The 57,671-nt window shown below is 70.6% G+C and carries 47 protein-coding genes, 1 tRNA gene and 1 pseudogene (2 of these 49 only partly in view); 17 read left to right on the top strand and 32 right to left on the bottom strand.

Annotated elements, in window-relative coordinates; translation table 11 throughout:
- The 10 genes from ACH4KB_RS08250 to ACH4KB_RS08205 all read right to left on the bottom strand — a co-directional run.
- Positions 1 to 405, bottom strand: the 5' portion of a protein-coding gene (locus ACH4KB_RS08250; protein ID WP_398064862.1) for a DNA polymerase III subunit delta'. 801 nt of this gene lie to the left of the window's left edge; 405 of the gene's 1,206 nt are visible here — the first part of the coding sequence; the start codon lies at positions 403 to 405; its stop codon lies beyond the left edge, outside the window.
- Positions 406 to 641: 236 nt separating this feature from the next.
- On the bottom strand, positions 642 to 4,007 hold the full coding sequence (tmk, locus tag ACH4KB_RS08245; protein ID WP_398064860.1) for a dTMP kinase: 3,366 nt from the start codon (positions 4,005 to 4,007) through the stop codon (positions 642 to 644).
- 270 nt (positions 4,008 to 4,277) lie between these two features.
- Positions 4,278 to 7,187, bottom strand: a complete 2,910-nt coding sequence (gene topA / locus ACH4KB_RS08240; protein WP_398064858.1) for a type I DNA topoisomerase — start codon at positions 7,185 to 7,187, stop codon at positions 4,278 to 4,280.
- Positions 7,188 to 7,468: 281 nt separating this feature from the next.
- Positions 7,469 to 7,666 carry a hypothetical protein gene (locus tag ACH4KB_RS08235; RefSeq protein ID WP_398064856.1) on the bottom strand — a complete coding sequence of 66 codons (198 nt, stop codon included), beginning with the start codon at positions 7,664 to 7,666 and terminating at the stop codon, positions 7,469 to 7,471.
- Positions 7,667 to 8,127: 461 nt separating this feature from the next.
- Positions 8,128 to 8,271: a hypothetical protein gene (locus ACH4KB_RS08230; RefSeq protein ID WP_398064854.1), complete on the bottom strand. Its 144-nt coding sequence runs from the start codon at positions 8,269 to 8,271 to the stop codon at positions 8,128 to 8,130.
- 12 nt (positions 8,272 to 8,283) lie between these two features.
- Positions 8,284 to 9,810, bottom strand: coding sequence for a methyltransferase (locus ACH4KB_RS08225; RefSeq protein ID WP_398064852.1), 1,527 nt, complete (start codon positions 9,808 to 9,810; stop codon positions 8,284 to 8,286).
- Positions 9,811 to 9,888: 78 nt separating this feature from the next.
- Positions 9,889 to 10,575: a small secreted protein gene (locus tag ACH4KB_RS08220; protein WP_398064849.1), complete on the bottom strand. Its 687-nt coding sequence runs from the start codon at positions 10,573 to 10,575 to the stop codon at positions 9,889 to 9,891.
- Between the two features lie 422 nt (positions 10,576 to 10,997).
- Positions 10,998 to 13,427, bottom strand: coding sequence for a sodium-translocating pyrophosphatase (locus ACH4KB_RS08215; protein WP_398064846.1), 2,430 nt, complete (start codon positions 13,425 to 13,427; stop codon positions 10,998 to 11,000).
- Positions 13,428 to 13,980: 553 nt separating this feature from the next.
- Positions 13,981 to 14,451 carry an ATP-binding protein gene (locus tag ACH4KB_RS08210; protein ID WP_398064844.1) on the bottom strand — a complete coding sequence of 157 codons (471 nt, stop codon included), beginning with the start codon at positions 14,449 to 14,451 and terminating at the stop codon, positions 13,981 to 13,983.
- Between the two features lie 199 nt (positions 14,452 to 14,650).
- A complete protein-coding gene (locus ACH4KB_RS08205) occupies positions 14,651 to 15,004 on the bottom strand; it encodes an STAS domain-containing protein (protein ID WP_003967428.1) in 354 nt (117 codons plus the stop codon).
- 79 nt (positions 15,005 to 15,083) lie between these two features.
- Between ACH4KB_RS08205 and ACH4KB_RS08200 the strand changes: the two genes are divergently transcribed.
- Positions 15,084 to 17,552, top strand: a complete 2,469-nt coding sequence (locus ACH4KB_RS08200; protein WP_398064842.1) for a DEAD/DEAH box helicase — start codon at positions 15,084 to 15,086, stop codon at positions 17,550 to 17,552.
- Here the strand turns inward: ACH4KB_RS08200 and ACH4KB_RS08195 are convergent.
- The 8 genes from ACH4KB_RS08195 to ssd all read right to left on the bottom strand — a co-directional run bounded on the left by ACH4KB_RS08195 (position 17,515) and on the right by ssd (position 23,366).
- Complete coding sequence (locus tag ACH4KB_RS08195; RefSeq protein WP_398064840.1) at positions 17,515 to 18,195, bottom strand: Rv3654c family TadE-like protein; 681 nt, start codon at positions 18,193 to 18,195, stop codon at positions 17,515 to 17,517. The genes ACH4KB_RS08200 and ACH4KB_RS08195 overlap by 38 nt on opposite strands.
- Positions 18,196 to 18,362: 167 nt before the next feature.
- Entirely contained in the window at positions 18,363 to 18,728 is a 366-nt protein-coding gene (locus tag ACH4KB_RS08190) for a TadE family type IV pilus minor pilin (protein WP_398064838.1), read from the bottom strand.
- A 94-nt stretch (positions 18,729 to 18,822) separates the two neighbouring features.
- On the bottom strand, positions 18,823 to 19,089 hold the full coding sequence (locus ACH4KB_RS08185) for a DUF4244 domain-containing protein (protein ID WP_398064836.1): 267 nt from the start codon (positions 19,087 to 19,089) through the stop codon (positions 18,823 to 18,825).
- Positions 19,090 to 19,200: 111 nt separating this feature from the next.
- Positions 19,201 to 19,329 carry a hypothetical protein gene (locus ACH4KB_RS08180; RefSeq protein ID WP_398064834.1) on the bottom strand — a complete coding sequence of 43 codons (129 nt, stop codon included), beginning with the start codon at positions 19,327 to 19,329 and terminating at the stop codon, positions 19,201 to 19,203.
- On the bottom strand, positions 19,326 to 20,168 hold the full coding sequence (locus ACH4KB_RS08175) for a type II secretion system F family protein (protein WP_398064832.1): 843 nt from the start codon (positions 20,166 to 20,168) through the stop codon (positions 19,326 to 19,328). Before ACH4KB_RS08175 ends, ACH4KB_RS08180 begins: the two co-directional genes overlap by 4 nt.
- Entirely contained in the window at positions 20,165 to 21,088 is a 924-nt protein-coding gene (locus ACH4KB_RS08170) for a type II secretion system F family protein (RefSeq protein WP_398064830.1), read from the bottom strand. The genes ACH4KB_RS08175 and ACH4KB_RS08170 overlap by 4 nt, the downstream gene beginning before the upstream one ends.
- Positions 21,085 to 22,233: a TadA family conjugal transfer-associated ATPase gene (locus ACH4KB_RS08165; RefSeq protein WP_398064828.1), complete on the bottom strand. Its 1,149-nt coding sequence runs from the start codon at positions 22,231 to 22,233 to the stop codon at positions 21,085 to 21,087. Before ACH4KB_RS08165 ends, ACH4KB_RS08170 begins: the two co-directional genes overlap by 4 nt.
- Entirely contained in the window at positions 22,230 to 23,366 is a 1,137-nt protein-coding gene (gene ssd, locus ACH4KB_RS08160) for a septum site-determining protein Ssd (RefSeq protein ID WP_398064826.1), read from the bottom strand. The genes ACH4KB_RS08165 and ssd overlap by 4 nt, the downstream gene beginning before the upstream one ends.
- 500 nt (positions 23,367 to 23,866) lie before the next feature.
- On the opposite strand from ssd, the gene ACH4KB_RS08155 reads away from it, so the two are divergent.
- A complete protein-coding gene (locus ACH4KB_RS08155) occupies positions 23,867 to 24,712 on the top strand; it encodes an HAD family hydrolase (RefSeq protein ID WP_398064825.1) in 846 nt (281 codons plus the stop codon).
- A gap of 697 nt (positions 24,713 to 25,409) precedes the next feature.
- Here the strand turns inward: ACH4KB_RS08155 and ACH4KB_RS08150 are convergent.
- Positions 25,410 to 26,237: an oxidoreductase gene (locus ACH4KB_RS08150; RefSeq protein ID WP_398064823.1), complete on the bottom strand. Its 828-nt coding sequence runs from the start codon at positions 26,235 to 26,237 to the stop codon at positions 25,410 to 25,412.
- Positions 26,238 to 26,345: 108 nt separating this feature from the next.
- Here ACH4KB_RS08150 and ACH4KB_RS08145 point away from each other — a divergent pair, with 108 nt between their 5' ends.
- Positions 26,346 to 27,341, top strand: a complete 996-nt coding sequence (locus ACH4KB_RS08145; RefSeq protein WP_398064821.1) for an ATP-binding protein — start codon at positions 26,346 to 26,348, stop codon at positions 27,339 to 27,341.
- Between the two features lie 387 nt (positions 27,342 to 27,728).
- On the opposite strand, the gene ACH4KB_RS08140 is transcribed toward ACH4KB_RS08145, so the two are convergent.
- A complete protein-coding gene (locus tag ACH4KB_RS08140) occupies positions 27,729 to 29,099 on the bottom strand; it encodes a hypothetical protein (protein ID WP_398064819.1) in 1,371 nt (456 codons plus the stop codon).
- A 440-nt stretch (positions 29,100 to 29,539) separates the two neighbouring features.
- On the opposite strand from ACH4KB_RS08140, the gene acs reads away from it, so the two are divergent.
- The 5 genes from acs (at position 29,540) to ACH4KB_RS08115 (ending at position 35,103) form a co-directional block, all read left to right on the top strand.
- The gene (gene acs, locus ACH4KB_RS08135; RefSeq protein ID WP_398064817.1) at positions 29,540 to 31,537 is read left to right on the top strand and encodes an acetate--CoA ligase; all 1,998 of its coding nucleotides are present in this window, start codon (positions 29,540 to 29,542) and stop codon (positions 31,535 to 31,537) included.
- A 250-nt stretch (positions 31,538 to 31,787) separates the two neighbouring features.
- Positions 31,788 to 33,200, top strand: a complete 1,413-nt coding sequence (nhaA, locus tag ACH4KB_RS08130; protein WP_398064815.1) for a Na+/H+ antiporter NhaA — start codon at positions 31,788 to 31,790, stop codon at positions 33,198 to 33,200.
- A 40-nt stretch (positions 33,201 to 33,240) separates the two neighbouring features.
- The gene (locus ACH4KB_RS08125; protein ID WP_398064813.1) at positions 33,241 to 33,783 is read left to right on the top strand and encodes a phage holin family protein; all 543 of its coding nucleotides are present in this window, start codon (positions 33,241 to 33,243) and stop codon (positions 33,781 to 33,783) included.
- The gene (locus tag ACH4KB_RS08120; protein ID WP_398064811.1) at positions 33,780 to 34,784 is read left to right on the top strand and encodes an alpha/beta fold hydrolase; all 1,005 of its coding nucleotides are present in this window, start codon (positions 33,780 to 33,782) and stop codon (positions 34,782 to 34,784) included. Before ACH4KB_RS08125 ends, ACH4KB_RS08120 begins: the two co-directional genes overlap by 4 nt.
- A 115-nt stretch (positions 34,785 to 34,899) precedes the next feature.
- Positions 34,900 to 35,103: a hypothetical protein gene (locus ACH4KB_RS08115; RefSeq protein WP_073740733.1), complete on the top strand. Its 204-nt coding sequence runs from the start codon at positions 34,900 to 34,902 to the stop codon at positions 35,101 to 35,103.
- A gap of 41 nt (positions 35,104 to 35,144) precedes the next feature.
- Here ACH4KB_RS08115 and ACH4KB_RS08110 read toward each other — a convergent pair whose 3' ends face one another.
- The 3 genes from ACH4KB_RS08110 to nth form a co-directional block, all read right to left on the bottom strand.
- Positions 35,145 to 36,350: a MarP family serine protease gene (locus tag ACH4KB_RS08110; RefSeq protein WP_398064809.1), complete on the bottom strand. Its 1,206-nt coding sequence runs from the start codon at positions 36,348 to 36,350 to the stop codon at positions 35,145 to 35,147.
- A gap of 91 nt (positions 36,351 to 36,441) precedes the next feature.
- Positions 36,442 to 37,248, bottom strand: coding sequence for an NUDIX hydrolase (locus ACH4KB_RS08105; protein WP_398064807.1), 807 nt, complete (start codon positions 37,246 to 37,248; stop codon positions 36,442 to 36,444).
- 142 nt (positions 37,249 to 37,390) lie between these two features.
- On the bottom strand, positions 37,391 to 38,335 hold the full coding sequence (gene nth / locus ACH4KB_RS08100) for an endonuclease III (RefSeq protein ID WP_398064805.1): 945 nt from the start codon (positions 38,333 to 38,335) through the stop codon (positions 37,391 to 37,393).
- Positions 38,336 to 38,705: 370 nt separating this feature from the next.
- Here nth and ACH4KB_RS08095 point away from each other — a divergent pair, with 370 nt between their 5' ends.
- Entirely contained in the window at positions 38,706 to 39,380 is a 675-nt protein-coding gene (locus tag ACH4KB_RS08095) for a Crp/Fnr family transcriptional regulator (protein WP_003967450.1), read from the top strand.
- A 117-nt stretch (positions 39,381 to 39,497) separates the two neighbouring features.
- Here the strand turns inward: ACH4KB_RS08095 and ACH4KB_RS08090 are convergent, their stop codons facing one another.
- From ACH4KB_RS08090 to ACH4KB_RS08075, 4 genes are all read right to left on the bottom strand, one after another.
- Complete coding sequence (locus ACH4KB_RS08090) at positions 39,498 to 40,334, bottom strand: MBL fold metallo-hydrolase (protein ID WP_398064803.1); 837 nt, start codon at positions 40,332 to 40,334, stop codon at positions 39,498 to 39,500.
- Entirely contained in the window at positions 40,331 to 41,329 is a 999-nt protein-coding gene (locus ACH4KB_RS08085) for an NUDIX hydrolase (RefSeq protein ID WP_398064801.1), read from the bottom strand. The genes ACH4KB_RS08090 and ACH4KB_RS08085 overlap by 4 nt, the downstream gene beginning before the upstream one ends.
- Positions 41,330 to 41,575: 246 nt before the next feature.
- Complete coding sequence (locus ACH4KB_RS08080; protein ID WP_398064799.1) at positions 41,576 to 42,046, bottom strand: RidA family protein; 471 nt, start codon at positions 42,044 to 42,046, stop codon at positions 41,576 to 41,578.
- The gene (locus ACH4KB_RS08075) at positions 42,046 to 42,204 is read right to left on the bottom strand and encodes a DUF4177 domain-containing protein (RefSeq protein ID WP_019992579.1); all 159 of its coding nucleotides are present in this window, start codon (positions 42,202 to 42,204) and stop codon (positions 42,046 to 42,048) included. The genes ACH4KB_RS08080 and ACH4KB_RS08075 overlap by 1 nt, the downstream gene beginning before the upstream one ends.
- Before the next feature lie 72 nt (positions 42,205 to 42,276).
- Between ACH4KB_RS08075 and ACH4KB_RS08070 the strand changes: the two genes are divergently transcribed.
- Both ACH4KB_RS08070 and ACH4KB_RS08065 read left to right on the top strand, forming a co-directional pair.
- Complete coding sequence (locus ACH4KB_RS08070; RefSeq protein ID WP_398064797.1) at positions 42,277 to 43,251, top strand: ArsA family ATPase; 975 nt, start codon at positions 42,277 to 42,279, stop codon at positions 43,249 to 43,251.
- On the top strand, positions 43,248 to 44,711 hold the full coding sequence (locus tag ACH4KB_RS08065) for an ArsA-related P-loop ATPase (RefSeq protein ID WP_398064795.1): 1,464 nt from the start codon (positions 43,248 to 43,250) through the stop codon (positions 44,709 to 44,711). The genes ACH4KB_RS08070 and ACH4KB_RS08065 overlap by 4 nt, the downstream gene beginning before the upstream one ends.
- A gap of 75 nt (positions 44,712 to 44,786) precedes the next feature.
- On the opposite strand, the gene ACH4KB_RS08060 is transcribed toward ACH4KB_RS08065, so the two are convergent.
- Complete coding sequence (locus tag ACH4KB_RS08060; protein ID WP_003967458.1) at positions 44,787 to 45,137, bottom strand: WhiB family transcriptional regulator; 351 nt, start codon at positions 45,135 to 45,137, stop codon at positions 44,787 to 44,789.
- A 740-nt stretch (positions 45,138 to 45,877) separates the two neighbouring features.
- Between ACH4KB_RS08060 and ACH4KB_RS08055 the strand changes: the two genes are divergently transcribed.
- On the top strand, positions 45,878 to 48,145 hold the full coding sequence (locus ACH4KB_RS08055) for a transglycosylase domain-containing protein (protein ID WP_398064793.1): 2,268 nt from the start codon (positions 45,878 to 45,880) through the stop codon (positions 48,143 to 48,145).
- A gap of 99 nt (positions 48,146 to 48,244) precedes the next feature.
- Here the strand turns inward: ACH4KB_RS08055 and ACH4KB_RS08050 are convergent, their stop codons facing one another.
- A complete protein-coding gene (locus tag ACH4KB_RS08050; RefSeq protein ID WP_265600285.1) occupies positions 48,245 to 48,709 on the bottom strand; it encodes a GatB/YqeY domain-containing protein in 465 nt (154 codons plus the stop codon).
- A gap of 163 nt (positions 48,710 to 48,872) precedes the next feature.
- Between ACH4KB_RS08050 and ACH4KB_RS08045 the strand changes: the two genes are divergently transcribed.
- The 3 genes from ACH4KB_RS08045 to ACH4KB_RS08035 all read left to right on the top strand — a co-directional run bounded on the left by ACH4KB_RS08045 (position 48,873) and on the right by ACH4KB_RS08035 (position 50,983).
- Positions 48,873 to 49,811, top strand: a complete 939-nt coding sequence (locus tag ACH4KB_RS08045) for a metallophosphoesterase (RefSeq protein ID WP_398064791.1) — start codon at positions 48,873 to 48,875, stop codon at positions 49,809 to 49,811.
- A gap of 293 nt (positions 49,812 to 50,104) precedes the next feature.
- Positions 50,105 to 50,881 carry a Pr6Pr family membrane protein gene (locus tag ACH4KB_RS08040; protein ID WP_398064789.1) on the top strand — a complete coding sequence of 259 codons (777 nt, stop codon included), beginning with the start codon at positions 50,105 to 50,107 and terminating at the stop codon, positions 50,879 to 50,881.
- Between the two features lie 28 nt (positions 50,882 to 50,909).
- A tRNA-Pro gene (locus ACH4KB_RS08035) sits at positions 50,910 to 50,983 on the top strand.
- Positions 50,984 to 51,348: 365 nt separating this feature from the next.
- On the opposite strand, the gene ACH4KB_RS08030 is transcribed toward ACH4KB_RS08035, so the two are convergent.
- Positions 51,349 to 52,404, bottom strand: coding sequence for an EcsC family protein (locus ACH4KB_RS08030; protein WP_398064787.1), 1,056 nt, complete (start codon positions 52,402 to 52,404; stop codon positions 51,349 to 51,351).
- Between the two features lie 649 nt (positions 52,405 to 53,053).
- Between ACH4KB_RS08030 and ACH4KB_RS08025 the strand changes: the two genes are divergently transcribed.
- Together ACH4KB_RS08025 and ACH4KB_RS08020 are read left to right on the top strand one after the other, a co-directional pair.
- On the top strand, positions 53,054 to 53,713 hold the full coding sequence (locus tag ACH4KB_RS08025; protein WP_398064786.1) for a hypothetical protein: 660 nt from the start codon (positions 53,054 to 53,056) through the stop codon (positions 53,711 to 53,713).
- A gap of 171 nt (positions 53,714 to 53,884) precedes the next feature.
- Positions 53,885 to 54,307, top strand: coding sequence for a hypothetical protein (locus ACH4KB_RS08020; RefSeq protein ID WP_398064784.1), 423 nt, complete (start codon positions 53,885 to 53,887; stop codon positions 54,305 to 54,307).
- 147 nt (positions 54,308 to 54,454) lie between these two features.
- On the opposite strand, the gene metG is transcribed toward ACH4KB_RS08020, so the two are convergent.
- On the bottom strand, positions 54,455 to 56,176 hold the full coding sequence (gene metG, locus ACH4KB_RS08015; protein WP_398064782.1) for a methionine--tRNA ligase: 1,722 nt from the start codon (positions 56,174 to 56,176) through the stop codon (positions 54,455 to 54,457).
- A gap of 357 nt (positions 56,177 to 56,533) precedes the next feature.
- Positions 56,534 to 57,671: pseudogene (locus ACH4KB_RS08010) on the bottom strand (LacI family DNA-binding transcriptional regulator) (its annotated part continues 404 nt past the right edge of the window); the annotation flags it as partial.

Genomic DNA, 57,671 nt, shown 5'->3' with positions numbered 1-57,671 from the left:
CACGATGACCTGCCAGCGGCCGACCGCCGGGGAGAGCTGGGCACGCCGGACCAGGTCGCGGGTCTCCTTCACGCCGATGGAGAGGAGGTCCGTACGGATGATCTGGACGTCGGCGTGCGTGCCGATCAGGCTGGTGTGGCAGCCGTCGCAGAAACCGCAGCCGGGAGCGCCGCCCAGCGCCCGGTCCGGGCTCGTGCACTGGAGCGCGGCGGCGAAGGCCCGGGCCGCCGTGGACCGGCCGGAGCCGGGCGGTCCGGTGAACAGCCAGGCGTGCGTCATCTTCGAGCCCTGGTCCAGCGGCTTGCCGTCGGACACGGCGGTGACCAGGGCGTCGGCGTCCTTGGCGGCGGCGGCGAGCTGTTCCTGCACGCGGATCTGTCCGACCAGGTCGTCCCATACGGTCATGGGTCACCGCCCTTCCGGTGGTGTCGTGCCGTGCTGTGGTGTGGTGTGGCGCAGCGGTGGCGTTGGCGTTGAGCGTTCAGCGTCGTTCTGCGGGACGTCTGCGGGCGGTACGCGGGAGGGGCGCGGTGCGCTGTCCGTCTCGCCGCTCTCCATTGTGGGGGACGCCACTGACAGTCCGGCCCGCCCGCCCCCGGAGGGACGGACGGGCCGGGACTTCAGCGTCGGCGCCGGGGGTGTCAGCCGCGCGGGCGACGTCCCCGGCCCGCGGGGCCGTCGTCCTCGTGGCCCCCGAGCAGCTCGTCCGCCAGGGTCGGCAGATCGTCCAGCGGAGTCTCCTCCGCCCAGTCCGGGCGGGGGCGCTTGCGGCGGCCCTGCTGCCGGTCGGGCGTCTCTCCGGCGTTCGGGTCCTCGACCTGCGGCAGTTCCCGGGTGCGCTCGTTCTCGCTCTCCGCGGGCGAGGTCGCCTGGTTCTCGTCCCGGAAGAACCCCTGGGGCACCCGGTCGGAGGGCCGATCAGCGGAGACCGGCGGCAGCACGGCCGTCTCGTCCGCGTCCCGGGCCTGTCGCCGGTCCGCCGGCCGCTGGTCCACCGGCTGGTCCTCCGGCCGCCGGTCCGAGAAGCGCGGCAGCATCGCCGTCTCGTCGTCCCCGGAAGCGGGTCCTGAACGTGCACCCGTACCCATACCCGTACCGGATCCGGAAGGACGGTCGTCGTCCTCCGGCCGAACCGCCGGGACCGGCTGCGTGATCTCGTTCGGGTTCACGATGGGTGTGGGCACCGTGAGCTCGTTCTCCGGAACGGACGGGCCTTCCGACCACGAGGGCGACGACGACCGCGAGGACGTCTCCGTACGGGAGTCACGGGAGTCACGGGAGTCACGGGAGTTACGGGAGTCTCGGAAGTCACCGGAGTCACCGGAGTCACCGGAGTCTCGGAAGTCACGGGAGTCACGGGACGCCCGCGCCTCCTCCGCCCGCTGGGCCTCCGCCCGCTCGGCCTCGGCGCGCGCCGCCTCCGTACGGGCTGCGGCTTCGGCCTCCGCCCGGCGGCGGGCCTCCTCCGCGCGCATCAGGGCCTCTTCGGCCCTGCGCTGCTTCTCCAGCCGCTGCGCCTCGGCCTCCTTGCGGAGTCGGGCCTCCTCCTCGGCCTGCTTGCGCAGGCGTTCCTGCTCGGCCTCGCGGACCCGCTCCTCGGCCTCCAGCCGGAGCCGGTCCTCCTCGGCGCGGCGGCGGGCCTCCTCGGCGCGCTGCCTGGCCTCCTCCGCCTGGCGCTCGGCCTCGCGGCGGCGGGCCTCCTCCAGCTCGCGCTGCTTGCGCTCCTCCTCCTCGGCGCGCAGCCGGGCGAGCTGCTCCTGGCGCTCCTTCTCCAGGCGCTCCTCCTCGGCCTTGCGGGCGGCCTCTTCCTCCGCCTTGCGCCGGGCCTCCTCGATGGCCTGGCGGCGCGCCTCCTCGATGGCCTCGATCTCGGCCTCGGAGAGCGGGAGGAGTTGGTCGAGCCGGTGACGTACGACGGTGGTGATCGACTCCGGCTCCTGGCCGGCGTCCACCACCAGATAGCGGGTCGGATCGGCGGCGGCCAGGGTCAGGAACCCGGACCGCACCCGCTCGTGGAATTCGGCCGGCTCCGACTCCAGCCGGTCCGGCGCCTCGGTGAACCGCTCCCGCGCGGTCGCCGGGTCGACGTCGAGCAGCACCGTCAGGTGCGGTACGAGGCCACTCGTCGCCCACCGCGAGATCCGGGCGATCTCGGTCGGGGCCAGGTCCCGGCCGGCGCCCTGGTAGGCGACGGAGGAGTCGATGTAACGGTCGGAGATGACGATCGCGCCGCGCTCCAGCGCCGGGCGGACGACGGAGTCGACGTGCTCGGCGCGGTCGGCGGCGTACAGCAGGGCCTCGGCCCGGTTGGACAGGCCGGCGGAGGACACGTCGAGCAGGATCGACCGCAGCCGCTTGCCGACCGGGGTCGCCCCGGGCTCGCGGGTCACGACGACCTCGTGGCCCTTGGACCGGATCCAGTCGGCGAGCGCCTCGACCTGAGTGGACTTGCCCGCTCCGTCGCCGCCCTCCAGGACGAGGAAGAAGCCGGTGGCCGCGGGTGCGACCGCCGGGTCGCCGCCGCGCAGCGCCTCGCGCAGGTCCCGGCGCAGCGGCACGCCCGCCCGGTCGTCCGTCTTGGCGAGGACGAGGGCGGCGACGGGCAACAGCAGCGCGCCGAGCAGCATCAGGGTGAACGCGGCCCCGCCGTGGGCGAAGACGAAGTCGCCGGCGACCAGGCGGTGCCGCCCGATCGCGGCGGCCAGCAGGGGGCCCGCGACCACGCCGAGCGCGACGAGCACCCGGACGACGGCCTGGAGGTGCTCGGTGGTCCGGGCCTGCCGGAACGCCTCGGTCTCCTGGTCGATCAGGGTGTGCCCGGTGTTCGCGGCGACCCCGGCGGCGTAACCGGCGAGCAGGGCGATGGCGATCCCGGTCGCGGTGTCCGGCACCAGGCCGAGCGCGAGGAGCGCGAGGCCGGTGACCATGACGGCCAGCGCCAGCAGACGGCGGCGCGACAGGGTGGGCAGCACATGGCGCGCGGTGCGGATGCCGAGAGCGGTGCCACCGGTCAGTCCGAGGACCAGCAGCGCGAACGTCGCGGGCCCGCCCCCGAGGTCGTGGGCGTGCAGTACGGAGACGGCGGCGGCCGCGGCCGCGGCTCCGGCGAGGGCCGCGCAGACCGCGACCAGCAGGGGGACCGCGCCGGTGCGGCCCTTGTCGGGTCCGTTGCCGGTGGCGGGGCGGCGCAGCCCCTCCAGCGGGGAGCGCGGCCGGGGCGTCTGCGTGGCCGGGAACCGAAGGAAGTACAGGGTGGAGATGGAGGCCGAGAAGAACCCGGCCGCTACGTAGGACCCCAGGGCCGCCTGGTGGAAGGAGAACCACTCCAGGCCCGACCCGAGGAGGTTGCCGACCAGCGTGGCGGCCAGCAGGACCAGCGCGGCGGCGGGCACGGCGAGGAAGTTCGTACGCAGCGAAAGGCGGCGCAGGGCGTCGAGGTGGTCGGGCAGGGGGCGTACGGCCGCGCCTTCGAGGGGCGGGGCGGGCAGCAGCGCCGGGGCGGCGCTGTCCTTGGCCACGGCCCACAGGCGCTCACCGGCGCCGGTCACGAAGACGGTGATGAGGATCATCATGAGCGCCTTGTCGGGCGTCCAGTCGATCCACAGCGGGGCGACGACCAGGAGCGCCAGGCGCAACCCGTCCACCCCGATCATCAGCCATCGCCGGTCCAGCTTTCCGCCGGGCCCCGTGAGGGACGTCAAGGGCCCCAGGAGTACGGCTCCGAAGAACAGGGTGGAAAGGATCCGGGCACCGAAGACGGCGGCGACGGCGAAGGCCGCCCCGCGGTATCCGGTACCGAATGAGCCCTCAAGGACCGCCGCTTGCAGCGACAGCAGCACCAGCACGAGAAGGGCGAGTGCATCGCCGATACCGCCGACGAGCTGGGCGCTCCACAACCGCTTCAGCGGGGGAATACGCAACAGGGCCCGTACGGCGCGCTCGCGTGAGTCTGCGGCAAGTGTGTCGGAGGTGGGGCTCACGACCGTTGGCTGCTCGGCTCGCGTCATCCGCCCAGCCTATCGGCAGCGGTGCGGTGAACGTCGGCCCGTCCGAACATATGGACGCAGACAACTTCAGGCCATGGTGCGCGAGACCCTCTTGCGCACCGCCGCCGCCGCCGGCCCCCTTGCGCACCACCACCCCGCACGCCGACGCACCACCGCCCGGCACCTGGATCACAGGGATCGAGGTACCGGGCGGCTGGATACGATCCGCGCGACGGCGAGGTCAGCCGTCCGACGGGGCGGCGCGGTCAGTCGTCCGACGCGACTGCGCGGTCAGTCGTCCGACGGGGCGGAGGCGGAGGAGGAGGCCGAAGCCGTCTTCTTCGCCGTCGCCGTCGTCTTCTTGGCAGCCGTCTTGGCAGTCGTCGCCTTCTTGGCCGTCGTCGTCTTCTTCGCCGCGGTCTTCTTGGCGGCCGTGGTCTTGGTGGTGGCCGTCGTCTTCTTCGCGGCCGTCTTCTTGGCCGTCGCCTTCTTCGCCGGGGCCTTCTTGGCCGTCTTCTTCTTCGCGGGCCCCTTGGCGCGCTTCTCGGCGAGCAGCTCGTAGCCGCGTTCCGGCGTGATGTCCTCGACGCTGTCGTCGGTCCGCAGCGTCGCGTTGGTCTCGCCGTCCGTGACGTACGCGCCGAAGCGGCCGTCCTTCACCACGACCGGCGCACCGCTGACCGGGTCGGTGCCCAGCTCCTTGAGCGGCGGCTTGGCAGCGGCCCGACCGCGCTGCTTGGGCTGGGCGTAGATCGCGAGGGCCTCTTCGAGGGTGATGTCGAAGAGCTGGTCCTCGGAGGTCAACGACCGTGAGTCGGTGCCCTTCTTCAGATACGGGCCGTAGCGGCCGTTCTGCGCGGTGATCTCGACGCCCTCGGCGTCCTCGCCGACGACGCGCGGCAGCGACATCAGCTTGAGGGCGTCGGCGAGGGTGACCGTGTCCAGGGACATGGACTTGAAGAGGGAGGCGGTCCGCGGCTTCACCGCGTTCTTGCCGGTCTTCGGCGTCCCCTCGGGCAGCACCTCGGTGACGTACGGGCCGTAGCGGCCGTCCTTGGCGATGATCTGGTTGCCGCTGACCGGGTCGGCGCCCAGCTCGAAGTCGCCGCTGGGCTTCGCCAGCAGCTCCTCGGCGAGCTCGACGGTCAGCTCGTCGGGTGCCAGGTCCTCGGGGACGTCGGCCCGCTGGTGGCCCTCGGCGTCCTTCTCGCCCCGCTCGATGTACGGACCGTAGCGGCCGACGCGGAGCTTGATGTCGTTGCCGACCGGGAAGGAGGAAATCTCCCGGGCGTCGATCGCGCCGAGGTCGGTGACCAGTGCCTTCAGGCCGCCGAGGTGGTCGCCGTCGCCGTTGCCCGCGTCGGAGGCCGCGCCGACTCCCGCGATGTCGTCACCGGGCTGGGCGCCGAAGTAGAAGCGCTTGAGCCACGGCACGGACTGGGCCTCGCCCCGCGAGATGCGGTCGAGGTCGTCCTCCATACGGGCGGTGAAGTCGTAGTCGACGAGCCGGCCGAAGTGCTTCTCCAGCAGGTTGACCACGGCGAAGGACAGGAAGGACGGGACGAGCGCCGTGCCCTTCTTGAAGACGTAGCCGCGGTCGAGAATGGTCCCGATGATCGAGGCGTACGTCGACGGGCGGCCGATCTCGCGCTCTTCCAGCTCCTTGACCAGCGAGGCCTCGGTGTAACGGGCCGGGGGCTTGGTGGCGTGCCCGTCGACCGTGACCTCCTCGGCGGACAGCGCGTCGCCCTCGGCCACCTGCGGCAGCCGGCGCTCGCGGTCGTCCAGCTCGGCGTTCGGGTCGTCGGCACCCTCGACGTACGCCTTCATGAAGCCGTGGAAGGTGATCGTCTTGCCCGAGGCGGAGAACTCGGCGTCCCGGCCGTCGCTCGCCCGGCCGCCGATCTTTACGGTGACGGAGTTGCCGGTCGCGTCCTTCATCTGGGAGGCGACGGTCCGCTTCCAGATCAGCTCGTAGAGCCGGAACTGGTCGCCGGTGAGGCCGGTCTCGGCGGGGGTGCGGAAGCGGTCGCCTGAGGGGCGGATCGCCTCGTGCGCCTCCTGCGCGTTCTTGACCTTCCCGGCGTACGTACGCGGCTTCTCGGGGAGGTAGTTCGCCCCGTACAACTGCGTGACCTGGGCCCGGGCCGCGGAGATCGCGGTGTCCGAGAGGGTCGTGGAGTCCGTACGCATATAGGTGATGAAGCCGTTCTCGTACAGCTTCTGCGCCACCTGCATGGTCGCCTTCGCTCCGAAGCCCAGCTTGCGGCTCGCCTCCTGCTGGAGGGTCGTGGTCCGGAAGGGCGCGTACGGAGAGCGGCGGTACGGCTTCGACTCGACGGACCGGACCGCGAAGGAGGAGTCGGCGAGCGCGGCGGCCAGGGCGCGGGCGTTCGTCTCGTCCAGGTGCAGGGTCTGGGCGGAGCCGGCCTTCAGCTGCCCGTCCGGGCCGAAATCGCGGCCCTGGGCGATCCGGCGGCCGTCGACCGCGCTGAGGCGGGCGGTGAGAGTCGAGGGGTCGGAGGCGTCACCGGTGCGGCCGGTGGCGAACTTTCCGGTCAGGTCCCAGTACTCGGCGGAGCGGAAGGCGATGCGCTCGCGCTCCCGCTCGACGACGAGCCGGGTGGCGACCGACTGGACGCGGCCCGCCGAGAGCTTCGGCATGACCTTCTTCCACAGGACCGGCGAGACCTCGTAGCCGTAGAGGCGGTCGAGGATGCGGCGGGTCTCCTGGGCGTCGACCATGCGCTGGTTGAGCTCGCGCGGGTTGGCGACGGCGGCCCGGATCGCGTCCTTGGTGATCTCGTGGAAGACCATCCGGTGGACCGGGACCTTGGGCCTGAGCACTTCCTGGAGGTGCCACGCGATGGCTTCGCCCTCGCGGTCCTCATCGGTGGCGAGAAAGAGCTCGTCGGATTCGGCCAGCAGCTGCTTGAGCTTCCTGACCTGGGCCTTCTTGTCGGCGTTGACGACATAGATGGGCTGGAAGTCGTGTTCGACGTCCACCCCGAGGCGGCGTACCTCGCCGGTGTACTCGTCCGGGACCTCGGCCGCGCCGTTCGGGAGGTCGCGGATGTGCCCGACGCTCGCCTCGACGACGTATCCGGGGCCGAGATAGCCCTTGATCGTCTTCGCCTTGGCAGGCGACTCGACGATGACGAGTCGGCGGCCGCCCTGTGCGGTCTCGCTGGTCGGGGACAACTTCGCTCTTCTCTCCGGTCGACACTCGATGGGCATCCGGGCAGCATCATGACGCTGCCCGCGGTGCTGTCGCTGCGGAGTGTGACGGTACAACCCGCCCCCGTGTCAAACGGCAAAAGCCCGCAACGGCCACTCGAACGGTAACCCGACTTCCGCCATTCCTGCCGCCCGGACCGCCGGGTCCGCGCCGCACGGCGGCTTGGCCAGTGCCTTTTCGGAGGTGGTCGCGGTGTCCGCCGGGCAACCTGTCGGCCCGGGCGCCGCACTGCCGGGGGCGGGGATCAGACGAGCGTGAAGCACCACACGCCGAGGCCGAGGAAGACTACGCCGAAGAGCGTCGTGAGTGCGGTGGAGGCGACGGGGCTCACACCGTGCGCGACCGGCGCGCGATGCAGGGCTCGCGCCCCTGTCCAGACCAGGAGGGCGGCGCCGAACAGCGCCAGGGCCGTACCGGCGAAGACTGCTGAGACGCTCTCCATGTCGTACTCCTGGACCGTCGTGGCGAACCACCCGGGGCGGGCCGGCCGGTCCCGGAGCCGGACCTCCGCGGCCCGGCACGGGGAGGTTGTCACCCCGGGGCATCGACCACACGAACCCCGGGTGAACAGCACTCCCCCGCCGACCAGCGGAACCCCATCGGCCGCGTACGAATCGCATACGGACCGGACTCGAACCGGACTCGGGCCGGACTCGGGCCGGACTCGGGCCGGGTTCGAACCGGACTCGGGCGGGATGCGGGTGGGATTCGTACCGGACTCGGGCCGGACTCGGGCGGGATGCGTACCGGACTCGGACCGGCCCTTTACGGCACAGCGATCGTTCGACCGGAACGCACGGCCCGGTCGCGCCGGAGAGCGCGCGCAGCAGGAACACACTGGTGACAAGGGCGGCACCGCCCCACCGGCGAGCCCTCCCGCCCCGTACCGGAAGGCGGCCGCGGTCACTGTCCTACGGACACGGCCTCCAGCTCACACCGTCGTACGGAGACGACCTCCGGTTCGCCGGCCGCCGCACCCTCGGCGCCCTCGACACACTCCGCGCTCGCCGCGCCCTCCAGGCACTCCGCGCTCGCCGAGGCCCTCACGCACCCCGCGTCCTACTGGCCTCGCGGAACGACGCCGGGCGCCGGTTCCAGGAAGCCCTCCTCGACCAGCAACCGGATCGCCTGCGGGGTGCGGTCGCGCAGGAGCACCGGGTCCTCCGCCATCAACTGCGCGATGGCGTCCAGGATCCGCCCGGCGGGCAGCGAGCCGTCGCACACGCCCGCGAACCCGGCGGCCACCGCGTCGACCTTGGTCGCCCGCATCATGCCGTGGTGCTGACGCAGCACCACATGCTCGGGATCCTCCGCACCCGGCAGGCCGACCTGCTCCTGCACGACCTCGGCGGCGAGGACGAAGTGCCCCGCGAGCAGCGCCGCGTCGTCCTGGTCGCGGAGGTAGTCCTGGCGGGCGAAGTGCTCCTGGACGGCCTGCCCGAGCGGCTGCCGCACCGCGTGCGGCCACTCCTCGATCACGATCGAGGGGTTCCCGGCCTCCGCCGCGGCGGATCTACGCAGGGTGATCCAGCCGAACCCCACGGCCGTGGCGCCCCGCGCCTCGAACTCGTCGAGCCACGCCTCGTACCGCTCGGTGTACTCGGCGGGGTCGCTGCGGTGGTCGCCGCTGTCCCGCAGCCACAGCTCGGCGTACTGCGTGACGTCCTGGACCTCGCGCTGGACGATCCAGGCATCACAGCCGTACGGCACCCAGGAGCGCAGCCTGTCCTGCCATTCCTCGCCCTCCACGTGCTGCCAGTTGGCGAGGAACTGGGCGTAGCCCCCCTCGTTCAGATGGGCCCCGGACTGCTGCACCAGCGCCCGGCACAGGTCGTCGCCGCCCATGCCGCCGTCCCGATAGGTGAGGCGGGCGCCGGGCGAGATGACGAAGGGCGGGTTGGAGACGATCAGGTCGAACGTGTCGGAGCCCACCGGTTCGAAGAGGGAGCCCTCGCGCAGGTCGGCGGGGGCGGCGCCGGACAGGGCGAGGGTGAGCCGGGTGAACTCCAGGGCACGGGGGTTGACGTCGGTGGCGGTGACCCGGCTCGCGTGCTGGGCGGCGTGCAGCGCCTGGATGCCGGAGCCCGTACCGAGGTCGAGGGCCGAGGCGACCGGCGTCCGGACGGTGATCCCGGCGAGGGTGGTGGAGGCCCCCCCGACCCCGAGGACGACGCCCTCCTCGCGCGAGCCGATCCCTCCCGCACCACCGACCGCGCATCCGAGGTCGGACACGATGAACCAGTCCTCGCCGTCCGGCCCCCCGTACGGCCTTACGTCGACGCCCGCACGGACCGTCCCGTCGGCGTGGCTCACCCAGCCGTCCTCGACGCACTCGGCGAGAGGCAGGGCGGCACGTACCTGCTCCTCGGCGACGGGACGCTGCAGCAGGAACAGCCGCACCAGCGTGTCGAGCGGGGTGTCACCCCGGGTGGCCCGCAGGGCGGGGACCGTCTCGCTGCGGGCGAGGGCGGCATAGGCGGGCGCGCCGAGGCGTTCGAGGAGCCCGTCCGCGGTGAAGTCCGCGGCGAGCAGGGCCTCACGGAGGGCGGCGGCGTGGTCGGGTGCGGGAAGGCTGCTCTTACTCACCCACCCATTGTGTCCGCTCCCACCGACAACGGCAGCGGCCCGGGCACCCACCGGGTGTCCGGGCCGCAAGAACGGCGCTCAGCCCTTCTTCTCCGCGGAGTCCTTGTCAGCGGAGTCCTTCTCCGTCGAGTCCTTCTCCGTCGAGTCGTTCTTGTCTGTGTCCGTGCCCGCCGGGGACACGTCGGAGCCGGCCGCCGCAGAGCCGGAGGGGCCGGTCGAGGCAGTCGGCTTCTGGCAGCCCTTCTGCTTCGACATCGCGACGCCGACCTCACCGGACTGAAGCTTCTTCAGAGCCTGGTCACCGCTGGTGCTGATCTTGTTCAGCTCGTCGGCGATGCCCTTCAGCCCGTCGGCGAACTTCGCCTGGTCCTTGGTGTCGAGCGCGTCGACCTCGGTCTTGAGGTCGGCGTACGCCTTGGAGGAGGCGTTGAGCTCCTTGACCGCTTCCTTCTGCGTGGTCTCGCCGTCCTCGACCGGCGGCGGACCGGCCGAGTCCACGGCGGTGCCCAGCGCCTTGTACGCCTGGGAGATCTGCTGGAAGGCGGCCGAGTCCGTCTTCTGGACGTCCGCGGGCTTGCTGTTGTCCGCGGTCTGCTGCTGGATGGAGGCGTTGGCGTTGGCGATCTTCTGCAGTTGCGGCTGAACCTGGTCGCAGACCTTCTTGGCCCAGTCGTTGACCTTGTTGTCGCTGTCGTCGCTGCAGCCCGACAGCGTCAGTACGAGTACCGCACCGCCGGACAGTGCGGCTGCAAGCTTCTTGTTCACCGGATTGGTCCCTTCCAAGGCTCTCGGCCCCGGAACTTACACGCCGAGGGGACGACAGCCGGGTGCCGGTCATCCGGTGTGCATGCTTTTGAAGCCATTTGCACCAAGGGAAATGAGGGAGATGCCACTCACCTCAAGAATCGGACGCACGATCGGCCGCTCATCCGAAAGGCTGCTCCCGATCATCGGCTCCATCGCCCCCTCGACACGGACACGAACACAGACACAGACACAGACACAGACGACACCGGACGGAAACGGAAGGGACGTGAGAAGGGACGTGGGAGGGGCAGCGGGCGGCAGAGAAGAAGCGGGACGTAACAGAGGCGGGGCGGACGACGCGTCAGCACCCGCTGTCCGCCCCCCTCTTGACCACACGTCACACAGAGGCGCGCGCCCGGCACGCTCTCGCTACGCAAGGCTCATGGGGCCGCCGCTGGGTCCGACGCGGGGACCGACGGACCACCGTCTCCCGAGGCGTCGTCGTCGCCCACGGCGATGCCGCGCCGCTTGGAGACGTAGACCGCGACGACGATGATCCCAATGGCGACGACCGCCACCAGCGCCCGCACCCAGGGGTTGGTGTCCGCTCCGTAGCTGAATTGCACGATCGCCGGAGCGATGAGCAGCGCGACCAGGTTCATCACCTTGAGCAGCGGGTTGATCGCCGGACCCGCCGTGTCCTTGAACGGGTCGCCGACCGTGTCGCCGATGACGGTCGCGGCATGGGCCTCGCTGCCCTTCCCGCCATGGTGGCCGTCCTCGACGAGTTTCTTGGCGTTGTCCCAGGCGCCTCCGGAGTTGGCGAGGAACACGGCCATCAGCGTGCCCGTGGCGATCGCGCCGGCGAGGTACGAGCCGAGGGCGCCGACGCCGAGGGTGAAGCCGACCGCGATCGGCGCCAGGACCGCGAGCAGCCCCGGTGTGGCCAGTTCACGCAGGGCGTCGCGCGTGCAGATGTCGACGACGCGCCCGTACTCGGGCTTCTCCGAGTAGTCCATGATCCCGGGGTGCTCGCGGAACTGCCGCCTGACCTCGTAGACCACGGCCCCGGCGGACCGGGAGACGGCGTTGATGGCCAGCCCGGAGAACAGGAAGACGACCGCGGCGCCCAGGATCAGGCCGACGAGGTTGTTGGGCTGCGAGATGTCCAGGCTCAGCCCCAACTCACCCGCCCCGGCCCCGACCTCGTCCACCGCGGTGGCGATGGCGTCGCGGTAGGACCCGAAGAGCGCCGCCGCAGCGAGTACGGCGGTGGCGATGGCGATGCCTTTGGTGATGGCTTTGGTCGTGTTGCCGACCGCGTCCAGGTCGGTGAGGACCTGGGCGCCGGCCCCCGTGACGTCCCCGGACATCTCGGCGATGCCCTGAGCGTTGTCCGAGACCGGTCCGAAGGTGTCCATGGCCACGATGACGCCCACCGTGGTGAGGAGCCCCGTCCCGGCGAGCGCGACCGCGAAGAGAGCCAGCATGATCGACGTACCGCCCAGCAGGAACGCCCCGTAGACGCCCAGGCTGATCAGCAGCGCGGTGTACACGGCCGATTCCAGGCCGATGGAGATGCCGGCCAGCACCACGGTGGCCGGGCCGGTGAGCGAGGATTTCCCGATGTCCCGGACCGGGCGGCGATTGGTCTCGGTGAAGTAGCCGGTGAGCTGCTGGATGAGCGCGGCCAGGACGATGCCGATGGCCACCGCGACCAGGGCGAAGATCCGCGGATCGCCACCGTGCCCGGCGATCGCCTCGTCGGAGACCCCGTCCAGCTCGGCGTACGAGGAGGGCAGATAGGTGAAGGCGGCGACGGCCACCAGGGCGAGCGAGACCACCGCGGAGATGAAGAAGCCGCGGTTGATCGCGGTCATGCCGCTGCGGTCGGCGCGACGCGGGGCCACCGCGAAGATCCCGATCATCGCGGTGACGACGCCGATCGCCGGCACCATCAGGGGGAAGGCGAGACCGGAGTCGCCGAACGCGGCCGTACCGAGGATGAGCGCCGCGACGAGCGTCACGGCGTACGACTCGAAGAGGTCGGCGGCCATGCCCGCGCAGTCACCGACGTTGTCGCCCACGTTGTCGGCGATGGTGGCGGCGTTGCGCGGATCGTCCTCCGGAATGCCCTGCTCCACCTTGCCCACCAGGTCGGCCCCGACATCCGCGGCCTTGGTGAAGATCCCGCCGCCAACCCTCATGAACATGGCGATCAGCGCCGCGCCGAGACCGAACCCCTCCAGCACCTTGGGCGCGTCGGCGGCATAGACGAGCACCACGCAGGAGGCCCCGAGCAGGCCGAGTCCCACCGTGATCATTCCGACCACGCCACCGGTACGGAAAGCGATCTTCATCGCTTTGTGCGAGACGGCGGTGAGATCCTTTTCCGGCTCGCCTTCCGCCGGCGTCGCCTCACGGGCGGCTGCGGCCACCCGCACATTGCTCCGCACGGCGAGCCGCATGCCGATGTATCCGGTCGCCGCGGAGAAAAGCGCACCCACCAGGAAGAAGAGGGAACGCCCCGCGCGCTGCGACCAGTTGTCGGCCGGCAACAGGAACAAGAGGAAGAACACGACGATGGAGAAGACACCGACCGTGCGCAGTTGTCGGGACAGATAGGCGTTCGCGCCCTCCTGGACCGCCGCGGCGATCTCCTTCATGCGTTCGGTGCCCTCGCCGGCCGCCAGGACCTGGCGTACGAGCAGCTGGGCGACGATCAGCGCGGCGACGGCGACGACCGCCACCACGACGACGATCAGCCGGTTGCCGTCGGTGAGTACCGCCGCCGCGAGGGAGACGGGTCGGTCGGAAAGTGCGGATTCTTGCGTCAGTGCTGCCATTGGGGTGGTGAAGAACTCCGCCATACGTCCTCCTTGACGCTCAGCGCTCAAGTCGTGGACGGATTGTAGGGAGCGGGACCTGATCAAAACAGTGGGCGGGAGGAGAATTGATCGCTCTCCCCCCAACGCCCAAAGATCAGCCGAGAGATTCTCCTCGAATGCAGTAATGAGGCAGGCGCATTACGCGAGGGACATCAAGAAAAAAAGGCCCTGATCAGCAGGGCCTGGAAAAACGAAACATCACCCGCGCGGCTCAACGCCCACGATCCTCGACGCGCGGGACCGGAAGCCGGATCTCAGCACCTCAGCACATCAGCGCCTCAGCACATCAGCGCCTCGACACCTCAGCACCTCAGCACCTCGGCACCTGGAATCACGCAGAGGCGCAGGAACGGCGCCACGGGCACGAACAGTGCCGGGGCACGGAGCACGGGCCACGGAGCACGGGCCACAGACCGCGCAATCACGGGCACACGCGAGCAACGTGTGCGAGCACAGAGGCAGGCGCAGGTTCGGGCGCGGGTAAGGAACCCCTCAGACGCGGGTACAAGGGCCCCTCAGGCGCGGGCACAGGCCCTCAGGGGCGCACCGCGGCGTCGGCCGTCGGCCAGCTCATGCGGATCACTCCGCCGGCCGCACCGGAGCGAACCTCGACGTCGTCGACGAGACCACTGATGACCGCAAGGCCCATCTCGTCCTCGCCCTCGCCGTCCATCTCGGGAACGGGCCGGTCCGGTCCCGCTCCGGAGGCACCGGAACCGGTGCGCGCCCCGGACGAGGCGGGATCCCCGCCGGGGCCGGGAACACTGTCCCCGACCTCGATGGAGAACGTCTTCTCCTCCTCGGTCAACGCGACGCTGACCGGCTCGGTGATGCCGTGACTGCGATGCAGCCCGACCGCGCGGCTGCACGCCTCCCCGACGGCGAGCCTGACCTCGTCGAGCACCGCCTCGTCGACACCGGCCCTGCGCGCCACGGCGGCCGCCACCAGGCGGGCCGTCCTGACATGTTCAGGCTGGGCGCTGAAGCGGAGTTCAACGGTGGCCATGACATCCCCCTCGAACGTTCGGGCGTACGCCTCAGAGGCCCCGGGCACATCGCCCGGCACCCCTGCTCTCCTCCTCCGGAAGCCGACAAAGCCGACAGCCGACCCAAGGGTCGGCCGCCTGCCCGTCACGGCCCACGCGCTGCCGCTGCCGGCCTGTTCACTACCTGCCGACCGACCCGGGGGCCGGTCCGCTCCGACCTCAGTCGGTGGCGGCGACAGCCTCGTCGACCGTGGTGTGAATCGGGAACACCTTGGTCAGACCCGTGATCCGGAAGATCTTGAGAATGCGCTCCTGGTTGCAGACCAGGCGCAACGAGCCCTCATGGGCCCGGACACGCTTCAAGCCGCCCACGAGCACGCCGAGGCCGGTGGAGTCGAGGAAATCGACGCCTTCCATGTCGACAACCAAGTGGTAGCTGCCGTCATTCACCAACTCGACCAACTGCTCGCGCAGCTTGGGCGCGGTATACACATCAATCTCGCCACCGACCTCGACGACCGTACGGTCGCCACCAGGCCCGGACACATTGCGAGTCGACAGGGACAGGTCCACGGATCCTCCAGCACCTTGCTATCGAGCGGTCGCCCCTCGGTCTCCCCGACGGAGGCCAGGGGACGGATCGCCAGCCGCGATGGCATTCAATCACTTACCAGCAGCCATGCACGACGCCTTGGGACCATTGTCCGTCACGCCAGTGACACACTCGGTGCCGATGGCCAAGAATCACCGTCCCGGACGACCACCCGAGAGTGAGGGCTCGCGCCCCTCTCCCGCCATGATCCTCGACCGGCTCGCCGCAGGGGCGGGCCGGGCCGCGCGCATCACTCATACGGAGCACTTGCCCCCGCGATCGGGAACCCATGCCATCTGGCCGGATCGCATCCGGCCAGAAGTGATCTCGGCGATCGAAAAGGCCGGGATCGCCCATCCGTGGGCCCATCAGGCGACCGCGGCGGAACACGCGCTGGACGGCGAGTCGGTCGTGATCGCCACCGGCACGGCCTCCGGGAAGTCCCTCGCGTACCTCGCACCGGCCCTCAGCACCCTCCTGGACGGCTCGGAGGCCCCCAACGGCCGCGGGGCCACCGCCCTGTACCTCGCCCCCACCAAGGCCCTGGCAGCCGACCAGCGGCGCTCGGTGAAGGCGCTCGCGGCCCCGCTCGGCAACGCCTTCAGGCCCGCGGTCTACGACGGCGACACCCCCGTCGAGGAACGCGAATGGGTGCGGCAGTACGCGAACTACGTCCTGACCAACCCCGACATGCTGCACCGCGGAATACTGCCCTCCCACCCCCGCTGGGCGTCCTTCCTGCGCGCCCTGCGGTACGTCGTGATCGACGAGTGCCACACCTACCGGGGCGTCTTCGGCTCCCACGTCGCCCAGGTCCTGCGCCGTCTACGCCGTCTGTGCGCCCGCTACGGGGCCGATCCGGTCTTCCTGCTCGCCTCGGCCACGGCGGCCGACCCCGCGGTCGCAGCCGGGCGTCTGACGGGTCTGCCGGTCCGGGAGGTGTCCGACGACGCCTCCCCGCGCGGTGAGCTGGTCTTCGCCCTGTGGGAGCCCCCGCTGACCGACCTGCACGGCGAGAAGGGCGCACCCGTTCGCCGTACCGCGACGGCCGAGACCGCCGACCTCCTCACCGACCTGACCCTCCAGGGCGTCCGCTCGGTCGCCTTCGTACGCTCCCGGCGCGGCGCGGAACTGATCTCGGTGATCGCGAAGGAGCGCCTCGCGGAGGTCGACCGCTCGCTGCCGAAACGGGTCGCCGCCTACCGCGGGGGTTACCTCCCCGAGGAGCGCCGGGCCCTGGAGCGGGCGCTGCACTCCGGCGAGCTGCTCGGTCTGGCGGCCACCACCGCCCTGGAGCTGGGCATCGACGTCTCCGGCCTCGGCGCGGTCGTCATCTCCGGCTACCCGGGCACACGGGCGTCCCTCTGGCAGCAGGCGGGCCGGGCCGGCCGCTCGGGACAGGGCGCCCTGGCCGTTCTCGTGGCCCGGGACGACCCGCTGGACACGTACCTGGTGCATCACCCCGAGGCCCTGTTCCAGCAGCCCGTCGAGTCGACGGTGCTGGACCCGGACAACCCTTACGTCCTCGCCCCCCACCTCTGCGCCGCGGCCGCCGAGCTACCCCTGACCGAGCCCGACATCGCCCTCTTCGGCCCGGCCGTGCCCGAGCTGCTGCCGCAGCTGGAGGCGGCGAAACTGCTGCGCAGACGGGCGTCGGGCTGGCACTGGACCCGCCGGGAGCGGGCCGCCGACCTGGCCGACATCCGGGGCGGGGGCGGCCGACCCGTCCAGATCGTCGAGGAGGGCACCGGCCGCCTGCTGGGCACCGTCGACGAGGCCGCCGCCCACACGGCCGTCCACGAGGGGGCCGTCCATCTCCATCAGGGCCGCACCCACCTGGTCCGGAGACTGGACCTGGAGGACTCCGTGGCCCTGGTCGAACAAGCCGACCCGCCGTACTCGACGGTCGCCCGCGACACCACGGCCATCACCGTCCTGGAGACCGACACCGAGGTCCCCTGGGGCCAGGGGCGGCTCTGTTACGGCTCCGTCGAGGTCACCAACCAGGTCGTCTCCTTCCTCCGCCGGAAGCTGATCACCGGGGAAGTACTGGGCGAGACGAAGCTCGACCTGCCGCCCCGTACCCTGCGCACCCGGGCCGTGTGGTGGACGGTCACCGAGGACCAGCTCGACGCGGCCCGCGTCAACCCGGAGATCCTCGGCGGCGCACTGCATGCCGCCGAACACGCGTCGATCGGCCTGCTGCCGCTCTTCGCCACCTGCGACCGCTGGGACATCGGCGGCGTGTCCGTACCGCTGCACCCCGACACCCTGCTGCCGACGGTCTTCGTCTACGACGGCCACCCAGGAGGAGCCGGATTCGCCGAGCGGGCCTTCCACACCGCCCGTACGTGGCTGACGGCGACCCGGGAGGCCATCGCGTCCTGCGAGTGCGAGGCAGGCTGCCCCTCCTGCATCCAGTCCCCCAAGTGCGGCAACGGCAACGAGCCCCTGCACAAACGCGGAGCCGTACGCCTGCTCACCGAACTCCTCAAGGCTGCACCCCCGGAACCTGACGAACCGGTATAGCCCGGCCATCGGCCGGAGGTCCGGCCCCAGGACGGACGGAGCGGCCGGCCTCAGGACCGGTGGGAGGGCCGGCCCCAGGACCGACGGAACGGCCGGCCCCAGGACCGACGGGAGAGCTGGCCCCAGGACCGACGGAACGGCCGGCCCCAGGACCGACGGGAGAGCTGGCCCCAGGACCTACGGGAGGGCCGGCCCGAGCCCGGACAGCGGGCAGGTAGGGCCCGAACCCCGAGCGGGCGGTCACATCAGCGATCTCCCCGTGCACCACGCAGCGAATGAGCACGGCCCCCTGTGCCTGGGCCACTCGCCGGGCCGTCCCGCAAGCGGCCACCGTCCCTTCCAGCGCCCGGTCCGCGGCCGCGAGGGCGGCCAGATCCGCGGCCCCACCGGCCCGGTGACGAGCAGCCACGGCCTGCCCCAGCGCCAGCACCACGGCGAACACGGTGCAGAGACTCGCCGCGGTGACAGCCACCCACACCGTCGCCACACCTCGGTCCGCACCAAGACCCGCACGCGGGTTCGCGATCCGGCGTTCGATCCGGCCCCCGCGCTGGCCCCCGCGCCGGGCTGCTAGCCGGGCTGCGAGCCAGGCCGCGATCCGATCCCTTCGCCGGCCCGCTCCCCGGTCCGCGCCACGCTTCATCCACCGGCCCATACCTCTGTCCCCGCTCTCGCCCTCGTCCTTCTCCCCGCCCCGACCCGATCCGCCCCGCCCCGCACCACTCCGACTCGACCGCGGGGAACCCGCCCCACCGACGACACCCGCCCAGCGCCCCAGTCCCCGGCCCCAGGTCTCCGTTTCTCTCGCCCTCACGGCCCGGAGCCCCCGACCGTGTCCTCCGCCAGGGCGGCCGCCTCGGCGCTCAACGTCAGGGCCAGCCCGCCCGGCCCCGGGGCCGGGGCCTCCACCCGGACGCGCCACAGGTCTCCTGCCCGCCCCACCTCGACCCGGGCACCGCGGGGTGCCGCGTCACGGACGGCTTCCCGTACCGCCGCCTCCGGCTCCGAGCGGGCCGCCGCCCGTGCCCCCGCCCGCGCCGCGTCCACACAGCGGATCTGGTCCGAGACCAGCATCAACGCCCAGAGCAGCGCTGTGGTGAAGGCCACCAGCACCGGGATCACCACGGCCGCCTCCGCCGTCACAGCGCCCCGGTCGCCGCGCCCACCGCCACGCATGGCCGGGCGCCCTTGCGGCCCCCGCCGGCGCCCCCGGGGGAGGCCGTGGCCCCATGCCATGGGCTCCTCCCCCGGGCGGGGGCCCGGCGGGGTCTCAGAATTTCGCATCGAGCGCGTCCTCGACCAGCGACTGCAGCGCCGACAGCACGGGCCCGCTGTTCACCACCTTGTAGAGCACCGCCGCGAAGGCGCACGCTGCGATGGTTCCCACCGCGTACTCGGACGTGGTCATCCCTCGGTCGGACCGGCCGAGCCGCCCCGCCCACCGTGCGGCCCACTTCGCCCTCCGGTCCGGCACGCCCTCGGACAGCCGGCCTCCGCGCAGAACGTCGACGGCCCGGCCCCAGAACTTCGTTTCCATTTCATCCCCCGATGAGCATCGATGACGAGCGGGCGCCCGAAGGGAACACCCGTGAGTGACAGTGAAAATGAATGGCCACCAGGTCGCGTCGACCGCGAAAGCCCGGCAGGCTCACCAGCCCGGCAGCCCCACCGGCCCGCGCAGCCCCACCGGCCCGCGCAGCCCCACCGGCCCGCGCAGCCCCACCGGCCCGCGCAGCCCCACCGGCCCGCGCAGCCCCACCGGCCCGGGCAGCCTCACCGGCCCGGGCGGCCGGTCGAGAGCAGGTCGCCGGCCAGGCCGATGATCACCGGCGCCACCCCGACCGCCAGGAAGGCGGGGAGGAAGCAGAGGCCGACCGGCGCCGTGATCAGCACCCCGGCCCGTTGCGCCCGTGCCACCGCCGCAGCGGCTCGCTCGGCGCGCATCGACTCGGCCAGCCTGGCAACCGGCTCCGCGGCCGGGGCCCCCGTCGAACCCGCCCGGTGCAGACAGCGGGCCAGCGGTCCGGCGCCCGGTATCTCCCCGAACCGACCCCACGCCTCGGCCGGTTCGCCGCCGAGGCGGATCTCAGCGGCCGTGCGGGTGAGCCGATCACCGACCGGGCCGCCGATGGATTCGCCCACCTCCGCGGCTGCCTCCCGGGGACCTGCCCCGACCGCGATACAGGCCGCCAGCAGATCCGCGGCCAGCGGAAGCTGCCCGGCGATCACGGCCCGCTCCCGATGGGTACCGCCCGGACGAGCAACGGGCCGGTTTCTCCGCCACCGCCACAGCCCGTACGCCGCGGCCGAACCGACCGCGCAGCCCATCGCACCACCGACCAGAATCCATCCGGCCAACCATGCCCCGGCCGGGGCCGCCCACCGCCGGGCGGACTCGGAGAGGCCCGAACCACCGCTCGCCCGGAGCGGTGCGACCAGCCGGCTCCCCCTGCCGGGCCGTGCCGCAGTGGCCGTCCCCAGCAGCAGCGCACCCCGCCCGCGCACCGCTCGCTTCCGCAATCCGGCGGCGATCACGGCTACCAGCTGTGCCGCCATGCCCGCCACCGCCGCCGACATCCCCAGGCTGTGGAGAACTCCTCCGTCCGCCACGTTCACGCCGTCTCCCCTCCGCGCACGATCCGGCAGGCCCAGTACAGCCCGGCCGCCTCCAGGAACCCCCCGACAGCGAGGCAGGCCAGGCCGCCAGGGGTGTGCAGCAGTACACGCAAGGGTTCGGCGCCGAGTGCGGCTCCCAGCCCCAGGCCCGCAAGCGGGAGCAGTGCCAGGACCACGACCGTCGACCACGCTCCCGCCAGTTGAGCACGTAGCTCCTCCCGTCTGCGCCGGTCCTCCCGCAGCGCCGCCTCCAGGCGCTCCAGCCCGGTCGCCAGCCCGGCCCCGCCGTCCACGGCCACGCGCCAGCACGCGGCCATCCCGGACAGGCCCCCCAGCCCCGGGCCCTCCGCCGCCTGTCGCAGCGCCGCCGGCACATCGCCGCCGAACCGCGCCGCCGCCAGCACTGCGGCCTCCGCCTCCCCCAGTCGGCCGCCTGAAGTGGGCGACGCCGATGAGCCGGCCTCCGCCGGGCCTTCGCGCAGCGCGACCAGCAACGCCTGTCCCGGCTCGCGGCCGGCCCGCAGCTCCCCGACCACGGCTCCGCACAGCGCCGCCACCGCGGTCGCGGCCCGCTCCGCCTCCCGCGCTCCTGCCCGCCTCCGCAGCCACCGACGCGCCAACGGGACCGCCACGGCCCCCGCGACCAGCGGCAGCACCGAATCCCCCGACACCGCAAGCAGCACCGCGACCGGAACGCACCACCACTCCCGACGGCCCCGGGCCGACTCCTTCACACGCCCCAGGGTCTTGAGCAGGTGTGGCCGCCATCGGCTCCATGGCCGACCCGACTCGGCGGGAGCGTCCACGAACAACACCCGCGCCCGCCGAACGCCCGCATCCCGCACCATCGCGAGCCACACCGCTGAACCCGCGCAGAGAGCCACCGCATGCGCCGCGTACGCGGACGTCGTTCCCGTCACAGCGCACCCCCGATCAGCGACCGCAGACGTTCCCACCCGCGCTGCGGAACGAATCCGCCGACACCCCAGCTCAGGGCCGGAACCGTGAGGACCAGTCCCGCCGCGTCCCGCTCCAGGACGTGCACCTCGGCGACTCGCCGTTGCCCGGCGCGGTCCCGCACGAGATGCACGACCACAGAGAGCGCGGCCGCCAACTGGCTGTGCAGCGCAACCCGGTCGAGCCCGGCAGCGGTGCCCAGAGCCTCCAGTCGGGCAGGAACATGCTCGGCGGCATTGGCATGGACGGTGCCGCACCCACCTTCGTGTCCGGTGTTCAGGGCGGCCAGCAACTGCGTGACCTCAGCTCCTCGCACCTCACCGACCACCAGCCGGTCGGGCCGCATGCGCAGTGCCTGCCGCACCAGATCCCGCAACGTCACCCGGCCCGCCCCCTCCTGATTGGCCGGACGGCACTCCAGACGGACCACATGCGGATGGTCCGGCCGCAGCTCGGCGGAGTCCTCGGCGAGCACGATCCGCTCGTTCGGGCCGACCGCGCCCAGCAGACTGGCAAGGAAGGTCGTCTTGCCCGCTCCGGTGCCGCCGCTGATCACATAGGAGATCCGAGCTTCCACGAGCGCCCGCAGGATCCGGTCTCCGCCCGGCGGCACTGTGCCCGCGTCCACCAACTCCGCCAGCGAGAAGGCCCGTGGTCGCACCACGCGCAGGGAGAGGCAGGTCGAGCCCACGGACACCGGGGGCAGCACGGCGTGCATCCGTGTGCCGTCGGGCAGACGTGCGTCCACCCATGGACGGGCGTCGTCCAGCCTCCTGCCCGCCGCCGCGGCGAGACGCTGGGCCAGCCTCCGCACCGCCGCCGCGTCAGAGAAGGTGACGCCCGTCAGCTGGAGCCCACCGCCCCGGTCCACCCACACCCGGTCCGGCGCGGAGACCAGCACATCGGTCACCTCCGGATCGGCGAGCAACGGCTCCAGTGCTCCCGTGCCGACGAGTTCGCCGCGCAACTCCGCCGCCGCCCCGAGCACCTCGGCATCCCCCAGCAACCGCCCCTGGGCCCTGAGAGCAGCGGCCACGCCGGCCGGGGTGGGAGCGGCACCGCTGCGTGCCAGCCGCTGGCGTACGGCGTCGAGCAGTTCGTCCGTCATGCTGTCCCTCCCCCGGGCAGGCCGGTCACGGAGCTTGCGTCACCGGCTGCCGCTGCCTGTTCCCAGAAGGCCGAACAGAACCGGGCCAGCGGCCCCCGGGCACTGGCTCCGGGCGGGGTGCCGTCGTCCTGGGAGGCCAGAAGGCCCGATTCCAAGGGGAGTTCACCGACGAGCGGGAGGCCGATGGCCCGGGCGACCCATCGCCCGTCCAACCCTGACGCGTACGGCCCCCGGGGCACCACCCGCAGGTCGTCCAGCACCATTCCGGCCGTGGCCGCGACGCGCCTGGCCGCTGCTACCGCGCGCAGTTCGCCTGGCACCACCAGCAGGCCGAGATCGAGTTGGGCCAGTGCTTCGGCGACTGACTCGTCGACCCTGCGCGGAAGGTCCACGACCACCACCCCGCCGAGGCGTCGCGCGGCGGCCAGCACCGCACGCATCGCCTGCGGCGGGATCACCACCTCGTCGTCCCGACCCCAGCTCAGCACCCGCAACCCGTGGAGGGCGGGCAGCGAATCCTCAAGGGCCCCACCCCCGAGACGGCCCTTCGACTGCGCGAAATCCGGCCACCGCATGCCTTCGGCCCGTTTGCCGCCGAGCAGGACGTCGATCCCGCCGCCCAACGGGTCGGCGTCGATCAGCATCGTCCGCCTCCCGGACCTCGCCGCACTCACGGCAAGGGCGCAGGCCAGCGTAGATGCGCCGGAGCCGCCCCGGCCGCCCATCACACCGACGGTGAAAGCGGGCCTCCCCACGCCTTCGGCGGCGTTGGCGATCTGATCGACGAGCCATGCCTCGGAATCGGGCAGGCGCAGCACATATTCGGCCCCGATCTCCACCGCCCGCCGCCACACGTCGGGGTCGTCCTGGTCCCGGCCCACCAGCATCACCCCCTTCCTGCGGCCGGCGCCGCGGCAACGCGCGGCGGCGTCGTCTCCCACCAGAACCATCGGAGCCCGCTCCCACCCGCCCCGGTGCCCGGGTGGCCCGTGATGAACTTCCGGCTCGGCTCCGGCCGCAGCGCACAGCCGCAGCAGGTCGTCGAGCAGTTCCACGTCCTCCGTCACGATCAGCGGGCCTCCGCGCTGGCCCCCGTCGACCGCCGTTCCTTCTCCTGCGATGGATCCAGTCACGATCTCCGCCCCCTTCTCACTGCCCCTTCAGTGCGGTTCGCGGTGTTCTCAGAGCGTTCCGAGATGCGCGATTCCGGCACCCGCGGACTTCGCGGGTGGAATCAACGTGCAGCACCCCGGAAAATCATGTGGATCTTGATGAAAAACTGTGGACAACTTCGAGACTGTGAATAACTTCGTAACCCGAACCAGCGACTTCCGGAGCGCAGCCCTCTGGCTACACACTGTGACGAGACGAGTCGCACGACACCCGACTCGCGCAATCAGGCCGACGGACGGCCAGACGGGAGGCTCAGGTGGTTCCCACCCCTAAAACGCGTCCGGACATGCGACGACCCCCGCCGGGGGGGAGAGCGGGGGTCGTCCCCACGGCCGACTCGGGGGGGGAGGAGTCGGACCGGGTTAGCACGGTCGCGAACGATCCGTGACTTCCATGGTGTACCCGAGGGTCCTCTCAGGCAAACCCACGCGCCGGAGTTTACGCCGAATGGCGGGCCCCTATGCTCAGCGTTGTGGAAAACTGCTTCTCGCCGCGCACAGCAGCCTTCTTTGACCTGGACAAGACGGTCATTGCGAAGTCTTCGACGCTGACCTTCAGCAAGTCCTTCTACCAAGGCGGACTGATCAACCGCCGCGCCGTACTGCGCACTGCGTACGCACAGTTTGTGTTCCTCGCCGGGGGCGCAGATCACGACCAGATGGAGCGGATGCGTGAATACCTCTCCGCCCTCTGCAAGGGGTGGAACGTCCAGCAGGTCAAGGAGATCGTCGCCGAGACCCTGCACGACCTGATCGACCCGATCATCTACGACGAGGCCGCCACCCTCATCGAAGAGCACCACACGGCGGGGCGCGATGTAGTCATCGTTTCGACCTCGGGCGCCGAAGTCGTCGAGCCCATCGGCGAATTGCTCGGCGCCGACCGCGTCGTCGCCACGCGCATGGTCGTCGGTGACGACGGGTGCTTCACGGGTGAGGTCGAGTACTACGCCTACGGACCGACCAAGGCCGAGGCCGTGAAGGCGCTCGCGGTCTCGGAGGGGTACGACCTTTCGCGCTGCTACGCCTACAGCGACTCGGCGACCGATGTACCGATGTTGGAGTCGGTCGGCCACCCGCACGCGGTCAACCCCGACCGCGCGCTGCGCCGCGAAGCGACCCTCCGCGAGTGGCCGATTCTCGTCTTCAACCGCCCGGTCCGACTCAAGCAGCGGCTTCCCGCCTTCTCGATGCCTCCCCGCCCCGCTCTCGTGGCGGCGGCCGCGGTCGGCGCGGCGGCCCTCACCGCCGGACTGGTCTGGTACGCCAGTCGTCGGCGTACCGCCGGCGCCGCTCTGCCCGGGTAAGACGGTGCGGGGCTCAGCCAGGTGAGCAGGGCGCTTCCACCGGAGTCACACCTCGTCCGATTCGCCCTTGATTGAACCTAAAAGTAAAGAAGTGGGGCCAGGGGTATCCCTTCCCCTGGTCCTGGAGTACAAAGGATTTAACGGCCCGCGAGACCAAGGACATCCGCGAGGATGACCTGTAACGCAGAACGGCCCCACGGACCGCGCACGAAAGCCGAGCACCCACGCGACGTCGACCCGTCGATTACGGGCCAGCCGCACCAGGCGACGGGCAAAGTACCCGACCTGATGGGCAAACTACGAGGACGCTTGGTAACTGGGCGGACGTGCCAGCGGCGGTACCGCACATCGGTGCCGCCGCACCCCCGCCCGGATCCCTCACGCCACAGCCGCCCGGAGTCGCCCTCTTCACCTGGCGGCGCCCTCCGCACCATTCACACCCCCAGACGCGCTGCCGCATCGGGCCCTCGGGCCATTTCCGCCCCGAGACACGTCGAACCACGTCGAACGTTGAGGCCACGGTCCCTGGATGCCGCGTCGACCCCGACGCCGCGCGTCGACCCCGGGCCGGAGTCGGGCACCCGGGTCGGGTCGGCATCGGACACCCGGTCGGCATAGGCCCCGGGTCGGCATCGGGCACTCGCACTGGCATAGGGAACTCGCACCGGCATAGGGCTCCGGGCAGCGGCAGGGCTACTCAGGCGGCGCCGCGCTGAAGCGCCTCGCACACCGCGGTCGACTCGCGCACACCCAGCTCGACGGAGCGCCCGCAGTGGGTGATCCAGGCGGCCATGCCCTCCGGGGTTCCAGCCGTATAGCCCTCGAACGCCGCGACATAGGCCGCCCGGCCCTGCTCCGCGTGTCCCACCTCGGCCGGGCAGATCGACTTCGGGTCAAGCCCGCTGCCGATCAGCACGATGCGCTCGGCGGTCCGGGCCACCAGACCGTTGTGCGAGCCGAACGGACGCAACGCCAGTAGCTCACCGTGCACCACGGCGGCTGTGACCAGCGCGGGGGCGCTGCCGCCAGCAATGATCAGCTGCGAGAGCCCTTCGAGCCGTCCGGAGACCTCATCGGCCCCGGGAACAGGTGCCTCGATCAGCGGCTCGTCGACGGATTCACCCGCCAGCCGAGGGCGCCCCACCACCGCGTCGTCGGAAGTCACTCCGCCGGCCGCCACCAGATGCAACCGAGCCAGCACCCGTAGGGGTGACTGCCGCCAGATGGAAAGGAGTTGCCCAGCCTCCGCCGTGAGCCTCAGTGCGGCGCCGACCATGCGCGCCTCGTCCTCACCGCTGAAGTCGGTACGCCGACGCACCTCCTCGAGGTTCCAGTCGGCACCGGCCAACGCGGCCGAACCGCGAGAACCTCGCAGTGCGGCTTCAGCCGTGACCTCATTGCTGCGGCGTCGCATGACGCGATGACCGTAGACCCGGTCGACGGCCTTGCGCACGGAGTCCACGGCATCGGGAACGCCGGGCAGGGAACCGAGCGTGGCGAGCGGGTCAGAGGCAGTCGTACTCATAAGTAGCGAGGCTACGCGCACACCACTCCCGTACCACCCCCAACCTCAAGTGGCCTTCTTCACGAACAGTGACAGCACACCGCAACGGACCAGCTACCCTAGGTGAACATGAAGATCGCTTTCGTCGGGAAGGGCGGCAGCGGAAAGACCACGCTGTCCTCGCTCTTCATCCGCCATCTCGCCGCCAACGAAGCCCACGTCATCGCCGTGGACGCCGATATCAACCAGCACCTGGGGGCCGCTCTCGGCCTCGACGAGGCAGAGGCCGCCGCGCTGCCCGCCATGGGGGCGCACCTCCCGCTCATCAAGAACTACCTGCGGGGCGCCAACCCCCGTATCGCTTCCGCCGAGACGATGATCAAGACGACTCCGCCCGGCGAGGGCTCCCGGCTGCTGCGGGTACGCGAGGACAACCCGATCTTCGCGGCCTGCGCGCGCACGGTTCGGCTGGACGACGGGGACGTCCGGCTGATGGCGACGGGGCCCTTCACGGAGTCCGATCTCGGTGTGGCTTGCTACCACTCCAAGGTCGGGGCCGTGGAGCTCTGCCTCAACCACCTGGTCGACGGTCCCGACGAGTACGTCGTGGTCGATATGACGGCGGGCTCGGACTCGTTCGCCTCGGGTATGTTCACGCGCTTCGACATGACGTTCCTGGTTGCGGAGCCGACCCGTAAGGGGGTGTCCGTCTACCGCCAGTACAAGGAGTACGCACGCGACTTCGGCGTCGCCCTGAAGGTCGTCGGGAACAAGGTGCAGGGCCCGGACGACCTGGAGTTCCTGCGTGCGGAGGTCGGCGACGACCTGCTGATCGGGGTCGGCCACTCCGACTGGGTGCGGTCGATGGAGAAGGGTCGGCCGTCCGGGTTCGAGCTGCTGGAGGCCGACAACCGGATGGCCCTGCAGACGCTGCAGGACGCCGCCGAGGACTCGTACGGGTCGCGTGACTGGGAACGCTACACACGACAGATGGTGCACTTCCATCTGAAGAACGCCGAGAGCTGGGGCAACGAGAAGACCGGCGCCGACCTGGCCGCCCAGGTCGACCCCGCCTTCGTGCTCGACGAACGCCACACAGCAGCGGGCGTGACCGCACCCGCCTGACTCATCGCACGGGCCTGCTCGGCGGTCCCTCGCCGGCCACCTTCCGTCGGCCGCCTTCTGTGGCCGACGAGGGGGCGCCGACGGGCCGACGAGGGGGCGAACGATGCGGTGCGCGATCTGCCGATGCTTCGGCCGGCGTTCCATCGACGCTTCGGCCGGCGTCCCCTCGGTGCTTCAGCCAGTCGCTCCGGCGGTGCTTCAGTCAGTCGCTCCGGCGGGAGCCAAGCCCGCGTCACCCTGACCCGGGGCAGCGCCCGGGCCTGATCCGGACCCTGCCCCGGGGCCTCCCCGGCACCCCCGCCCGGGGCCTGATCCGGAGCCTCCCCGGGACCCCCGTCCGAGGCCTGATCCGGAGCCTCCCCGGCGACCTCGGCCGGGGCCTGGTCCTTACCCCTCACCCTTGCGCGGGTCCTCGCCCTGGCCCTGGTCCTCACCCTTGCCCTTGCCCTCGTCCTTGCCCTCATCCTCGCTCTTGCCCTTGCCCGCGGGTTGCGCGGCGGCCTGCTGGGTGCCGAGGTAGGACGACCAGCCAGCCTTGGGCGCCTCGCCGACGCCGAGCGTGGTGAGCTTGGCCAGCGTCTTCGGGTCCTGTGCGTCCAGCCAGTCGGCGAGCTGACGGAAGGACACGCAGCGCACGCCCTCCTTGGTGCACACCTGCGCGATGGTCTCCTCGATGGCGCGCATGTAGGTGCCGCCGTTCCAGGACTCGAAGTGGTTGCCGATGATCAGAGGCGCCCTGTTCCCGTTGTACGAACGGTCGAAGGCCTGAAGCAGCCCGTCCCGCATCTGGTCGCCCCAGTACTCGTGCTGGGAGGGGTCCCCCTGGGTGGTCGTACCGGACTGGTTGACCATGAAGTTGTAGTCCATCGAGAGGGTCTCGAAGGCGCGGCCCGGCATCGGAACGAGCTGGAGCGGAATGTCCCAGACCCCATCCTTCTTCTTGGGCCAGACCTGGTTGCCGACGCCGCTGGAGTCGTAGCGGAAGCCCATGGTCCGGGCGGCGGCGACCATGTTCTTCTGGCCTTCGAGACAGGGGGTGCGGGCGCCGACCAGTTCCTTGTCGTAGTCGAAGGGGAGCGGGTCCTCGTCCTTCAGCTCCGGAGTGTTGGTCTTCCAGCCCTTGACGAAGGCTTTCGCCTGGCTGATCTCGCTCTTCCACTCATCGACGGACCAGGTCCCGACGCCGCCGTCCTTGCCACAGAAGTGGCCGTTGAAGTGGGTGCCGATCTCGTTGCCTTCCAGCCATGCGGCACGCACCTCGTTGAGGGTGTCCCGGATGCCCTCGGTGTCGTTGAAGCCGATGTCGGAACGGCCCGGCGCGTGCTGGGGCGGGTTGTAAAGGTCCTTCTTCTCCTCCGGCAGCAGGTACACGCCGCTGAGGAAGTACGTCATCTTGGCGTTGTACTTTTTTGCCACGCCGCGGAAGTGCGAGAAGAGCTTCTGGCTGTCCTCTCCGGCTCCGTCCCAGGAGAAGACCACGAACTGAGGTGGCTTCTCGCCGGGCGCCAGGCGTTCGACGGCCGGCATCTTCGGCTGGGCGCCGGTGAAGGCGGTGGAGCCGTCCCCGATGAGCTTGACCGCGTTCTTCGGGGCGGCGGCCGGGGGGTTCTCCTTGGCGCCGTGGGCGCCCTTCTCCTTGTCGGCTCCGGCGCCCCCGGATGCGGACCCCCCGGATCCGGCTCCGGAACAGCCCGCGAGCACGGCGACCAAGGCCGTGGACATAACGCCCAAGGTGATCCTCTTCGTGGCGGCCATCATCCGCCCACCCTCTTCCTTGCAGGTTATTTGCGTTGAAGTGCCGACACGGCGCGGCCAAATTCGCACACGGTTCCGCACAGCAAGGGCGACATACCGAATGAAAAGCTGCTTATTCACTGCTAAGAGACATCAACTAGCCCAACTAGCCCTGGCCTGAACCGGGCGCACCCAGAGCCCGTGCAACCAGGCGACCCGTTCCGCGTCACACCCGCCACACCCGCCACTCCCTCCACACCCGCCGCACCCGATCGGCACACACGACCGCCACACCCGACCGACACGCCCGACCGACACGCCCCGACGGGGGCGGAACTGCCGCGCGCCACGCGTCGCGCGGCGACCCTCGACCGCGGAGCGGGATCATGGCTCCATACACGAAGACACAGGTCTAAACCAATTCCCGGCAGGCCCTTGTCACCTGGCCCCACGCCTGATGAGCTATGCCCCGGGACACAACGGACACCCTGGGACTGGGAGAAGTCGTGAGCAACGAGAGCCTGGCCAATCTGCTTCGGGAAGAGCGGAAATTCGCTCCACCTGCTGAGCTGGCCGCCAACGCCAACGTCACCGCAGAGGCGTACGAGCAGGCCGAGGCGGACCGGCTGGGCTTCTGGGCCGAGCAGGCCCGCCGCCTGACGTGGGCCACCGAGCCGACCGAGACCCTCGACTGGAGCAACCCGCCCTTCGCGAAGTGGTTCGCGGACGGCAAGCTGAACGTCGCGTACAACTGCGTGGACCGCCACGTCGAGGCGGGCAACGGCGACCGGGTCGCCATCCACTTCGAGGGCGAGCCGGGCGACAGCCGCGCCATCACCTACGCGGAGCTGAAGGACGAGGTCTCCCGCGCCGCCAACGCCCTGACCGAGCTGGGCGTCGGCAAGGGCGACCGGGTCGCCGTCTACCTGCCGATGATCCCCGAGGCCGCCATCGCGATGCTGGCCTGCGCCCGCATCGGCGCCGCGCACTCCGTGGTCTTCGGCGGCTTCTCGGCCGACGCCATCGCCGCCCGTATCAAGGACGCGGACGCCAAGGTCGTCATCACGGCCGACGGCGGCTACCGCCGCGGCAAGCCGTCCGCGCTCAAGCCCGCGGTCGACGACGCCGTCTCGCGGTTCGAGAACGTCGAGCACGTCCTCGTCGTCCGCCGCACCGGCCAGGACACCGCGTGGACCGAGGGCCGCGACGTCTGGTGGCACGAGATCACCGCTCGGCAGTCCGCCGATCACACCCCCGAGGCCTTCGAGGCGGAGCAGCCGCTCTTCATCCTCTACACCTCGGGCACCACGGGTAAGCCGAAGGGCATCCTGCACACCTCCGGCGGCTACCTCACCCAGGCGTCCTACACGCACAACGCGGTCTTCGACCTCAAGCCGGAGTCCGACGTCTACTGGTGCACCGCCGACATCGGCTGGGTCACCGGGCACTCGTACATCGTCTACGGGCCGCTGGCCAACGGTGCGACGCAGGTCATGTACGAGGGCACCCCGGACACCCCGCACCAGGGCCGGTTCTGGGAGATCGTGCAGAAGTACGGCGTCACGATCCTCTACACCGCCCCCACGGCGATCCGTACGTTCATGAAGTGGGGCGACGACATCCCCGCGAAGTTCGACCTGAGCAGCCTCCGCGTCCTGGGTTCGGTCGGTGAGCCGATCAACCCCGAGGCGTGGATGTGGTACCGGAAGAACATCGGCGCCGACAAGTGCCCCATCGTGGACACCTGGTGGCAGACCGAGACCGGCGCGATGATGATCTCGCCGCTGCCCGGTGTGACGGAGACGAAGCCGGGAAGCGCCCAGCGCGCGCTGCCGGGCATCGCCGCCACCGTGGTGGACGACGACGCCAACGAGGTGCCGGACGGCGGGGGCGGCTACCTCGTCCTCACCGAGCCGTGGCCCTCCATGCTCCGCACCATCTGGGGCGACGACCAGCGGTTCATCGACACCTACTGGTCGCGTTTCGAGGGCAAGTACTTCGCGGGCGACGGTGCGAAGAAGGACGAGGACGGAGACATCTGGCTGCTCGGCCGGGTCGACGACGTCATGCTCGTCTCCGGGCACAACATCTCCACCACCGAGGTCGAATCCGCCCTCGTCTCCCACCCGTCGGTCGCCGAGGCCGCCGTGGTCGGCGCCGCCGACGAGACGACCGGCCAGGCCATCGTGGCGTTCGTGATCCTGCGCGGTACCGCCACCGCCTCCGACGAACTCGTCGCCGACCTGCGTAACCACGTCGGCACGACCCTGGGCCCGATCGCCAAGCCCAAGCGGGTCCTGCCGGTCGCCGAGCTGCCCAAGACCCGCTCCGGCAAGATCATGCGCCGTCTGCTCCGCGACGTCGCCGAGAACCGTGAGGTCGGCGACGTCACCACGCTGGCTGACTCGACGGTGATGGACCTGATCACCACCCAGCTGCCGTCTTCCTCGTCCGAGGACTAGGACCGACAGCACAGGCCAGAACAGACGCATGAGTACGGAGTACGGCTCCGATGGGCATCCGGCAACGCGCCGGGTGCCCATCGGGCATTTAGTCTGAAGATCACCTCATACGGTCCCGCTCTTCACGCCCCCGGTAGAGTGGGCGCTTCACCCACAACTGCAGAGAACATCTCCACAGGGGCGCCGGGAAGTCTGGTCGGCATGTCCATCAGTCATGCCCTCATGCCGCCCCTGACCTGGAGGTCCACTCGTGGCACCGCCCAACCCGCCCACCCCCACACCGCCCCCACGTTCGCTGCTCGGCCGGCTCTCCCTCACCGAGCGGAACTACGTGGCGGAAGCGCTCCGCACCGAGACGGTCGGCGGGATGCTTCTGCTGGCCGCGGCCGTCGCCGCGCTCGTGTGGGCCAACGCCTTCGGCGACTCGTACGAAACGGTCAGCAAGTTCCACTTCGGCATCGACGCCATCGGCCTGGACCTCTCCGTCGCGCACTGGGCGGCGGACGGACTGCTCGCGGTCTTCTTCTTCGTCGCCGGCGTCGAACTCAAGCGCGAACTGGTAGCGGGCGAACTCCGCGATCCGAAGGCCGCGGCCCTCCCGGTGGTGGCAGCCCTGTGCGGCATGGCCGTGCCCGCCCTCGTCTACTTCCTCACCGTGGTCGTCGGCGGCGGCTCGACGAACGGCTGGGCCGTCCCCACCGCCACCGACATCGCCTTCGCGCTCGCCGTCCTCGCCGTGATCGGCACCTCGCTGCCGTCCGCGCTCCGGGCCTTCCTGCTGACCCTGGCCGTGGTCGACGACCTCTTCGCGATCCTGATCATCGCGGTGTTCTTCACCTCGGACCTGAACTTCCTGGCGCTCGGCGGGGCCGTGCTCGGCCTGGCCGTCTTCTACCTGCTCCTCCGCTTCGACGTCCGGGGCTGGTACGTCTACGTTCCGCTCGCCCTGGTCATCTGGGGGCTGATGTACAACAGCGGCATCCACGCCACCATCGCCGGTGTCGCGATGGGTCTGATGCTGCGCTGCAGCCGTCGCGAGGGCGAGAAGCACTCCCCCGGTGAGCACATCGAGCACCTGGTCCGCCCGCTGTCGGCCGGGATCGCCGTCCCGCTCTTCGCCCTGTTCTCGGCCGGGGTCGCGCTGAACGGCGAGGCGCTGGCCGGCGTCTTCACCCGGCCCGAAACGCTCGGCGTCGTCCTCGGTCTCGTCGTCGGGAAGACCGTCGGCATCTTCGGCGGCACCTACCTCGCCGCCCGCTTCACCAAGGCGGAGCTCAACAAGGACCTGGCCTGGGCAGACGTCCTGGCACTGGCCGCACTCGCCGGGATCGGGTTCACCGTCTCGCTGCTCATCGGCGAGCTCGCCTTCGAGGGCGACCCGGAGATGATCAACGAGATCAAGGCAGCCGTACTGCTCGGTTCGTTGATCGCGGCCCTCCTCGCCTGCGTACTGCTCAAGCTCCGGGTGCGCAAATACAAGGAGCTGTACGAGGCCGAGGAGCTGGACGAGGACGAATCCGGGGTACCCGACGTCTACGAGCAGGAGGATCCGGAATACCACCTGCGGATGGCCGCCATCCTGGAGCGGAAGGCGGCAGAACACCGCCGTCTCGCCGAAGAGCGGGCGGGGGCAGCGCGCGACGAGCCGAACAGTCCGGCATGATCTGACATCGGACGTGTCGAAGACGGAGATGGAGTCAGGGATGAGCGACCCCGGCAACTACGCGGGCAGTGCGGACCGCAGCATCGGACAGCTGGTCGCCTCGGCGACGGCCGAGATGTCCGCGCTGGTGCACGACGAGATCGCCCTGGCCAAGGCGGAGGTGCGGCAGGACGTCAAGCGCGGGGCGATCGGCAGCGCGGCGTTCATCGCCGCGGGCGTGTTGCTGCTGTTCACGATGCCGATGCTGAGCTTCGCGGCCGCGTACTGGATCCACAGCTCGGGCCTGGGTCTGGGGTGGTGCTTCCTGATCGTGGCCGGCGCCTTCGTCCTTCTGGCCGCCCTGATCGGATTCATCGGTCTGCGGAAGTTCAAGAAGGTCAAGCCGCCGGAGAAGTCCATCGCCTCCGCCAAACAGACCGCCGCCGTCCTGCAGAAGGCCAAGCCGCACCCGCGCCCGTCGATCACGGCCGACGCGATCATCGAGCGCTCCGGCAGCAGCCTGGCGAAGAAGGGCGTCGAGAGCGGCTTCACGAAGGACGCGGGCAAGGGCAGGGCCGACGCTGTGGCACGCTCGTCCACATGACGGTTCCCGATTCCAGCGCATGCGGCCCGACGGGTCCGGCAGCCCCGGCCGAACCGGCCACGAGCCGGGCGGGCCGGGCCGCCGCCGGTGGCCCGGTGCGCCTCGACGGCCCCTGGACCCACCGTGACGTGGCGGCCAACGGTGCGCGGTTCCACATCGCGGAGATGGGCGAGGGGCCGCTGGTGCTTCTGCTCCACGGCTTCCCGCAGTTCTGGTGGACCTGGCGCCACCAGCTGCCGGCGCTCGCCGACGCGGGCTTCCGGGCGGTCGCGATGGACCTGCGCGGGGTGGGCGGCAGCGACCGCACACCGCGCGGTTACGACCCCGCCAACCTGGCCCTCGACGTCACCGGCGTGATCCGCTCCCTCGGTGAGCCCGACGCGGCCCTGGTCGGCCACGATCTCGGCGGCTACCTCGCCTGGACGGCCGCCGTGATGCGGCCCAAGCTCGTCCGCCGGCTCGCCGTCTCCTCCATGCCGCACCCGCGCCGCTGGCGCTCGTCGATGCTGTCCGACTTCGCGCAGTCGCGGGCCGGTTCGTACGTCTGGGGCTTCCAGCGCCCGTGGCTGCCGGAGCGTCAGCTCCTCGCGGACGAGGCGGCGCTGGTCGGGAGCCTCATCCAGGACTGGGCGGGCCCCCGCACCCCGGAGTTCCCCGACGAGGAGACCCTCGACGTCTACCGGCGGGCCATGAGCATCCCCTCCACCGCCCACTGCTCGATCGAGCCGTACCGCTGGATGGTGCGGTCGATGGCCCGTCCGGACGGGATCCAGTTCAACCGGCGGATGAAACGTCCGGTCCGGGTGCCCACGCTGCACCTGCACGGATCGCTCGATCCGGCGGTCCGCACCCGTAGTTCGGCCGGGTCCGGCCACTACGTCGAGGCGCCCTACCGGTGGCGACTTTTCGACGGTGTCGGGCACTTCCCGCACGAGGAGGATCCGATCGGCTTCTCCACCGAACTCATCAACTGGCTCAAGGACCCCGAGCCCGACCGGTAGCCGCCCGCCCGTCACGGGCACGCGTGCCCGACGAACAGCCAATTGCCCGCCGCATAGGCCAATTGGCTGACTCGCGCACGATTACCGACCTTGGGTCACGGGCAGACGTCGGGGTATGGGCTGGACGCACGACTTCACTGACGAAGCACGCAACCGCCGCTCCACCGCGTCAGCCGGTGTGAGCACTCATGAGGGGGGCGGCCCCCGGGGCCGGGTGCACGACGTGCATGACCTTCACCGTTCCCGCCTCGGGATTCCGCGCATCCTCCGCCGTCGGGCCCGCTGGGTCTCGGCACGGCTCCGACACCCCCGTAACTGACCCTTTCCGGCGCTGATCCACCGGGGGCCACGGGAGGGCCCTCAGAGGGCGCAGCCCTCGCTGTCGACCTGCTGGTTGGCCTCACGTCCGATCTCGATGTCCTCGCGGATCTCGTCGGCCGTCAGCGCGTAGCCGGTCTGCGGGTCGTCGAGCGACTTGGCGAACACCACCCCGTACACCTTTCCGTCCGGAGTGAGCAGCGGGCCGCCCGAGTTGCCCTGGCGCACCGTCGCGTAGAGCGAGTACACATCGCGGCGTACCGTGCCCCGGTGGTAGATGTCCGGGCCGTCGGCGTCGATGCGGGCGCGGACGCGGGCCGAGCGCACGTCGTACGCGCCGTTCTCGGGGAAGCCCGCGACGATCGCGCTGTCACCGGACTCCGCGTCGTCGTCCGGGCCGGTGAACTGCAGTGGCCTGGCCCGGAGATCGGGCACGTCCAGGACCGCGATGTCGCGCTGCCAGTCGTAGAGGACGACCTTCGCGTCGTACAGCCGGCCTTCGCCGCCGATCTGCACGGTGGGCTCCTCCACGCCGCCGACCACATGGGCGTTGGTCATCACCCGGCGCTCGGAGAAGACGAAACCGGTGCCTTCGAGGACCTTGCCGCAGCTCGGGGCGGTGCCCACGACCTTGACGATCGACTTCTTGGCGCGGGCGGCCACCGGGCTGCCCACGAGGGCCGGGTCCGGGGCCTTGACCTCGGTGATCGGCTCGTTGGCGAACGGGCTGAAGACCTGCGGGAAGCCGTTCTGCGCGAGGACGGAGGAGAAGTCCTGGAACCAGTTGGGCGCCTGCTTCGGCATCACCCGGTCGACCCCGAGCAGCACCGAGGACTGGCGGACCTCCTTGCCGAGGGTCGGCAGCGAGGTGCCCGCCAGCAGCAGGCCGATCATCCAGGCCACCAGCAGCATGGCCACCACATTGACCAGGGCGCCGCCGGTGGCGTCCAGGGCGCGCGCGGGCGACCACGTGATGTACCGGCGGAGCCGGTTGCCCAGGTGGGTGGTGAAGGCCTGGCCGACCGAGGCGCAGACGATCACGATGACGACCGCGCCGATGGCGACGGCGGTGGAGACCTCGGCGTCCTCGGTCAACCGGCCCCAGATGACCGGCAGCAGGTAGACGGCCACGAGACCGCCCCCGAGGAAGCCGATCACCGACAGGATGCCGACGACGAAACCCTGGCGGTAGCCGATGACCGCGAACCACACGGCAGCCAGCAGCAGCAGGATGTCCAGCACGTTCACCGTCTGTAGCCTCGCACTTTCGTCACCTGACCCGTCGGTGGTGACGGGGTCCGGGCCGGGCCCGGAACAGCGCAGCAGGACAGCCAGCGTGTCATGCGCGCCAGTCGAGCGGCACCTGTCTGGCCCTGTCCCAGGGGCGTTCCCACCCCGCGTAGTGCACAATCCGGTCGATCACTCCGGCGGTGAAGCCCCAGACCAGGGCCGATTCGACCAGGAATGCCGGTCCGCTGTGCCCGCTCGGGTGGACGGCCGTGGCCCTGTTGGCGGGGTCCGTGAGATCCGCCACGGGGACCGTGAAGACCCGGGCCGTCTCGGCCGGATCGACCACCCCGACCGGGCTGGGCGCGCGCCACCAGCCGAGCACGGGCGTCACGACGAAACCGCTGACCGGGATGTAGAGCCGGGGCAGCACACCGAAGAGCTGTACGCCCCGGGGGTCGAGCCCGGTCTCCTCCTCGGCCTCGCGCAGCGCCGCCCGCAGGGGCCCGGTGGTGGCCTTGTCGCCGTCCTCGGGATCCAGCGCGCCGCCGGGGAAGGACGGCTGCCCGGCGTGGGAGCGCAGGGTCCCGGAGCGCTCCATCAGCAGCAGCTCGGGCCCGCGCTCCCCCTCGCCGAACAGGACCAGGACGGCGGACTGCCGGCCCGCCCCGCTCTCGGGCGGCAGGAAGCGGCTGAGCTGCTGCGGCTGGACGCTGCGCGCGGCCGCCGCGACGGGGTCGAGCCACGCGGGCAGACCGTCCGTGGTGACGGCGACGGCCGGGTCGGGAGCACGGCCCCCACCGCTGTGATCCGGCCCCTCGGCGAGGTCGTTCCCGGCGTGCGTCACGCCAGGTGTGTGCGCGTGCGTCGTGCCGTGTGTGTGCGTGTGCGTTGTGCCGTGTGTGTGCGTGTGCGTCATAGGCACCCCCGTCGATTCACAACGCCTGTCATCGGCCATTTCGTTCCGAGCCGTTCCGTCCTGAGGGGTGAAGGTGTTCCTGAGGGGTGAAGGTGTTCCTGAGGGGTGAAGGTGTGGGGGGGCCGTGCGCGGGGCGTCGCCCTCACCCCGCCCCGAGCGCGGGCGCGGGCTTTCCCGGGTAGTCGGCGGGCGGGCTGAGCCGCTGGCCCGGATATCCGCCCATCTCGTACTTGAGGAGCTTCCCGGCCTTCTCCGGATCGGTCTCGCCCTCTCCGTACGAAGGACAGAGCGGGGCGATGGGGCAGGCGCCGCAGGCGGGCTTGCGGGCGTGGCAGATCCGGCGGCCGTGGAACACCACCCGGTGCGAGAGCATCGTCCACTCGCTCTTGGGGAAGATCCCGGCGACGACCGCCTCGACCTTCACCGGGTCCTCCTCGTCGGTCCACTTCCAGCGCCGCACCAGGCGCCCGAAGTGCGTGTCGACGGTGATGCCGGGGACGCCGAAGGCGTTGCCCAGGACCACGTTGGCGGTCTTGCGGCCGACGCCGGGCAGCTTCACCAGATCCTCCAGGCGCCCCGGGACCTCGCCGCCGAACTCGTCCCGGAGAGCGGCCGAGAGGCCGAGCAGCGACTTGGTCTTGGCCCGGAAGAACCCGGTCGGCCGGATGATCTCCTCCATCTCCTCCGGGACGGCCGCCGCCATGTCCTCGGGCGTGGGGTAGGCGGCGAAGAGCGCCGGGGTGGTCTGGTTGACCCTCAGGTCCGTGGTCTGGGCGGAGAGGACCGTGGCCACGAGGAGCTCGAACGGGTTACGGAAGTCAAGCTCGGGATGGGCGTACGGATAGACCTCGGCGAGCTCGCGGTTGATCCGGCGGGCCCGGCGGACCATCGCGAGGTGCGACTCCGCCTTCGGCGCCTTGCGCACCGTGGCCGCCTTGGCCACGGCCGCCGTACGCGCCGTGGCAGCTGTGGTCGCGGCCGCCTCGCGCGCCGTGGCAGGCCTGGCTTTCTTACCGGATGTGACAGATTTGCCAGATTTGCCGGGTTGGGCGGGTTGGGCGGGCGTTGGCGATGACGACGATGACACTGCGGACCTCCTGGCCGACTTCCGGAGCGGCTCCCCCGGCTCTCCGGGGGAGCCGGGCGCCCCTCCGAGGGAGCCATTCGCGGCATTATTCGGGCGCGGCCAGGGCTGTTCGCCCACAGCGGAATCGCCGCCCTTCAGGACCGCGTCAGCCCCCTCGGCACGCGCTCTCCCCGGCGTTCTGGACACCCGGCCAGCCTAGAGCCAGGCACCGACAACCACCGCCGTCACGGCATATCCACCCCCGATCGGCCCCCTGCCGTAGGGTCCGGCCCGCCCGTGCGTCAAACTGGTTTGTGATTGATCGCACTGTTTTACCGTCCGGCATGATGGGGACCACGGTTCCCTGAACAGGCCGACAAGGAGAGAACTCGTGGACGACGTTCTGCGGCGCGCCCCGCTTTTCGCGGCGCTCGATGATGAGCAGGCCGCGGAGCTCCGCGCCTCGATGAGTGAGGTGACCCTCGCGCGCGGAGACGCGCTGTTCCACGAGGGCGACCAGGGTGACCGCCTGTACGTGGTCACCGAGGGCAAGGTGAAGCTTCACCGCACCTCGCCCGACGGGCGCGAGAACATGCTGGCCGTGCTCGGCCCCGGCGAGCTGATCGGGGAGCTGTCGCTCTTCGACCCGGGCCCCCGTACGGCGACCGCCTCCGCACTGACCGAGGTCAAGCTCCTCGGCCTCGGCCACGGCGACCTGCAGCCCTGGCTGAACGCCCGCCCCGAGGTGGCCACCGCGCTGCTGCGCGCGGTCGCCCGCCGGCTGCGCAAGACCAACGACCAGATGTCCGACCTGGTCTTCTCCGATGTGCCGGGCCGGGTCGCCCGCGCCCTCCTGGACCTGTCGCGCCGCTTCGGCGTCCAGTCCGAGGAAGGCATCCACGTCGTGCACGACCTCACCCAGGAGGAGCTGGCCCAGCTGGTCGGCGCCTCCCGCGAGACGGTCAACAAGGCGCTCGCGGACTTCGCGGGCCGCGGCTGGCTGCGCTTGGAGGCCCGTGCGGTCATCCTGCTGGACGTGGAGCGGCTGGCGAAGCGTTCGCGCTGACCTCGTTTCCGTACGCGAAGGGCCCCGCCGACCGGGGCACGTACCGCAGTACGCACTCCGGTACGTCCGTCGGCGGGGCCCTTCGCCACGCGGGCCCTTCGCCACGCGGGGGCCAGATCAGCTCTGGATCAGCCCGTGCTCCGTCAGGTACTCCAGCTGCGCCCGCACCGACAGCTCGGCAGCCGGCCACAGGGAGCGGTCCACGTCGGCGTACACCGTCGCCACCACCTCCGACGGCGTACGGTGCCCGGCCTCCACCGCCGTCTCCACCTGGGCGAGCCGGTGCGCGCGGTGGGCCAGGTAGAACTCCACCGCCCCCTGCGCGTCCTCCAGCACCGGGCCATGGCCCGGCAGCACCGTGTGGACGCCGTCGTCGACCGTCAGCGACCTCAGCCGCCTGAGCGAGTCCAGGTAGTCGCCGAGCCGCCCGTCCGGGTGCGCGACCATCGTCGTGCCGCGGCCCAGGATCGTGTCGCCCGTCAGCACCGCCCGGTCGGCGGGCAGATGGAACGAGAGCGAGTCCGCGGTGTGCCCGGGTGTCGGCACGACCCGCAGCTCCAGGCCGCCGGTGGTGATCACGTCGCCGGCCGCGAGGCCCTCGTCGCCCAGCCGCAGCGCGGCGTCCAGGGCTCGCACCTTCGTCCCCGTCAGCTCCGCGAACCGGCCCGCGCCCTCCGCGTGGTCGGGGTGGCCATGGGTGAGCAGCGTGAGGCCCACGCGCCGCCCGGACCGCTCCACCGCCCCGATCACGGCCCGCAGGTGTACGTCGTCGAGCGGCCCGGGATCGATGACGACCGCGAGGTCGGAGTCGGGCTCGGCCACGATCCAGGTGTTCGTCCCGTCGAGCGTCATCGCGGACGGGTTGGGCGCGAGGATGTTGACGGTGCGGGTGGTCGCGGGGCCGGAGGCCACGGTTCCGCGCGGCTGTCCGGGCAGTGCTGCCGCGTCGCTCACGCTCCACCGCCTGCCGGGCCCGCCGCGGGGACGTGCTTGGTGAACTCGTCGTGCCCCGGCCAGCTCAGCACCAGTTCGCCGCCCTCCAGACGGGCCTGCGCGAGGACCGGGGCCAGGTCCTGCCCGTCGGCCGCCCCGAGCGCCTCCGCGGCCGTCCTGTACGGCGCGAGGGCCCGCAGCGTGGTCACGGTGGGCGGCATCATCAGCAGCTCGCCCCGGTCGTAGCGGCGGGCCGCGTCGGCGGGGGCGATCCACACCGTGCGGTCGGCCTCGGTGGAGACGTCCCGGGTGCGCTGCCCCTCGGGGAGCGCGGCGACGAAGAACCAGGTGTCGTACCGGCGCGGTTCGAACTCCGGCGTGATCCAGCGCGCCCAGGCGCCCAGCAGGTCCGAGCGCAGCACCAGGCCCCGTCGGTCCAGGAACTCCGCGAAGGACAGCTCCCGGGCGACCAGCGCCTCCCGGTCGGCCTCCCAGTCGTCCCCGGTGGTGTCGCCGACCACGGTGCCCGCGGCCGGCCCGGCGAGGAGGACGCCCGCCTCCTCGAACGTCTCGCGCACCGCCGCGCAGACGATGGCCTGCGCCTCGGTGACCGTCGCCACGCCGAGCCGGGCGGCCCACTGCTCCAGCGGGGGCCCGGCCCACCCGATCAGCCGGTCGTCGTCGCGCGGATCGACCCCGCCACCCGGATAGGCGTACGCGCCCCCGGCGAAGGCCATGGAGGTCCGGCGACGAAGCATGTGCACGACAGGGCCACCGGGCGCGCCGCCCGTTCTGCCCGGATCACCGCCCGTCCTGCCCGGATCGGCGCCCGTCCTGCTCGGATCACCGCCCGTCCTGCCGGGACCACCGCCCGCCCCGCCCGCCTCGGACCCGCCCGGATCGCGGAGCAGCATCACGGTGGCGGCCCGCCGGGGTGCCACGGCCGTCAGCTCACCGGCGGCGAGGGCCCGGATCCGGTCGGGCCATTCCGGGGGGTACCACTGACCTTGGGACATGGCCGGAGGCTATCCGGAACCGCGCCGATGTTCGAGGGGCTCCCGGCTCCCCGATCGTCGCGGTGACCCGACACGCCCCGGCACCCGCCCCGCCCGTGCCCGTACCCGCCCGCCACCGCCCCGTACATGCCGCCAATGCCCGTACATGCTCACCAAGCCCGGCACGCGCACCAACCCCGGTACACAAACGATCCCGCCCGGTCGCCAGGACCGGACGGGATCGAAAGGAGGAGCGAGAAGGAAATCTCAGGCGTCGGCGAGCTCCACCTGGACCTCGACCTCGACCGGCGCGTCCAACGGCAGCACGGCGACGCCCACGGCGCTGCGGGCGTGCACGCCCTTGTCGCCGAGGACCGCGCCCAGCAGCTCGCTGGCGCCGTTGATCACGGCGGGCTGGCCGGTGAAGTCGGAGGCCGAGGCGACGAAGCCCACGACCTTCACGACGCGCTCGATCCGGTCCAGGTCGCCGACGACCGACTTCACGGCGGCCAGGGCGTTGAGCGCGCAGGTCTTCGCGAGCTCCTTCGCCTCGTCCGGCGTGACCTCGGCGCCGACCTTGCCGGTGACGGCGAGCTTGCCGTCCACCATCGGCAGCTGGCCCGAGGTGTACACATACACCCCGGACCGCACGGCCGGCTGGTAAGAGGCCAGCGGCGGCACGACGGCGGGCAGGATCAGGCCGAGTTCGGCGAGCCGCGCCTCGACGGCGCCCGCCACTACGGCTTCTCCCGCTTCAGGTAGGCCACGAGCTGCTCGGGGTTGTTCGGGCCGGGAACGACCTGGACCAGCTCCCAGCCGTCCTCGCCCCAGGTGTCCAGAATCTGCTTGGTCGCGTGCACGAGAAGCGGCACGGTCGCGTATTCCCACTTGGTCATGGGCCCGACTGTAACGCCTGGCACGTACGGTCCCGTGCGTAGCCCGGGGCCGGACTGGTTAGGCTCGAATACGTGAGCAGGTTCCAGGTCGTCAGCGGCAAGGGCGGCACCGGTAAGACCACGGTCGCCGCCGCCCTCGCGCTCGCCCTCGCGACCGAGGGCAGGCGCACCCTCCTCGTCGAGGTCGAGGGCAGGCAGGGCATCGCCCAGCTCTTCGGTTCCGACGCGCTCCCCTACGAGGAGCGCAAGATCGCCGTCGCGCCGGGCGGCGGCGAGGTGTACGCGCTGGCGATCGACGCCGAACGCGCGCTCCTCGACTACCTCCAGATGTTCTACAAGCTGGGCAGCGCCGGCCGGGCGCTGAAGAAGCTCGGCGCGATCGACTTCGCGACCACCATCGCGCCCGGCGTCCGGGACGTCCTGCTGACCGGCAAGGCGTGCGAAGCCGTACGCCGCAAGGACAAGCAGGGCCGGTTCGTCTACGACCACGTGATCATGGACGCCCCGCCGACCGGCCGGATCACCCGCTTCCTGAACGTCAACGACGAGGTCGCCGGGCTGGCCCGGATCGGCCCCATACACAACCAGGCCCAGGCCGTGATGCGGGTCCTGAAGTCCCCGCAGACCGCGGTCCATCTGGTGACCCTCCTGGAGGAGATGCCGGTCCAGGAGACCGCGGACGGCATCGCCGAGCTGCGCGCCGCCGAACTGCCCGTGGGCAGCGTCTTCGTGAACATGGTCCGCCCGCATCTGCTCGACGAGGACGCCCTGCGCACCGCCGCGGGCGGCCGCCGCAAGGAGATCGCCAAAGCGCTGACCCGGGCCGGAGTGACCGGTTCCGCGGCGCTCGTACGGCCCCTGGTCGAGCAGGCGGCCGAGCACGCCGAGCGGGTCGGCCTGGAGCGGGAGCAGCGGGCGGTGCTGGCCGGTCTCGGGCTGCCGACCGCGGAGCTGCCCCTGATCGGCGACGGGGTGGACCTCGCCGCGCTGCACGACCTGGCCACGGAGCTCCGTAAGCAGGGCACGGGGGAAGAGGGAGACGCATGACGGCGGACACAGCCGGTGGGGGCACGCCCGTGGCGGGGCTGGACACGGACGCACTGCTGGACGACCCGGGCATCCGGATCGTCGTGTGCTGCGGCTCCGGCGGGGTCGGCAAGACCACGACCGCCGCCGCCCTGGGCGTACGGGCCGCCGAGCGCGGCCGGAAGGCCGTCGTCCTCACCATCGACCCGGCCCGCCGGCTCGCCCAGTCCATGGGCATCGACCGGCTGGACAACGTGCCGAGACGGGTCGACGGCATCGACGGCGCGGGAGAACTGCACGCCATGATGCTGGACATGAAGCGGACCTTCGACGAGACCGTCGAGGCCCACGCGGACGCCGAACGGGCCAGGGCGATCCTGGAGAACCCCTTCTACCAGTCCCTGTCGGCCGGGTTCGCCGGTACACAGGAGTACATGGCGATGGAGAAGCTCGGGCAGTTGCGCGCGCGCGACGAGTGGGACCTGATCATCGTCGATACCCCGCCCTCGCGCTCCGCCCTGGACTTCCTGGACGCGCCGAAGCGGCTCGGATCGTTCCTCGACGGGAAGTTCATCCGGCTGCTGATGGCGCCGGCGAAGGTGGGCGGCCGGGCCGGGATGAAGTTCCTCAATGTCGGCATGTCGATGATGAGCGGAACGCTGGGCAAGCTGCTCGGGGGGCAGTTCCTGCGGGACGTCCAGACGTTCGTCGCCGCGATGGACACCATGTTCGGCGGCTTCCGCAGCCGCGCGGACGCCACGTACAAGCTGCTCCAGGCGCCCGGCACGGCCTTTCTCGTGGTGGCGACGCCGGAGCAGGACGCGCTGCGCGAGGCGGCCTACTTCGTGGAACGGCTGGCCGCCGAGAAGATGCCGCTGGCCGGTCTGGTCCTCAACCGTGTGCACGGCAGCGAGGCTTCGCGGCTCTCCGCCGAGCAGGCACTGGCCGCCGCAGAAAATCTTGACGACACCCGCATTGTGGATCAGAGGGCCGGGAAAGCTGGCCTTGGTGACCAGGAAGCCCCCGACCCGGCGGTCACCGCTTCCGGACCGACCGAGCCGCCCCTCTCCCCCGAGGCAGGGCAGGCGTCCGGCCCCGAGCCCGCAGCCGAGCACCAGGACACGACGGAGAACGAGCCGCCCCACGAGAACATCGCGACATCCGCGAACACCCCTGACGACGCGACGGTCCCCGCGAACGCGGCCGACTCCGCCGTCGCGACCGACTCCGCGGACGCGACCGCCGACGAGGCCGTGGGCGTCGACGAACTGACGGCGGGTCTGCTGCGTCTGCACGCCGAACGCATGCAGGTCGTCGCGCGCGAACACCGCACCCGCGACCGCTTCACCGCGATGCACCCCGAGGTGCCGGTGACGGCCGTGGCAGCGCTGCCCGGCGACGTACACGACCTGAACGGCCTCCGGGCCATCGGCGACCGCCTGGCGGACGGTTCCGCTCCGACCCCTGCCGGAGCGGCGTAGCCACCACCCACCTGGCCTGATGGCACCCGGGCACCGGACCTGATGGCACGTGGGCCGACTCAGCGGCGCCGACGCCTACCCGACGGCCGCGTACGTCTCGTGCAACTCCTCGTCCTCCAGCCCGATGACCCCGGGCAGAACACCGGTGGACCGCTCGTACTCGCTGCGCGCGGTCTCCAGCAGTCGGCGCCAGGACGTGACGGTGGGCCGGCGCCGCAGCAGTGCGCGGCGCTCCCTCTCCGTCATTCCACCCCACACGCCGAATTCGACGCGATTGTCGAGCGCATCGGCCAGGCACTCGGTCCGCACCGGACATCCGGTGCACACCGCCTTGGCCCTGTTCTGCGCTGCCCCTTGTACGAACAGTTCATCCGGATCGGTAGTGCGGCAGGCTGCCTGCGCACTCCAGTCGGTTACCCAGCCCATCCCGGCGCCGTCCTCTCCCGAATCGAGGCTCCCCCACGGCGGTAGCGGCATATTCACCGCTGCCAGTTGAGGACGTTACGGAAGGTGGGGACACCACAACACCCCCTTCGGGCCCAATCTTGAATGGTCCGAACGGACTATGCGTATGCGGCAGATCACCCAGGGGAGTGAGCCGACGACATGCGCGACTATCTCCGCGAAAAGGGGACAGTGCACTCAAGTTGCAAGGGACTTCTCGCGACATACGGGGCGATTTCGGGAGCGCCTCGATGGCTACGTGAAGAGCAATGCGGCTGCCCATCCGTCGGGTGAAGAATGACCAGAAGATGCGCATGGGGTTGCACGGGACTTGATACGGAACCGGTCTGCTGTGACAGTTGAGAGCAGCTTAGGCCAAGGCCTCTCCGTCTGTCCGGCGAATGAGAACGTAGGGCGCTCCGCGCCCGCGCGCCCGTGCCGCGACGCCCGGCACGCTCTCGCCGGAAGGCCGCAGCCGGCCCCGTAGGACAGGGGTCCGACCTGTCCGGACGCCACGGCGGACCCGTCCGGACGCCACGGCGGACCCGTCCGGACGGCCACGCCCGACCTGTCCGGACGTCACGCCCGACCTCTTCGGACGTCACGCCCAACCTCTTCGGATATCGCGGCGCACCCGTCCGGATGTCACGGTCCGGTACCCGAACGCTCCGAGAGGCCCTGCTCCTGCGACACGTTCATCACTACGGATTAGGCTGCCCCCTATGCCAAAGAAGCGCTCGGGCGGGGGTCTCACCACGACCCAGCAGGCCGCCAAGTTCCTCGGTGTCGCCGCGCTCTCCGGAGCTGTCCTGGCAGGCATCGCGCTGCCCGCAGCCGGAGCGCTGGGGCTCGCCGCCAAGGGGACGGTCGAAGGGTTCGACGAGATCCCCTCCAACCTCAAGACTCCACCGCTCAGTCAGCGGACCACGATCCAGGACCGCGACGGCGGCACCATCGCCACGGTGTACTCCCGTGACCGCACGGTCGTCCCGCTCAAGGACATCTCGCCGCACATGCAGGCCGCGATCATCGCGATCGAGGACTCCCGCTTCTACGAACACGGCGCGGTCGACCTCAAGGGCATCCTCCGCGCGATGAACCGCAACGTGCAGGCGGGCGGGGCGGCGCAGGGCGCGTCGACCCTCACCCAGCAGTACGTGAAGAACGTCTTCGTCGAGGAGGCGGGCGACGACCCGGAGAAGGTCGCCGAGGCCACGCAGCAGACACTCGGCCGCAAGGTCCGCGAGCTGAAGTACGCGATCCAGGTCGAGGAGGAGCTCGGCAAGAAGAAGATCCTGGAGAACTACCTCAACATCACGTTCTTCGGACAGCAGGCGTACGGCGTCGAGGCCGCGTCCAAGCGCTACTTCTCCAAGCCGGCCAAGGACCTCAAGCTGGAGGAGGCAGCGCTGCTCGCCGGACTGGTCCAGTCGCCGAGCCGCTACGACCCGGTCAACGACCTCGAGGAAGCCACCAAGCGCCGCAACGTCGTGCTGGCGCGGATGGCCGCGGTCAAGGAAATCTCACAGGCCGAGGCCGACAAGGCCATGGAGACGCCCATCAAGCTGAAGGTCTCCCGGCCGAAGAACGGCTGCATCACCGCCGTCAGCGGCTCCGGCTTCTTCTGCGACTACGTCCGCAAGACGATCCTCACCGACCCCGCCTTCGGCAAGACCGACGAGGACCGGGCCAAGCTCTGGAACCTCGGCGGTCTGACCATCCGGACCACGCTGGACCCGCGCGCCCAGAAGGCCGCGAACGAGGCCGCCACCGCGAGGGTCAACAAGGACGACAAGTTCGCTGCGTCCGTGGTGCAGGTGGAGCCGGGCAGCGGCAAGATCCTCTCCATGGGCCAGTCGCGCCCGTACGGACTGGACCAGAAGCAGAACGAGACCGTGCTGAACCTCGCCGTCAGCAACAAGATGGGCGGCTCCACGTACGGCTTCCAGGTCGGTTCGACGTTCAAGCCGTTCACCGCGGCCGCGGCGCTGGAGAAGGGCATCAGCCCCGCGACGACGTTCTCGACGGACTGGAAGATGACGCTCAAGGAGCGGGACTTCCGGAACTGCAGCGGCTCCCCGGCCGGTTACGCGGACTGGCCCCTGCAGAACGAGCTGGAGTCCGAAAAGGGCACCTGGGACATGACGAGCGCGCTCGGCAAGTCCATCAACACCTACTTCGCGCTGCTGGAGCAGAAGGCCGGCCTCTGCGAGACCGTGGAGATGGCCAAGAAGGTCGGCTACGAGCGGGGCGACGGCAAGAAGGTCGGCGAGTACCCCTCGATCACCCTCGGCGGTGAGGTCAGCACCCCGCTCTCCATGGCCGGCGCCTACGCCGCGTTCGCCAACCGGGGCACGTACTGCACGCCGATCGCCATCGAGTCCATCAAGGACCCGCAGGGCAAGAAGATCCCCGTGCCGAAGACGTCCTGCTCGCGGGCGATGAGCGAGAAGACCGCGGACACGATCAACCAGATGCTCAAGGGCGTCGTGGAGGACGGCACCGGTACGCAGGCCGGACTCAGCGACCGGGACAACGCGGGCAAGACCGGTACGACCAACGACCGCAAGGACGCCTGGTTCGTCGGGTACACGCCGAACCTCTCCACCGCGGTGTGGGTCGGCGACGACGTCGGCGAGAAGAGCTCGATGTTCGGCGTCACCATCGGCGGCCAGTACTACGACAAGGTCTGCGGTGGCTGCCTGCCCGGTCCGATCTGGCGCATCGCGATGACCGGAGCCCTGGACGCGGCGGAGACTCCCGGGTTCAACCCGGTCGCCGTCCCCCGTGGCAAGGAGAAGAAGGACAAGGAGAAGGAGAAGGGCGACCGGGATCGCGACCGCGACCGCGACGACGAGGACCGCGACGACGCCAAGCCCGGCGACGACGGCAACCGGTTCCCCGGCATCGAACTCCCGGACGGCGTGACCGACGGACGGGGCGGCGGTGGCGGCGGTGGCGGTGGCGGGCGAGGCCAGAACGGCCCCTGACCCGTATCCGTACTAGATGACAGACGAGGGTGGGCGCCCCGGTCGAGGACCGGGGCGCCCACCCATTTCTGCGTCTTCTGCGTCTTCTCCGCGTGTGCCTCAGCCGGCGAGGAGCTTCTTCACCGCGGCGGCGACCCGGCCGCCTTCGGCGAGCCCGGCGACCTTCGGGTTGACGATCTTCATGACGGCGCCCATCGCCCGCGGCCCCTCGGCCCCGGCGGCCTTCGCCTCCTCGACGGCGGACGCCACGATCGCGTTCAGCTCGTCGTCGGAGAGCTGCTGGGGCAGATAGCCGTCGAGCAGCTCGCCCTCCGCCTTCTCCCGCTCGGCCTGCTCGGTCCGGCCGCCCTGCGCGAAGGCCTCGGCCGCCTCACGGCGCTTCTTCGCCTCCTTGGCGATCACCTTCTGCACCTCGTCATCGGAGAGCTCGCGCGCCGACGTGCCGCTGACCTCTTCCTTGGTGATCGCGGTGAGGGTGAGCCGAAGGGTGGACGAGGTCAGCTCGTCACGCGCCTTCATGGCCGTGTGGAGGTCTTCCTTGAGCTTGGACTTGAGCGTGGTCATGCCGCGATTGTGACAGGTACGGGGCGGGGGCCGCCCACCGGTTTTCCGGCCACCGCACCGGATTCCCCGGTCGCCCCCACCGGATATCCCGGCCGCCCCACCGGTTTCCTCGGCCGCCCCACCGGCTTTCCGCTCACGGTTCCGCTTCTGCGACGATGGGCACATGCGCGCACGCTACGGAGTACCCCTGAAAGTCACGGCAGTCGGCGCGGCGGTCGGCGCCGCCGGACTCGCCTATGCCGCCGGGTTCGAAGCCCGCTCGTTCCGCCTGCGAAGGGTCACCGTCCCCGTACTCCCGCGCGGGGCACGTCCGTTGCGCGTGCTCCAGGTCTCCGACATCCACATGGTGAGCGGCCAGAACAAGAAGCGCGCCTGGCTCCAGTCGCTGGCCGGCCTGCGCCCCGACTTCGTCGTGAACACCGGCGACAACCTCTCCGACCCGAAGGCCGTGCCCGAGGTACTCGACGCGCTCGGCCCGCTGATGGAGTTCCCGGGGGTGTACGTCTTCGGCTCCAACGACTACTACGGACCCAAACTCCGCAACCCCGCGCGCTACCTCCTGGAGAAGGCCCGGGGCAAGCACGGCCTCAACGGCAACGCCCCCGCGGTCGGCGTCGTCCACAACCCGTGGGAGCCGATGCGTGACGCCTTCGACGAGGCGGGCTGGCTCAACCTGTCGAACACGCGGGGCCGGCTCAAGCTCGACGGCCTGGAGCTGGCGTTCACCGGTCTGGACGACCCGCACATCAAGCGGGACCGTTACGCCGAGGTCCAGGGCGGCCCGGAGACCAGTGCCGACCTCTCCATCGGCGTGGTCCACGCCCCGTACCTGCGCTCCCTGGACGCCTTCACGGCCGACGGCTACCCCCTGATCCTGGCGGGCCACACGCACGGCGGACAGCTGTGCATCCCGTTCTACGGGGCGCTGGTCACCAACTGCGACCTGGACACCGACCGGGTCAAGGGCCTGTCCAGCCACACGGTCGGCGACCGGCGCGCCTACCTCCACGTCTCCGCGGGCTGCGGCACCAACCGCTACACCCCGGTCCGCTTCGCCTGCCCGCCCGAGGTCACCCTGCTGACACTGACGCCGAAGGCCTGAGCGGGCGCGACGGACGCGGGGCACGGGGGCGGGGCCAGAGCGCGCGCGACGGACGCGGGGCGGGGCACGCGGGGCGGGGCCACAGCGCGTCGCGACGGGCACGGGACGGGGCGCGGAGCGCGGGGGCGGGGGTGCGGGGCACCGAAGCCGGGCGTCCGAGCGAGGGGGCACGAGCGGCGGGCGGACGAATCGCGGTGTGCATCCCACCCGCCTACGGTACGAATCGCGGGGGTCTTCCCACCCGCTTACGGTACGAATCGCGGGGGTCTTCCCACCCGCTTACGGTACGAATCATGACCCCGCCCCGGACCACCCTGCTCCCCCGCCCCCGGGCGGCAGAGGTGCTCCCGGAACCGGCGGCGCCCCGCCGCCCCTGGGCTACGGCCCTGCGCGCGACCGCGTGCGGTGCGGCGGCCGCGGGCCCGGTCATCGCCCTGACGACCGGCTACGCGCCACCGACGCTGATGCTGATCCACTTCACGGTCCTGGCCAACCTCCTGATCGCGGGCACCTTCGGATGGTCGGCCGTACGTTCCTGGCGGGGCGGGCCGCCACTGTCACCACGCCTGTCGGGCGGGGTGCTGCTGCTCGCCGCGATCACCGGCCTGATGTACCACCTGGTGCTGGTGAACCACGGCGGCTCCCCGATGAGCGCCTCCCGCGCCGGTCCGGACACGGGGGCCGACTGGGCCACCACCGCCAGCCTCCTGCTCCACACGGTGACCCCCTCGGCCGTCGCCGCGGACTGGCTCCTGCTGACCACCCCCCGCACCCTGCGCCTGACTCACATCCCCCTCTGGCTGTCCGCCCCCGCGGCCTACCTGGGCATCGTCCTGACCCGCGGCGCCCTGCTCTCCCCCGACGCCCCGGCCCGCTACCCGTACCCGTTCCTCGACGTCGACGCATACGGCTACGCCGGCGCCCTCACCCAGGCCCTCGCCCTCGGCCTCCTCTTCGCCGCCCTGGGCGTCCTGATCACCACCGTGGACCACCTCCGGCCGAACGTGGCCGGGCGGTTCCAGCACCGGAGAAACCGGATTTCGCCTCCGGCCGCCGGTGGGCTAAAGTAATCGATGTCGCCGGGAGTCCGGTGGACATCGGGGTGTAGCGCAGCTTGGCAGCGCGCTTCGTTCGGGACGAAGAGGTCGTGGGTTCAAATCCCGCCACCCCGACAGCTGAAACACCAGGTCAGGGGCCTGATCCGCTAAGCGGATCAGGCCCCTGAGTGGTTCCCGGGGGCGTCTTGGGAGCTGTTTGGGAGCCGAGTGCGGCAGGCGGCTCCCAAACAGCTCCCCGCTGGGCCGCTGGAGGCCAACCGTGGAGCCCTATCCGGCCGGACACGCCCTTCGACTTATGCCGCCGGGCAGGTGAGAGACAGAGCGGCCCGCCCCTTGATGGTTACCACCCAGTAGCGTCGATGCCGCCCTCCGGGCTGAGCGAAGAAGGGCTGCGGTTCTCTCCGACAAACCCGGGCGCCCTACCTGGCCCTGTGGTGACCACTGGCAGGGCCGCGCGGCTGCTGCGGTATTCGCCAAGCTCAGTTGTCCGGCTGCTCTTCGAAGTCGGACGGGGTAGGCGTCGGCAGAGCATCCTCCTCCCGGAGCAGCTCCATCACGCCAATCGCGGCATCATCCTGCGCAAGGTCGGCGTCGCCGTAGTTCGGACCATCGGTCAGGTCGCCATCTGACTTCTCGATCAACAAGCGCTCGCGGTACGCGTCGCGCGCCGAAACAGCGATCCGATCAATGAGCATGTAGCTCAGCCCTGCGCCGACAGCCATGCCCGCGATGGGCACGAACTGCCCGAGCTTCCTCTTCGGCAGCTGCTGCGAGAACTTCGCCGCGAAGTTCTGGGCGATCTTGGTGAGGACCTTCTCGTTCAACTTGGCCCAAGGAGCATTCCTGACAAGCAACTGGGTGAGCTGCGACAGTTCGGCGTAGGCGGCCGTCTTCGCCGATGTACCCGTGGACATTCCTAGAGCAATCACGGACATCACGAAGAGTTCCTCTTCGGGATCGCTTGGGTGGTAGCCGTAGTAGAGAGCTGTGGCAGCGACCGTTCGAGTGGCAAGGCCGAGCATCATCGCAGTGTCGGCAACCATCGCCCCGGCTACGGTTCCGATTCCAGGTGCGGCGCCCGCGCCCGCGCCGGCGATTGTTCCGGCGCTGGCGAGCACCTCTCCGCCTGTCACGACTGCAGCCGACCCAAGCCCTGTTGCCGCTGCGGAGAGGGCGTGGCCGTACCGAACCAAGTTGTGCCTTGCGACCTCATCGAGGACCCGCAGGTCGAGCTCACGAATCTCGTCCAACCCGGCGATGTCGTGTCCGGCACGTCGATACTGCCCAATGACACGCCTCTCGCTCACTGTCCGGCTCGCGGTGCCTCCCACGGCCTTGCCGAGCCCCTTTGCGGCTCCGCCGTAGGCGGCAGCCACTTTGTCGGCGCCCGGGGCGCCCCTAGCCTTCTCTCCCAGCGAAGCGAGGCGGTCCCGGGCCTGCGGCGGGAGGAAGGTCCTCGCTCGCTTGCTGAGAGCAGCTGCCTTTCGCTCCTGGAGCCGTTCCCACTCGCGTAGTTCGTAAGCAGAGAGAGTCATGTCGTCGCCTCGGTATCAGAGTGCTTGAAAGCAGTCCCGGGTGAACGCGGCCATGAGTCTGCGCCGCTGGACGAGGAAACCTTGCAGCTTCCGTCCGTGGCCTCGGCCAGATTCGCCAGGTCCTTGCGATGAGAGGTGTAACCCCCGGCTTGGAAGCGCTAGTTGGTGTCACTGAGCTATCCGCAGAGGAACATCACGAGGCAGAATACGCGTCCGGCGAGGTCCGTGGGGGCGAGCAACATCCCTGGGCTGTGGGCCAGCAAGGATGGTGAAGGCGCCAACTACTGGCGCCAGGTCCTAGCCGAACTCGAACCCTGAGATCGATGCTGCTCAGCTGTCCTCCGCGGGTGCCTTCAAACTCGCCCTACCGTCAAGGCCAGTTGGGCGCGGAGGTTGGCCGCACCTCAAATCTGCTCGCCGACAGGATGGAAGGACAGCGCCACGGTCAGCCCGGAAGGCAAGGTGTGCCTGCGTTCGGCGCGAATGACACCTCCTCCCTCGTGGCGTTGCTACTGTCAGCGCCGCTGGCGAGCCCGAGTCCTTCCTGATACGCCCTGTGGATTCCGCGCGGCCGGTGCCGTCATACAGCTCGGCCCTGGCGAGCCCGGCCATCTATGAGAGGACTGCAGTGAGCAGCCAAATACCCCCGATGCCTGGACGACTTCCAGGTCCCAGCAAGGACATCAGGAACCCGTGGAAGACGGCCACGTTCTGCCTGGCCGGCGCGCTGACGGTGACTGCTGCCGCGCTCGTCTATACCGCTACCGAAGGCCGAGGAGGTACTCCCCACGCCTCGGCCGATCCCTCGCCCTCGATCTGGCAGGACGACCGCCCCCGCGCTGACACCACACCCGTCGAGACGATATCCCCCGCCCCGAGTCGACCGGCCGACTTCAAGATCGGTGACGAGGCCCGCAACGGCGGCGCCGTCGTCACGGTTGCCAAGGTCCGGGAGACCAAGTCGATCAACGTGGCTGGCGCGGTGAAGAAGGCAGGAAGCGGCGCCAAGTACGTGATCCTGGAGACCGTGGTGTTCAACGACACCAAGGCCAGCATGGACCTCACCTGTTCGCTGCCCATCGTAAACAACCTGCTCGACGAGCAAGACCGGCGCTACGACACCATCGATGACCTGGACGAAGTCGCGGGTAACCCCGAGTGCAACGAACAGCTCCAGCCGGGCTTCAAGGATGAAATGCTATTCGTCTACCGGATCCCGGAGAACGCGAAAATCATCGCCTGGGAGTTCTCCGAGTACGACCTCACCTCTGAGCGGGAGCCATCGGCCATCGAACTAGACAGTGCTTGAGGCTTCAGGGGCTGGGACGACATGCACAACGGCGATTGCCCCGGCCCCGGCTGGGTCGGGGCATCCCTGCCGTGCGAGCGCGGCCGTTCCCCCACCACATAAGCGATTGTGGTAGTCGCGGCGTCACTGTACGTTTCCGCTTACGGATCGGTTTGACTCGAAGGGGGCGGGATGTCTGGGTACGGCCGCGCAGACATCGAGTGGAACATGTTGGTGGAGGCCGGGCGAGGATTCCTCGTCGGGCGCGCGAAACTTGGCAAGCCCTCATACACAGAGCTCAGCGTCACTCTGGCCAGGCGAACCGGCTGCCGTGCATTCGACTTCGAGCGTGCTGATGAGCGGGCGGCCATGGGGCATCTGCTGGGACGGATCGTGGGCCGAGATCGGGAGATCGCCCCCTCCGACCCTCCTGTCATGCTCTCGGCACTGGTGAATTACCTGGGTGCCAACGACGCTGGACCCGGTTTCTATCAGTTGGCCAAGGACCTGCAGCTTCTGCCCATGAGTGCGTCCTTGGACGAGAAGTTCGAGTTCTGGATTACGCAGGTGAAACGGCTCTACGAACGCCATGGGGCAAGTCCGGCCGTGGCCTGAGCACTACGGGCCAGTGCAGCAGGTGAGCAGAGCGGCACCCGCGTGGCCCACCGCCCTGGTCGAGTCCGAGCCGACATGAACCGGCTGGGCGCTTCCGCGCCCGTACCGTCGGACGAAGCGCAGTCGGTACGGGCGCCAAAGACGCAGTCAGGCCCCCGCGCCCCCGAAGCGCTCGCGGTAGGACTCCAGGTCCTCCTCCGTGATCTTCGCGAAGAGCACCGGCGGGACGGTGAACGGCGTGCCGGCCGGGACCGAGGCCAGGGACTTCGCCTCGTCGGCCGTCACCCAGGTATCGGTGTCGGCGGTCAGGGCGAACGCTCCCCGCATGGCGGCCGCCGAGGCCGGGATGAAGGGCTCGGAGACGATCGCGTACAGGTGGATGAGGTTCATCGCGGTGCGCAGGGTCAGGGCCGCGCCCTCGGGGTCGGTCTTGATCTCCAGCCAGGGGGCCTTCTCCTCCAGGTAGGAGTTGCCGGCCGACCACAGGGCCCGCAGTGCCGCGCCAGCCTTGCGGTACTGGAGGGCGTCCATGTGCTCCTCGTACTCGGCCAGAAGGCGGGCGATCTCCGCACCGAGTCGCGTCTCCGCCTCCCCGGCCGCCGTGCCTGCGGGGACCTCGTCGCCGAAGCGCTTGCGGGAGAAGGAGAGCACGCGGTTGACGAAGTTGCCGAGGGTGTCGGCCAGGTCCTTGTTGACCGTGGCGGCGAAGTGCTCCCAGGTGAAGGAGGAGTCGTCGGACTCGGGGGCGTTGGCGATCAGGAAGTAGCGCCAGTAGTCGGCCGGGAGCGTCTCCAGCGCGGCGTCGGTGAAGATGCCGCGCTTCTGGGAGGTGGAGAACTTGCCGCCGTAGTACGTCAGCCAGTTGAAGCCCTTGACGACGTCGACCTTCTTCCACGGTTCGCGAACACCCAGCTCCGTGGCCGGGAACATCACCGTGTGGAACGGGACGTTGTCCTTCGCCATGAACTGGGTGTAGCGGACCGTGTCGTCGGCCTCGTACCACCACGACTTCCAGTCGCGCCTCTCGCCGTCCGGGGCGGCGTCCGCCCACTCCTTCGTCGCGGCGATGTACTCGATCGGGGCGTCGAACCAGACGTAGAAGACCTTGCCCTCGGCCGCCAGCTCCGGCCAGGTGTCCCCCGGGACCGGAACGCCCCAGTCCAGGTCACGGGTGATCGCCCGGTCGTGGAGACCCTCGGTCAGCCACTTGCGGGCGATAGAGGAGGACAGTTGCGGCCAGTCGGCCTCGTGCCGCGCCACCCACGCCTCGACCTCGTGCTGGAGCTTCGACTGGAGCAGGAACAGGTGCTTCGTCTCGCGGACCTCCAGCTCAGTTGAACCGCTGATCGCCGAGCGCGGGTCCAGCAGGTCGGTCGGGTCCAGGACGCGGGTGCAGTTCTCGCACTGGTCGCCGCGCGCCTTGTCGTAGCCGCAGTGCGGGCAGGTCCCCTCGACGTACCGGTCGGGGAGGAACCGGCCGTCGACCGGCGAGAACACCTGGCTGATCGCCCGCTCCTCGATGAAGCCGTTCTCCCACAGCTTCCGCGCGAAGTGCTGCGTGATCTCGACGTTCTGGTGCGAAGAGCTGCGGCCGAAGTAGTCGAAGGCCAGCTCGAACCCGTCGTACACAGCCTTCTGCGCGTCGTGGGCCTGGGCGCAGAACTCTGCCACCGATACCCCAGCCGCCTTGGCCGCCAGCTCGGCGGGCGTCCCGTGCTCGTCGGTCGCGCAGATGTACAGGACGTCGTGACCACGCTGGCGGAGGTACCGGGAGTACACATCCGCCGGAAGCATCGACCCGACCATGTTGCCCAGGTGCTTGATCCCGTTGATGTAGGGAAGCGCGCTGGTTACCAGGTGTCGAGCCATCCTTGGATGCTCCATTTCGTACGTTTGGCGCCGGTGGCGGTGCCACGGCGGGCCCAGGTCGGGAGGGTGCAGCAAACGGCGACCGCTCAGGTCTGCCGGATCACCTGGGGCGAGGGCCGGAGCTGCAAACCGCCGCAATCGTATGGCACCCCGGCGCCATCACCGCGAGCCGTTTATCCTTCGGACGCCCGGGGGCGAAGGGTCGAAAACGCACTCGGCCGTACGGGACAGGCGGCCAAGCTAGTCCCGTACGGCCGAGGCGGTCCTCATATTAGGGCCCGCGACTTGGTGCGTCCGTACTCCTTCGGACCAGGGCATCCCGGTGCCACTCGCCGCACGGTCGTCACGACGGCCGTACTACCTGCGCAAGCGCAGGAGGGCGTCGAGTACAGGCACGGGAGATGTGGTGCACATGGCCAGTCGGGCATCGCGGGCCGACTCCCACTGCTCTGTCATCCCGGCCATGTGGCGCTTGCGCATGCCAGGGGTGACGTGGGCGTACCGCGCCGATACGGAGCCGTCGATGTGTCCCATGCGCTGGTCCATGAGGACCTTCTCGGTACCGAGGTCTTCCATCACGGTTCTATGGGTGTGGCGCAGGCCGTGGGGTGTGAGGCCCTTCGCGATCGGGAGCCAGCAGGCGCCGGCCCGGTTGCCGGCGCCGCACCCCGTACCGGAACACCCGGCCACGGCTCGCCGCGCAGAGGAACGGGGCGCGCTTCCTGCGGGGCCTTCTTGGGGTACCAGCCTGACACCGCCGGAGTGAACAGCCAGGTCCCGAAGCCGTTCCTCCGCCAGTGAGCCGCATGTTCCGCCACGACTCCGCCACGCACGAACCCGAGGTCGTTGACGGCCCTTTCCACCCGAGTGCGGGTGGCGTCGGCGACGCGATCGGGGTGGTTGAGGACGTTGGACACCGTTCCTGTGGAGACCACGGCCCGGCGTGCGACATCGACGAGTTTCGCGCCCTGGTGCCCTCCGGTACGAGCTGCGCCCTGGCCACGGAAGACGTAGGTCCTGCCGTGGCAGGGGCAGGGCGTCGGCTTCGTGCGGGCGACGCGGTTGGCGACCAGGGCGGACAGCCAGTCCATCGAGTCGAGGGTGCGATAGCTGTCGTCCTTGGGCGGGCAGCGCACCATCTCACCCGTGTCCAGTTCGTAAAGCTGCCACTCGACGCGGACGGAGCCAGAGCGGACGAACTCGGTCTCCAGTCCGATGATTTCGCCCCAGCGCATGCCGGTGTACCCCTTGAGGACAACGGCGACGAACTCGTCATCGCGGCCGGACAGGAGAGCGGCCCGTTCAGCGGTGAGCAGGATGCCGAGCGGATCGGTGACGACCTTCTCCGGGCCTCGGTCACGGGAGCGGCCCGCGCGCTTGCCCCGCCCGCGCCGCCTGGTCGCCGGGTCGCCGGGTCGCCGGGTCACCGGGTCACCGGGTCACCGGGTTCGAGGTGATCAGCCCTTCGTCAATCGCGTCCTCGAAGATCAGGTGG

Origin of the sequence: Streptomyces sp. NPDC017520, from assembly GCF_044329855.1 — a bacterium.
GTDB lineage: Bacteria > Actinomycetota > Actinomycetes > Streptomycetales > Streptomycetaceae > Streptomyces.
This window is presented reverse-complemented; position numbering and strand designations above follow the sequence as displayed.

Excerpts from the sequence above, each read along its gene's own strand:
- ACH4KB_RS08105 (WP_398064807.1), bottom strand. The coding sequence starts at position 37,248 with ATGACGCACACGCACACACACGGCACAACGCACACGCACACACACGGC.
- ACH4KB_RS08075 (WP_019992579.1), bottom strand. The coding sequence starts at position 42,204 with ATGACCAAGTGGGAATACGCGACCGTGCCGCTTCTCGTGCACGCGACC.
- ACH4KB_RS08145 (WP_398064821.1), top strand. The coding sequence starts at position 26,346 with ATGAAGATCGCTTTCGTCGGGAAGGGCGGCAGCGGAAAGACCACGCTG.
- ACH4KB_RS08140 (WP_398064819.1), bottom strand. The coding sequence starts at position 29,099 with ATGATGGCCGCCACGAAGAGGATCACCTTGGGCGTTATGTCCACGGCC.
- ACH4KB_RS08065 (WP_398064795.1), top strand. The coding sequence starts at position 43,248 with ATGACGGCGGACACAGCCGGTGGGGGCACGCCCGTGGCGGGGCTGGAC.
- acs (WP_398064817.1), top strand. The coding sequence starts at position 29,540 with ATGCCCCGGGACACAACGGACACCCTGGGACTGGGAGAAGTCGTGAGC.
- tmk (WP_398064860.1), bottom strand. The coding sequence starts at position 4,007 with ATGACGCGAGCCGAGCAGCCAACGGTCGTGAGCCCCACCTCCGACACA.
- ACH4KB_RS08025 (WP_398064786.1), top strand. The coding sequence starts at position 53,054 with ATGCCTGGACGACTTCCAGGTCCCAGCAAGGACATCAGGAACCCGTGG.
- ACH4KB_RS08165 (WP_398064828.1), bottom strand. The coding sequence starts at position 22,233 with ATGACGGACGAACTGCTCGACGCCGTACGCCAGCGGCTGGCACGCAGC.
- ACH4KB_RS08085 (WP_398064801.1), bottom strand. The coding sequence starts at position 41,329 with ATGTCCCAAGGTCAGTGGTACCCCCCGGAATGGCCCGACCGGATCCGG.
- ACH4KB_RS08215 (WP_398064846.1), bottom strand. The coding sequence starts at position 13,427 with ATGGCGGAGTTCTTCACCACCCCAATGGCAGCACTGACGCAAGAATCC.
- ACH4KB_RS08040 (WP_398064789.1), top strand. The coding sequence starts at position 50,105 with ATGACCCCGCCCCGGACCACCCTGCTCCCCCGCCCCCGGGCGGCAGAG.
- ACH4KB_RS08115 (WP_073740733.1), top strand. The coding sequence starts at position 34,900 with ATGGGCTGGACGCACGACTTCACTGACGAAGCACGCAACCGCCGCTCC.
- ACH4KB_RS08125 (WP_398064813.1), top strand. The coding sequence starts at position 33,241 with ATGAGCGACCCCGGCAACTACGCGGGCAGTGCGGACCGCAGCATCGGA.
- ACH4KB_RS08150 (WP_398064823.1), bottom strand. The coding sequence starts at position 26,237 with ATGAGTACGACTGCCTCTGACCCGCTCGCCACGCTCGGTTCCCTGCCC.
- ACH4KB_RS08185 (WP_398064836.1), bottom strand. The coding sequence starts at position 19,089 with ATGGAAACGAAGTTCTGGGGCCGGGCCGTCGACGTTCTGCGCGGAGGC.
- ACH4KB_RS08195 (WP_398064840.1), bottom strand. The coding sequence starts at position 18,195 with ATGAAGCGTGGCGCGGACCGGGGAGCGGGCCGGCGAAGGGATCGGATC.
- ACH4KB_RS08050 (WP_265600285.1), bottom strand. The coding sequence starts at position 48,709 with ATGACCACGCTCAAGTCCAAGCTCAAGGAAGACCTCCACACGGCCATG.
- ACH4KB_RS08235 (WP_398064856.1), bottom strand. The coding sequence starts at position 7,666 with ATGGAGAGCGTCTCAGCAGTCTTCGCCGGTACGGCCCTGGCGCTGTTC.
- ACH4KB_RS08200 (WP_398064842.1), top strand. The coding sequence starts at position 15,084 with ATGGCATTCAATCACTTACCAGCAGCCATGCACGACGCCTTGGGACCA.
- ACH4KB_RS08055 (WP_398064793.1), top strand. The coding sequence starts at position 45,878 with ATGCCAAAGAAGCGCTCGGGCGGGGGTCTCACCACGACCCAGCAGGCC.
- ACH4KB_RS08030 (WP_398064787.1), bottom strand. The coding sequence starts at position 52,404 with ATGACTCTCTCTGCTTACGAACTACGCGAGTGGGAACGGCTCCAGGAG.
- ACH4KB_RS08045 (WP_398064791.1), top strand. The coding sequence starts at position 48,873 with ATGCGCGCACGCTACGGAGTACCCCTGAAAGTCACGGCAGTCGGCGCG.
- ACH4KB_RS08120 (WP_398064811.1), top strand. The coding sequence starts at position 33,780 with ATGACGGTTCCCGATTCCAGCGCATGCGGCCCGACGGGTCCGGCAGCC.
- ACH4KB_RS08155 (WP_398064825.1), top strand. The coding sequence starts at position 23,867 with ATGCTCAGCGTTGTGGAAAACTGCTTCTCGCCGCGCACAGCAGCCTTC.
- ACH4KB_RS08210 (WP_398064844.1), bottom strand. The coding sequence starts at position 14,451 with ATGGCCACCGTTGAACTCCGCTTCAGCGCCCAGCCTGAACATGTCAGG.
- ACH4KB_RS08020 (WP_398064784.1), top strand. The coding sequence starts at position 53,885 with ATGTCTGGGTACGGCCGCGCAGACATCGAGTGGAACATGTTGGTGGAG.
- metG (WP_398064782.1), bottom strand. The coding sequence starts at position 56,176 with ATGGCTCGACACCTGGTAACCAGCGCGCTTCCCTACATCAACGGGATC.
- ACH4KB_RS08060 (WP_003967458.1), bottom strand. The coding sequence starts at position 45,137 with ATGGGCTGGGTAACCGACTGGAGTGCGCAGGCAGCCTGCCGCACTACC.
- ACH4KB_RS08190 (WP_398064838.1), bottom strand. The coding sequence starts at position 18,728 with ATGCGTGGCGGTGGGCGCGGCGACCGGGGCGCTGTGACGGCGGAGGCG.